Genomic DNA, 55,891 nt, shown 5'->3' on the forward strand with positions numbered 1-55,891 from the left:
CATCAGCAGCGCCATGACGCCACCGATGCAGAAGAACGCGAACGACGTGACCAGGTACATCGTGCCGATCGTCTTGTGGTCCGTGGTGGTCAGCCGGCGGACGGCGGCGAGGCCGGGACGGCGGCCCGGACGTGGGGGCGCGAGCGCCGGGATGACAGTGTTGCTCTCCATGCCCCGCCTGTGTCCGCCGGCCCTTCCGACGTCACACCCGGGCGGAGCGACAAGGATCACCGAAACAGGTGTGACGATCGAGGACCTGCCGGACACGTACGGAACATGAGCAACGACGAGATCTTCGCCGCTGCCTATCGCGAGCACTACTGGGCGGTCAGCCGCTATGTTGCGCGGCGACTGGACGGCCGGACGAGCGAAGTAGAGGAAGTGGTGGCGGAGGTCTTCACCGTCGCCTGGCGGCGCCGGTCCGACCTGCCCGCGTCCCCCCTTCCCTGGCTGTACGGCGTGGCACGCAACTGCCTGTCGAACGCGGTACGCGGCTACGGACGCCGACGGCGGCTGATGGACAGGCTCGGGAACGACGAGACCGCGCACGGCAGACAGATCGTGGACAGCCCGGACTCCGAGCGGCCCGCCGAGTGGGTGCACGACGCGCTGGCCCGCCTCTCCCCGGCCGACCAGGAGGTGCTGCGGCTCACCGCCTGGGAGGAACTGGGCGTCGACGAGATCGCCGTGGCCCTCGGCTGCGGCAGCCGAGCCGCGGCGATGCGGCTGCACCGGGCCCGCCGCCGCCTCAGAACGGAGATCGCCCGCATGCGCATCGTGGTGACCCCGAGCGCCGGGCCCGCCGACACCCACTCCGGCACCGACACTCCGAAGGAGCAGTTCCATGGCTGACGAACTCGAACTGCTGCGCCGCGCCAACCCCGTGCCCGGCGACGACCCCCGCTTCGGTGACGCCCCGCTGGGCCACGAGGCCGAGAACCGGCTCAAGCACCTCCTGACAGACGCAGGAGCAGGAGCAGGCGCAGGAGCAGAAACGGGCGTGAGTGGGGGCGACGAGCGCCGACCGGGACGGACCCGTACCCGCCTCGTCTGGGCGCTCGCAGCCACCGTGGTGGTCGCCGTGACCGCCACCGCTCTCCTCCTCGCGGGCCCGAGCACCACCCCGGCCGTCGCCGCGCCCCGCCCGCTGGTGGTCCGGGCCGACTCCACCCCCGTACCCCTCGACAGGCTTGTCGCGAGGGCGGAGCGGGCCGAGCGGGACGCGGCGGACGGTCCGGCCGGGCTGCGCAAGGGCACGCATGTGCAGTCGTGGAGCGTGGGCATGTCGGAGGACGAGCCGCCGATCACCCTGCCCGTGGAACGTGTCGTCCGCTGGAACGCCGACGACAGCCACACTGAGCTGGTCGTCGCAACCGACCCGCGCCACCCGGGCCGGCGGGTCCTCACCGACGCGGCCGACGGCCCGCGCCTCGTCGACGACGGGCACGTCATCAGCGAGCAGACCTTCCCGCCGAGCTGGAGCGACGCCCCGCCCCAGTCACCGCCCCCGCACGACACCACGCGGCTGCGCGCCTACCTGCGGGAGGCGCAGCACCTCGACACCCCGCCGACCACCGGCGAACTGCTGGACGCCACCGCGGTGCTGCTCGACACCTGGACCCTCGGCGCCCGCGAGAACGCCGCGCTCACACGGCTCCTCGCGGACGCGAAGGGGTTGAGGCCGGTCGGCCAGGTGACCGACCGCCTCGGCCGGCTCGGCCAGGCGTACGTGTACGACGGAGCCGGTTACCGCCGGATGCTGATCATGGACCCGGCCGACGGTGCCGTCCTGGGTCTGGAGGCGACCGCGGCCGTCGACGAGCCCGAGTACGGCGTGGAGGCGGGCGACGTCATGGACTACAGCGCGTGGATCCGCTGACGCCCGGCCCCCTGATGACCCGTCCCCTGATCAGGCGCCGGTCTGCCGGACGGCCGCCTCGACGGTCTGTGACAGCAGCGTGGCGATCGTCATCGGACCGACCCCACCGGGCACGGGAGTGATCAGCGAGGCCCGCTCCCGGGCGCTGTCGAAATCGACGTCGCCGACGTTACCGGCGTTGTAACCGGCGTCGACGACGACCGCGCCCGGCTTGATGTCCTCCCCGCGGACCAGCCTGGGGCGTCCCACCGCGGCCACCACGATGTCCGCCTCCCGCAGGACCGACGACAGGTCGTCGGCCGGGGTGCGCGAGTGGCAGTACGTCACCGTGGCGTCGCGGCCGAGCAGCAGCATGCCCACCGGCTTGCCGAGGATCGCGCTGCGGCCCACCACGACGGCCCGTCTGCCGGTCAGGCCGACGTCGTACGCGTCGAGGAGGCGCATGATCCCGCCCGGGGTGCAGGAGGAGAAGCCGGGCAGGCCGAAGCTCATCGCGGAGAAGGAGGCGAGGGTCACCCCGTCGACGTCCTTCTCCGGAGCGATCGCCTCGAAGGCCGCCCGCTCGTCGATGTGGTGCCCCATCGGGTGCTGGAGCAGGATGCCGTGCACGGTGGGGTCGGCGGACAGCTCGGTGAGCGTGCCGATCAGTTCGGCGGTCGTGGTCGCGGCGGGCAGGGACACGTGCCGCGAGGCGATCCCCGCCTTGCGGGAACGGTTCTGCTTCATGCGTACGTAGGTGACGGACGCCGGGTCCTCGCCCACCAGCACGGTGGCGAGACAGGGCGTCACCCCCGTGCGTGCGGTGAGGTCGGCCGCCTGTCGCGCCGTCTCCTCGACGATCCGCCGGGCGAGGGCGGTGCCGTCCATGAGTGTGGCCTGGGACATGTGCTGCTCCTGAGCGTCGTGGAAGATGCCCAGGCGCGCGGCTCGGACGATGTCGTCGGGCCGCTCCCCGGTGGTGGTCCACCTCAGCGCCAGTTACGGCCTGGGCATATTTTAAGCCCAGTCGTGAGCGCCTCAGTGGGCTCCGCCGAGGTGTCGGTTTTGTCCGCGGGCCGGTGCGGGCCGGTGGGGGCCGGCCACGCAGTCCCCGCGCCCCTCGAGGGCTCGGGCTTGGGCCGGGCTTCAGGGTTCGTTCGTCAGGAACGCCGTCGCCTGGGCCTCCACGCGTACGGCTCCGATCGCTCCCGCCCAGCGTGCGACCTCCGTGGCGAGCGCCGTGGCGGCCGGTTCGTCGCCCGTGTCGCGGGCCAGGACGGCCAGGAGCATCTGCTGGGAGAGGGTGCCGGGGACGTTCCCGGCGCGGGCGCCGAGAGCGGTCGCCCGGGTCCAGCGCTCCCGCGCCCGGTCGTGGTCGAGATTGTCGTGGTCGTGGTCCCCGAGATGGCGCAGCGCCTCACGGGCCAGCAGGTCGTCGGCCGACTCCCCGGCGTCCAGAGCGAGTTCGTAGTGCGCGGGCGCCTCGTCCCGCTCGGCGAACAGGTTGTCGACGATCAGCCCGAGATACATCCGCGCCCAGCCCCTGCGTACCTCGTCGGCCGCCCGAGCGCACAACTCTTCCGCGCGCCGACGCAGTTCCGCCAGCTCGGCGGGGTCCTTGCCCGCCGGACCGAACCGGAACGCACCGTCCCCGAGCAGCAGACGAAAATACGCGTGCCGCAGCCGTACGAAGTCCAGGTCCCAGCGCCCGACCGGTTCGGTGAGCTCGCCGATCGCCGTGTCCGCGGCGGCGATCCGGGCGTCCGCGGTGTCCGTACCGCCGAACCAGTCGCGCTCCAGGGCGATCTGCGCCCCGGCGAGTGCGAGAGCCGCCCGGTCGCGCGGCTCGGTGGTGACGGTGGCGTCGAGGAGGCATAACGCGCGCTGCCACCGTCCGGCCCGGGCCAGTTCACGCGCCGCGGCGGTGACCTCGTCCACCGGGAGGGCGGCGTGCGGCGTGCTCGTCTTTGTCATGGCGAGGAAGGTAGTAAGCAGAAAAACCATCCACAAGGAAACTATTGCGCGACTTCAGGACATCGGGCCACGGCAGCCTCGGACAGCCGCCTCGGACGGGGGCGGAAGGATCACCGACGTGCACGCGCCGCCCGCAGTGCCGACCGGAGGAGAGCGGCGGACACGCGTCGGCCCGCCCCGCGAGCGGGCCGGGGCCGCGCCGGCGGCCCCGGGCTCAGCCGCGCCGAGAAGGTCCAGGTCAGACGCGAGGTGATCCGGACCCTCGGCGTCATTCCTCGGCGTCCCAGGCCTGGAGAACGGTCTGGTCGACGATCTTGCCGTCGCGCAGCGACATCATCGAGTTGGCGAGCACCCTGACGCCGTCGGGGTACAGACAGGATTCCTGGAAGGCGACGTGATCCCCCTGGACCACGCACTGATCCAGCGTGTGCGTCATGTCGCGGCTGTAGACGTCGGCGAGCATCCCGCCGATCTGCTCACGGCCGCGCATGACCATCGGATGGCTCGGCTGGGTGTTGCGGTCGACGACGCGCAGTTCCGCGTCGTCCGCGTAGAGCGACAGCAGCGCCGTCGCGTCCTGGCCTTCGATGCCCCGGCGCAGTGCTTCGGTGTCGAAGCCGGGGCCTGCCGCGGTGTCCATGACGGACCTCCTTGTGGACCACTGGTGAAGGCCGCGGCCCGTGGTGCGGAGCGGGCCGCAGAAGGCCTCTCTTCCGAGACTCCTCCGGCACGGGAACCTCGGCAAGCGCAGCCGTGACGATGCGCCTGTCGGGTGAGGGGCCGGTCGGGGCCGTGTCCGCGGGCAGCTTGTCACCGTTGCTGAAAGCATGATCTCAACACGACGTATTGTCGCCGCCGTTGGCCTCGCCATCAGCGTCACGGGTCTCGCCGTACCGTCCGCGGGTGCCGCCACGGTCCCCGAGACGGGAAAGCTGGACCCCATCGCGGAGCTCGACCAGATCGCCGTGAGCGACCTCCCCGTCGAGCACAGGAACAAGATTCCGAAGATCTCCGAAGGCATCCAGGAGCTCAACCAGCTGAACGGCCTCTACCAGCTGGAGCAGCTGCACCAGGTGACCGACCTCGCCGCCCCCGTCACCGGACTGCTCCCCGCCGTCGAGTACTGAGTCGCCGAGTACTCAGTCGTCGAGTACCGAATCGTCCGGTTCCGGGCCGTCGGGTTCCGAGTCGTCCGGCACCCGGCCGGCGAGCGCCGGGCCGACCGCTCACCGTGTGCGTGGCAGAGAGGCCCGGTGACGATCCGGTGGTCATCGGCCCTGCCCGGATGCGCGCGCGGACGGTCCGGGCGAGGCTGAGGGCATGTCGGAACACCCCGCAGTACTCGTGCATCCGCCGCGCGGCGACGGCGGCCGGCGCGTGACGGTCCACGGCGAGCCGATCGGCACCGCCATGAACCTCCCGGACATCGTCGAGTTCCTGCGCCGCGCCGGGCTGGACTTCGACGAGAACGAGGTCGCCGTGTCACCGCTCATCGAGTGGCGTGGCGGCGGCTCCTCGTACTGGGGGCCGGAACCAGGACACTGACGCGAACACACGGGCCCCCTGCACGCCATCCGTGCGTGCAGGGGGCCCGTACTCATGTCAGCAGATGCTCTGCGTGCTGTTGACCAGCGTGTTGTTGCGGAATGTCGTGTTGGTGCCGCACGGACTCTCCCTGATCACGGAGTTCGTCACCGTCAGGTTCTGGACGGTGATGTCCGAGTTGTTGGGGAACTCCGTGCGCGCGGCCAGCCGGATCTCCCCGCCACCCGTGACGCTCCCGCTCTGCGCGGCGAGGTTCACGTTGTAGCAGTTCTCGATCAGGATCGCGTTGTTGCCGGTGTTCGAGAGCGTGACCCGGTCGATGGTCGCGCCACCGCTCTCCGAGACGCAGAAGACGCCCCGGCCGCCACCGCGCGCGACGACCTCGCCGACCCGGACGTTGGTCGCGTAGCTGCTGCCGATCCGGCCGTTGCGGTTGGCCATCCGGAAGGCCGCGTAACCGGTGCCGGTGCCCGCCCCGTCCGCGTCCACCTTCGTGACGGTGGCGTTGACCGTCTGGTTCAGGAGCAGGCCCGACTCGCCCACGTTGCGCGCGGTGACCGTGCCGATGGTGATGCCGTCGACCCCGTACGTCTCCACGGCGTGGCTGCTCGCCCCGGACACGTAGACGCTGTCGATACGGACGTTGCGGGTCCACTGGGTGGTGTCGCCGCGGTTGTCGATGCGGACGCCGAGACCGGCCGACAGGCGCATGTCGATCTGGCCGAGGACCACGTTGGTGACGTTGCGCATGAAGATGCCGTAGAGCGGGGCTCCGGTGACGTTGAGGTGCTGGACCTCGATGTCCTGTACGCCGCGTGCGTAGACCGGTGCCTGGTCGCCGGTGCCCGAACCGGTGACGTTGATGGTGCCGCACACGTCGAGCACGGTGTAGCTCGGCAGGGAGACCCTGGAGCCGGCGCTGATGCTGCCCGAGCCGCGTACGACGACCCGTTCCTTGGACGTCCGCCCCGCCGTGAGGCTGCTGACGGCCGCCTGCATCGCGGCCCGCATGTCGGTTCCGGTGTAGACGACGCCGGTCCCGCGCCGGGCGGTCCAGGTACTGCCGCTGAGCGTGGCCTCGGCCTGGTACGAGCCTTCGCCGCACGCTGCCGTCGGGGCGGCACTCGCGGGGGCCGCACTGGCCGGGGCGGTGAGCAGGGCCGCCGCCGTGACCAGGGTCGTCGCGCAGGCGGCGAGGACACCTGTGCTCCTGAGGCGGGGCCGTGGGGTTGAGCGAGTGAGGTGAGGTGCGGCTCTGCGTCCCATCTCGTCTTCTCCTGTGTGGGGGTGGATAGCAAGCGTTTTCTACGGTGAGGTGCGGTGAGTGTGGCAAGGGCTTTCTGAGGCGTCAAGGGGCTTGTGGGGGAGGGGAATCGGTCACATCTCGCGGCGTACGAGGAAGTCGAGCAGCGCTCGCAGGTCGTCGGTGCTGCGGGTGCTGCGGGTGCTGCGGGTGCTGCGGGTGTCGCGAGCGTCTCGGGTGCCGTGGGTGGTGCCGGTGCCGGTGCCGGTGCCGGTGGTCGAGGGGAGGCTGTCGAGGCAGGCGTCGACGACGGCGATGTGCCGGTGGGCCTCCGCCGTCGCGGCCGCGCGCCCGCCGGCGTCCTCGATCAGGGACGCGGCGCGCCGGGCGTCTGCCCCGTCCAGTGGGTCGGCGGAGTTCAGGAGGCGGGCGAGCGGCCGGGCGGCCGGTGTGCCGAGGGCGGCCAGGACCGGGAACGTCTTCTTGCCCCGGAGCAGGTCCGCGTGGACCGGTTTGCCCGTCACGGCGGGATCGCCCCAGATGCCCAGGAGATCGTCGACCACCTGGAAGGCGACGCCCAGATGACGGCCCGCGCGGTCGAGCGCGGCGACCGTCTCGCGAGGGGCGCCGGCGAGCACGGCGCCCAGAGCGGTCGCGCAGCCCAGCAGCGCGCCCGTCTTGTGTTCGGCCATCGCGCGGTACTCGTCCGGGCGCACCGCCTCCGGGCCCGTCCAGGGGCGGCTCTCGAAGAGCAGGTCGTCGGCCTGACCGCGTACGAGGTCGTTGAGCGCGGTGGACAGGTGGCGTACGGCCGAGGGGATGTCGGTGCCGGGTGCGGCGGCAAGGGTCTCCACGGCCAGGGCGAACAGCGCGTCGCCCGCGAGGACGGCCGGTCCCGTGCCGTACGCCTTCCAGACCGTGGGGCGCCCGCGCCGGGTCGGATCGCCGTCCATGATGTCGTCGTGGAGCAGCGAGAAGGTGTGCACCAGTTCCACGGCGACGGCCGCGGTCACTCCGGCGCTCTGCGGGGCGCCGGCGGCTTCCGCGCCCAGCACGGCGAGGGCTTGGCGCAGGCCTTTGCCGTGCGCCGGTGTGGAGACGGGCGCGCCACCCGGCTCGCACCAGCCGAGGGAGTAGGCGGCCATCTCGCCCACCCAGGGATGCAGCCGCGCGATCGCTTCGGCCAGCGCGGGGCGTACGAGGGTGCGGCTGCGTTCCAGCAGGTGCGAGGCGCGCTCACCTGCGCGTGCCTCTGCGGCGGGCCGGGGGCGCCGGGCGGGGGAGAGCGCGGAGGACATCGTGGTCATCGTCGGCTCCCCGCATCGGTCCGGCCGGGCGTGAGCGCGGCGGCGCGCGGGGCGTTGGCGGGAGGGGCGCTCGCGGCTGCCTTGGAGTCGGGCGTGACGGGTTGTTCGGGGTCAGGGGCCAGTCCCGGGTGCGGGCCGGCCGTGGCGCCGGTGGGGGCGGGGAGCTTCGCGGCTGCTTCCGTTCCGGGGGCGGCCTGGGCGGGTGCATGCGGGCTGGGCGGCCCGGTCGGGGTGGACGTGGCCACGCCAGGTTCGGTCCGGGTGTCGGGCGAGGTGTCGGATTGCCTCCGGGCGTCGGTCGTCATGCCGGGCTCGGCCTGCGTGTCCGGCGAGGTGTCGGGCTTGCCCCGGACGTGCGTCGTGGCGTCGGACCTGAGCGGGGCGTCTGGCGATGTGCCGGGTTCGGCCGTGGCGGCCGGTGAAGTGTCGGGCTTGTTCTGGACGTTCGTCGCGGTGCCGGGTTCCGTCCGGGTGTCCGTCGCAGTGGCGGGCTCGGCCGTGGCGGCTGGTGAAGTGGCCTGCCTGGTAAGGGTGGTTGTGGCAGTGCTGGGCGCGGTGTCGGAGTTGGTGCCCGGTCCCGGGGTGATGCCGAGTTCGGTCTGGGCGTGGGACACCATGCGGTGTGCGTGGCGCAGGCCGATCTGGTCCAACACCTGGGCCAGGTCCGCCAGTTCGGCGGCGGTCTCGTTCAGGTCGCGGCCCAGGCGGGCGAGGGACTTGGCCAGGCCGAGGCGGGAGAGCGCCTCCCCGCGCGGCTCGCTCATCGCCCGGAACTCCGAAAGCGCCAGTTCGTAGAGGTCCCGGGCCTCCGCGTAACGCCCGGCGCGGTACAGGACGTTGCCGCGCATCTTGTGGTTGTACGCCAGCGCGCTCGACAGGTTCATCTCGCGGCACGTCACCTCGGCCTCGGCGAGCAGGCCGAGCGCCCGGTCGGCGTCCCCGTCGCGCACGGACACGATGTCGGCGAGACCGCGCAGCGCCCACGCGTGACCGCGCCGGTCGTCCGCCCGCCCGGCGATCTCCGCCGCCTCCTCGAACATCGCGTACGCCGTGTCGTACGAACCGGTGTTGCGATGCATCTGCGCGATGCCTTCCAGCGCCCACACCGTGTGCCGCGCCTCGCCGCGTTTGCGCGCCTCCGTCAGCAGTTGCTCGTGCAGCGCGCCGACCGCCGCGTAGTCGCCCTGGATACGGCCGGTCTCCGCCATCCCGGCCAGCGAGTAGCCGCGTACGACGATGTCGCCGCCGCGTTCGCCGAGTTCGGCGGCGAGCCCCAGCAGGCGCCAGGCCAGTGGGAACGCGCCGCGCTGCCGGGCGAGCGTGCCGCCGCTCCACAGGGCCCACGCCATCGCGGCCGTGTCCTTCGCCTCGCGGGCCGCGCGGTAACTCGCCTTCCACGCCCGCTCGGCGTCGCCCACCTGCCCGAGCCGCCGGTGCGCCTCCGCGACCGCGAGACCCGAGCGGGCGGCGTCTCCCCGTGCCCCGGCACGCTCGGCCTCCCGCAACTGCTCGGTGCCCGCGGCCAGTACGTCGACCAGTGAGGAGTTCACGGACAGGGTGGTGAGCGCGCCTTGGTACTCGGGCGCGAATGCCTTGCCGTACATGGGTGCCTTTCGGTCCGCCGGGTGCGGTGGACGCGGCGGACCTGTCTATACACAGTATGTATACATGCTGTGTATAGTGCCCCGGTTCTCCGCCTCGGATCACTGTCCTGGGTTCGACGGGTCACCGGCGCCGCCGCGCCACCTCGTTGTGGATCAGGACGAGGATCGCGGCGGCGGGGTTGCCTCTGAGGCGCACATCACTGCGCCGGGAGGCCGGGCGGTCGGCCGGCGGGCGGCTCAGTCGGCGGTCGACCGCCCCCGGGCGTAGGCGGCCTGACCCACATGCTGCAGGTCGTCGGAGAGCACGCTGACCAGGCGGGCGCCCAGGGTGACGGCCGGGGTCCAGTTCTCGTCGACGATGCGGTCCAGGTCCTCGGCGCGCAGATCGCTCAGCGCCCGCAGGGTCTGCTCGTGCACGGCGTCGTAGTAACCGGTCAGGAGGTCGGCCGAGTCCACCCGGACCTCGGCGACCTGCCGCGCGTCATGGCCGTAACCCGTGTCGTCCTCGGAGAGCGGCAGCGCGAAGCGGGCAGCCCAACCGCCGGACAGCCAGACCTGCTTGAAGCCGAAGGCGTCGGAGACGTGGTCGTCCTGGACGCGGGTGAGGTGCCAGATCAGCCAGCTGATCGAGTTGGCCGTGCCGCCGGGCCGGGCGTTGAGCTCGTCGGGGGAGAGGCCGACGACGGCGGCGTGCACCTCGTCCTTGATGCGTCCGTAGGCTTCGACCAGAACGTCCTGGGCGTGCATGGGTTCCTCCGGGCTCTTCTTCCGTGGACATACGTCCCGCCCAGTGTCCCCCGTGGTGCTGCGGAGTGCGTCAGTGCCAGCCGGAGTAGGACCCGGCGTACGGCCCGGAGAAGGGCTCGTCGCAGAGCTTGAACACGGGCTCGCGGCGCACCGGATCCGACGACGTGGTGAGCTGGACGCGGTCGCCGGTGCGGATCGCGACGAGCGGCCCCGAGACCCGGCCCCTGACCGTGAATCCCTCCGCCATCTCGACGAGCGAGACATTGCGCGCGCCGGGAGTGTTGCGTTGCACGACGGTCGCGTGGCGGATGACACCGAGGCCCGCGCTGCGTTCCGTGAGCAGATCGCTGCCCGCGCAGACCGGGCAGAGCAGTCGGTGGAACGTGCTGGACCCGCACCAGCGGCAGCGTTGGTACAGAAGCCCCTCTTCGGCGGGTCCCGCGGCCGTCGTCGCCCCGGTCCCCGCAGCCGTCCCCGGGTCGAGTAGGCCCGTCGTGGTCCCGCTTCCTCGGTGGAACACGATGTCATCTCCCTGCGCCTGGCCGGAATCTGAAGGTGTGCGCAGTGCCGCGCACGGCCTCAGAATATGGCACGCAGTGCCACAGGTAAAGGAACTCAGTACCCTCAATCGTGAGGGAATCAGGCAGGATCGCGGCCGAGCGTGGTCTCGATCTCCTGGACGACCCGCCACAGCGGGGCGCCACGCCGGGAAACGACGACGACCACGTCGTCGTCCTTGCCGCCGCCCCAGGCCCCGTTCCCGCCCCCGTTCCCGTCCGCTCCGGGCCTGCGTGCCGTGCCGTCCGCCGTCTGCTCCGGCCCGAACACCCCCTGGACATGAGCGAGGGCGTGGTCCACCTCGGCACTCGCGTCGCCGCGGCCGTCCGAACGCAGCCAGGACCGCAGCCCGTTGTTGTGCGCGGCGACCACGGCCGCGGCGATGACGTCGGCCCGCAGGGTCCCGTCCGGCCGGCCCGCGAAACGTCCGCGCAGATACTCGGCCAGCGCCCGCTCGTACCGCCAGACCACGGAGAGTTCGTACGTCCGCAGCCCCGGCACCTTTCTGGTGAGGTGGTAGCGCTGTACGGAGAACGCCGGGTTCTCGGCGTACATGCGCAGCACCAGGCGTGCGGCGTCGCAGACGCGCTCCACGGGTTCGTGCGTGGGGCCGCTCTCGCCCAGGAAGGCGGTCATCCGGGCCAGGCAGCCCTCGTGGTCGGGGAAGACCACGTCCTCCTTGGAGGGGAAGTACCGGAAGAAGGAACGGCGTCCGACACCCGCGAGGGCCACGATGTCGTCGACGGTGGTCTGTTCGTACCCCCGCTCCACGAACAGATGGAACGCCGCCGCCACGAGGGACTCCCGCATCGGCGGCTTCGGGTTGCTCATGTCGGCCGCCCGGCCGGGACGGGGTGCCTCGCTCATGGTGGCGAACCTAGCACCGCACGAGATACTGATGGCACTCAGTGTGCTCCGCACGGGGAACTGAGTGCCATCGTGTTCCGGTGTGTACGCGGGGCCGCCGGTGACCGGTTCAGTGGCCCTGGCGGGCGCTGTGGCTCTCCACGAGCGCCTGGGTGATCACACGGACGCCCCGGGCGATGTGGTTCAACTGCGTCAGCTCGGCCGCGTACAGCTTGATCGTGTGCTCGATCACGGACTCCGGCATCCCCATGGCGGGCAGCTCGGTCCGTGCGCTCTGCAGCGCGGTGCGCACGACCCGGATCTCCTGCTGGAGCTGGATCTGCGCGTGGCGGGCGAGCAGGACGGGCTGACGGATCAGCAGCGGGTAGCTGGCGTAGCGGGTCGGTACCAGCTCGCGCAGCCATTTGGCCGCCGATCGTTCCCAGTCACGGTTGCCGGGCGTCTTGACCTGACAGGGCCAGTCCGTGCTGATGGGCGAGTACGTCAGGGACATGGGGATCGCTTCCGAGGTGGCCGGCGGGCGGTTCTGGTCGTTCTTGGCGGCCCCGGCCCAGGGGATTGACCGGGGCCGCCACGGGCGTGCGTGAGCGGTGCCCGTTCCTGCGCCCAGGGCGGTGCGAGGCGGGTGCGCCGCGATCCCGGGCGACCGGGACCCCACCGGATCCGCGATCAGCGAGAAGTATTCATATATACCGTCTGGTAAGCAAGGGTATGTAAAAATTCATGTGCCTGTGAGGCTGAATTTCGCCTTGCGGAATGCTGGAGTCATATGCCGCTGAAGGGGCGGCGAAGGCCGGAACGGATCAGTCCTGATCGAGGACTTCTCCAGGACTACTCAATAAGGACTGATCAAGGACCGATCAGTCCTTGAGGAAGAAGACGTGCTCGTCCGCGACCTGTTCGTAGTCCTCCAGACGGGCCTGCGTCCGCTCGGGATCGGCGTCGGTCATGGCCTGGAGCAGAGCCGCGGACAGCACGACGGGCGCGGCGTACGAGTCGAAGACGAGCCGTGCGCCGGTACCGGTCGCGAAGACGACGTCGGCCTCGTCGGCCAGCGGCCCCAGCCCCAGATCGGTGACCAGGGCGACGCGCAGACCGGCCCGCCGGGCGACCCGTATGGCCGTCAGCGTCTCGTGCGCGTGCCGGGGCATGGTGAAGGCCAGCACCCATGTGCCGCCCGCCTCGCGCGACTGCAGCAGGGCGTCGTAGGCGACACTGCCGCCCCGGGTCACCAGCCGGACGTCGGGGTGGATGCGCCGGGCGGCGTACGCGAAGTATTCGGCCAGCGAGCCGGAGATCCGCAGTCCGAGGACGGTGAGCGGAGTGGACTGCGACAGCGCGCGGCCGGTCTCGATGACCTGTTCCGGATCGGCGAAGTCGCGGCGCAGGTTCTCCAGGTTGTCGATCTCGGCGTCGACGGCGGCCTGCAGCTCGTTGGGCCGGGCCTCCTCGGCGGCGTCGGGCGAGCCGGCGAGCTTGCTGAGCGCGATCGACTGGAGGCGTTCCCGCAGGGCGGGGTAGCCGCTGAAGCCCACCGCCGTCGCGAAACGGGTCACCGAGGGCTGGCTCACGCCCACGCGCTCCGCGAGATCCGTGATCGACAGGAAGGCCGCGTCGGTGATGTGCTCGATCAGGTACTGGGCGATGCGCCGCTGCCCGGGGGAGAGGCGGGGGCCGTCGAACAGGTCCCGCAGCCGGGTCGTGGGAGCGGCCTCCGCCTCCGTGACCGGTTTCCCCGAACTGATCGCAGACGCCTGCGCGCGGGCCTGCTGCGGCGATGGCACCGGTGCGCCTCCTTCGTGTCCCACTCTGGTTCAACATAGCCCACACCCCGCGACGGAAGACCTGCCGCTTTCAGGGGCGCGGGCAACGGCGCAGTCTTGTGTCTTTCAGGGGCGCGGGGAACGGCGCGACAAGCCACGACGCACCCGCACATACGCACGCACCTCACCCAGTGCCCGACCCCGCCCCGCACCCCTGGCATGATCGTGCCCATGGCTGAACGCGTGATCGCCGCATGTGACGGGGCGTCGAAAGGAAACCCGGGCCCCGCAGGCTGGGCCTGGGTCGTGGGGGACGGTACGGGAACCCCCACGGAATGGGAGGCGGGCCCGCTCGGCACCGCGACCAACAACGTCGCCGAACTGACAGCACTGGAACGGCTGTTGACGGCCGTGGACCCGGGTGTGCCGCTGGAGATCCGGATGGACTCCCAGTACGCGATGAAGGCGGTCACCACCTGGCTCCCGGGCTGGAAACGCAAGGGCTGGAAGACGTCCGCGGGCAAGCCCGTGGCCAACCAGGAACTCGTCGTACGGATCGACGAGTTGCTCGACGGCCGCTCGGTGGAGTTCCGTTACGTGCCCGCGCACCAGGTCGACGGCGACCCCCTCAACGACTTCGCGGACCGGGCGGCGAGCCAGGCCGCCTTCGTCCAGAAGCCCGCGGGCAGCGAGCAGGGCTCTCCGGAGCCGCCGAAGTCCTCGGCGGCCAAGAAGGCGGCCCCGAAGACGGCCTCCGCGAAGAAGCGGACCACCACTTCCTCGTCGTCCGCCGCCTCCTCGGCGTCCTCCTCGCGCACGCTCAAGGCCAAGTTCCCCGGCCGGTGCCGCTGCGGCCGCTCCTACGCGGCGGGCGAGACCATCGCGAAGAGCCCCGACGGCTGGGGCCACCCGGAGTGCCGTACGGAGGCCCAGTAGCGCCCCCGGAACGCACCCTGACCCACCCCCGACCTGCCCGTTTCCGCCCCGGATGCGAAACCCGCCACCTGCGGTGACCCTTGATACGTAGGGGTGAACCGATCAGGAGGATGACTCATGTCCGTTATGGACAAGATCAAGGGCATGCTTAAGGGCCACCCGGAGCAGACGAGCAAGGGTATCGACAAGGCCGGTGACTACGTCGACGGCAAGACCGGGGGCAAGTACAGCGGTCAGGTCGACACCGCCCAGGACAGGCTCAAGGACCAGTTCGGTTCGGGCAAGGACGACAATCCGCCGCGGTCCTGACACCGCGGACCACACGAGTGCGTGAGTGCATGAGTGCTTGAGACGGGCCGGCCTCCTCGGAGGCCGGCCCGCTCTTTTCACAGTCTCTTTCCGCAGCCCTGCGAGGTTGCGCAGTCCTACGAGGTCAGCGGCCCCGGGTCTCCGAGGGGTGGCAGACGACCGTGGGCCCCGCCAGCATCCCGCCGGTGTAGAGGCTCTGGCCCCGCGGCATCCAGTACCCCAGCTTCGAGACGACGCTCGTGCAGGCGTTCGCGACCCTGGCGTGGACGACCACCGTGGAGGGCCGGCCCGGTTGGAGGTCGGTCAGGGCGCAGTCCAGCGCGTACATGCTGCGGGCCGTCGACGGATGGCGGCCGGTGAGCGGGTTGACGCAGCGGGCGTCGGACGTGGTCAGCTCCACGCCCGAGGCCTCCTCCCCGATGAGTCCGAAGCGGGCGCTCCCGTCCCCCTCGTCGCTGTCGCGCGCCACGGTGTACGTCAGCGTGGCCGACGAGTGCGGTCGCAGGGTGTGCCGGTCGACCTCGATGCGGTGCGTGGCCACGGGCTTCGGGTCGGTGAGGGTCAGCGTGGTGCGGACCGTCCCCCGCAGGTCCACGCCGGCGGGCGACGAGCGGACGTGCACCGTGCCGCTGACCTCGTACGTTCCCGGTCCCGGGGTCTCCCGGCCGCCGGGCAGCGGGCCCGTGGCGACGGTCCGGCCGTCCCGCCGCAGGGTCCAGGTCCCCGAGGTCAGACAGGCGTACCGGACGGCGGTGCCGGAGCGCCGGCAGGTGGCCGGGGCCGACAGTGACGTTCCCACGCCCCCGCCGCTCGCGCAGAGACTGACGGAGGCCCGCTGTCCGCCCGGCCCCTTCAGGGTGCCCGCGGGGGAGCAGACGGTCGCAGCCGACGCCGCGGGCGGCGGTTCCGGTGCCCGGTGCCGGGGCGCCGCCCCCGCCGGTGCTCCCAGCGCGGTCCAGCCCGTGACGGCCAGTACGGCCGCCGCGGTCAGCAACAGGGGTGTCCTGCGGAATGTGGGACGTACCGGCACGGGAACTTCCTCCTCGTCGGGGCGGCGAGCGGCCGGATGCCGGTCGCGTGCGTCGAGGAGAGGATGCGGAACGCCCGGGAGCCCGGACGGTTCCCACGCCGGGCGGTACGGGTCAGGGCCGGTACGCGTCGCCCGGATGGGCCAGGTCGTACGGGCGCGGGTACGCGGTGGGCCGGTAGGCGGTGTAACGGGCCGGGGTGGTCGGATCGGCCTGCGCTGCACGCGAGTTGAGAGCCGCCGCCCCCGTGTCGCCCCACCGGTCCGTGTCGACCCGGTGTTCCAGCGTGTCCAGCGCGGCGAGTTGTTCGGCGGGGCTGAAGGTGCAGTGGCCCGCGTTGTCGACGTACGTCTGGCGGAGCAGGTGCCGGGAGCCGCCCGCGGTGGCGGCCCGAAGATAGGCGCTCTCCGTCTGCACGGGGACGAGGGCGTCGCCGGTGGTGTGGAGGGTGAGCTGCGGCTTCGTCAGCCTGCCGGTGAAGGCGCTGGTCCGGCTCATCCAGTCGACCGCCGCCGTGTCGGCCTTGATGCGCGGCGTCTTGTTCAGCGTCCTGAGGTCGTCCGTGAGGGAGCGTCCCGCGGCCTTGTACAGCCCTTTGACCTCCTCGTACGCCGAGGACGCGCGCAGCAGTCCCCTGTAGTCGACCCCGGTGTTCCACGACGAGTTGCCGCCCGCCAGCGTCTCCGTGTCCTGCCGCCAGCTGAACGCCGCCGTCGCGAGGAGACCCCGGACGGCGGTGTACTGGTTGGCCTGCTGCGCGGTCCAGTCGGTGGGCGCCGGGCGGGGCTGCGAGGGGTCGTTCCAGCCGGGGATGTTGTGCAGGGCCGCCGCGAGGGCGATCCGGGCGCGGCCGACCGCGGAGTTCTGCGCCTCGGCGACGACCCCGCTCAACGCGCCGGCGGCGGCCGTGGCGGTCGCCTGGTCCGGGAAGTCGGCCAGCGGGATGGCGGCACCGGGTGCGAGGAGGGCCTTGAGGGCGAAGACCGGGTCGAGGGTGTTGTTCCAGTTGGCGACACCGCCGTGGACGAGGCCGCAGACGGACAGGGTGCCGTCGACGCGGTCCGCGTGGTGCTCGGCGATCCGTGTGGTGACGAATCCGCCGTAGGACTGGCCCCAGGCGAGGGTCCGCCGGGCCGCACCGAACCGTGCGGTGAAGGCGTCGAGCGTCGCCAGCTGGTCCGGCACCGCGTGCTCCACCGCCCACCCGGTGGTGGCGTACGACGAGCCGATGAGCGCGTACCCGTCCTTGAGGAGAAGGCCGCGGGTGGCGGCGTCGGTGACGTTCTGGGCCGGGTTCGGGGCGCCCCTGGGCCGGAAACCGTGACTGAACAGGAGCACGGTGCCGTTCCAGCCGGCGGGGACGTCCATGACGTACGTCGCGCCGGAGGACAGGGTGCCTTCCACGTGCACGTCTTCCGCGCGTACGTCCTCGGCGGTGACGGATCGGGCCGGGGCGGCGGTCGCCAGTAACAGGACGGCGACCGGGAGGAGGAGACGGCGCTTCATGCGGGGATCCCTTCCGGGGCGGGGGAGGGGGCAGGGACTGGGTGGCCCCAGTGAAGTTAGGCATGCACCCGTCGACCGTCAACAATCTGCGCAACATCCATGCGTGCCGTGTCGTGCCCTGCCTGCGCCGTGCCGTGCATCGCCGCGCATGGCCCGGCCCTGTTCACGGTTCGGCGCCCACCCCCGTGCCATGGGGGCGGGCGCCTGACGGTCGTGCTCGGGAAATGATCGGCAACCGGTGATCAGGTGCCAGCGATCAGGTACCGGTGGGACAGGTGTTCCGGTACTCGCTGATCTGGGTGTTCGTCGCGGGCGCCGGGCACAGGAACTTGTCGTAGCGCACGTCCTCGTCGACGAACCGCTTCAGCCAGGCGATGCTGTACTTCGCTATCGTCACGTTGGAGGAGAGTGCCACGTTGTGGTCGGCTCCCCGGAGTTCCAGATAGGCCTTCTCCGGCGCGGCGGTGAGGCTGTCGTAGAACACCTCGGCGTGCGAGCCGGGCGAGGCGATGGCGTCGTTCTCGGCGCCGATGATCATCGTGGGTACCCGGTCGGTCTGCCAGGTCTTGTCGTTGTTCCAGGGCATCAGCGGCACGGCCGCCTTCAGCGAGGGCCGCGACTCGGACGCCTTGAGCGAGCCCCCGCCGCCCATCGAATGACCCATCACCGCAAGGCGGTTGGGGTCGATACGCGTCCGTACGGAACTCGACTGGACGAGATGGTCGAGTGCGTTGAGCATCTGGGTGGCGCGGTCGTCGGGCTGGTCGAAACCGGAGTTGGTCTCCAGCGTCAGGACGACGAAACCCTGGGACGCGAGGCGCGGGCCGTACCAGCTGATCAGCGCCTCCGGCGTCAGGAACCCGGGGCTGACGACGACGGCCCCGAAGGTGCCCTGACTCGTGTCGGTGGGGTAGTAGGCGGTGCCCTGCTTGAAGGTCGGCCCGTCCACCGTGGTCTGCGCGGTCGCGAAGGGGCCGCGCTCGGCGGTGATGGACTGTTCGGTGGGGTCCGGGCCCCGTTGGTAGTCCCCGGGTCCGGCCTGAGCCTCCTGGGGAAGGACGCTCACGCTCACCGCCAGGGCGGCGGCGACGGACAGGAGGCCGAAGCGTTTCGCGGTGCGGGTGCTCACATGTCTCATGCGGGCAGAGCATGGTGACGACACGTCAGTGCCGCTCCTGGTTCAACTGCTGAATTCCGTACGGAAGTTTGTCAGGGCAGCACGGAACGGCGTACGGACCTGGTGCGCAGCGCGAGCTGCGCGTCGAACCGGAACGCCGGGTCGGCCAGCTTCTCGCCGTACAGGGAGGCGAGTTGGCGCAGCCGGTTGCGGGCCGTCTGCGGATGGATGCCCAGCGTGGCGGCCACCTCCGGAGCCGTGCGACCGCCAGAGGCGAGCAGCGCTTCGAGCGTGTCCGTGAGCCGCTCCGCCTTGCCCGGCGGCAGGGCACGCAGGGGATCGAGCACCTGGTCGCAGAGCAGGGCCCCGATCGGCGCACCGTGCAGGAGGTGCAGTTCCGCGAGATGCTCCTCGGCCCGGGGCCGCCCCAGGCGCCGGCCCAGCCGGGCGCAGTGCAGTGACACCCAGGCCTCGTCCAGGACGACACTCGGGCCCACCGCCGCGTGCGATGCCTCGAGCGGGCTCAGCAGACCGTCGTGGGGTACCACGAGATGCAGTTCGCCGCCCCGGCTCACGCGCAGCACCTCCTCGTCGACCCTGCTCACGTCGGCGGAGGAGGGCAGGACCGCGCAGCGGACGCGCTCCGGCAGTGGCCAGGCGGCCCGGCGGGCGAGGTCGGGCAGGGGTTCCGCGAGCGGATCGCGGTGGCGTGCCAGCAGCCGAGCCGCCAGGAGTCGGCGGGCCCGCAGTACCTCGTCGGCCGCGCCGGCCCGTGCCTCCTCGAAGCCCGTCACCGACTCCTCGGCCAGCGCGTGGATATGGGTGAGGACGGCCTCGCTCAGCGGGACGGCCAGCTCGCCGGAGAAGGCGGCCTGCCGTGCCACGTCCACATAGCGGCGGCAGGCGACCCGGGCGCCGATGCGGAAGGCGGCCTGGAGCCCGTCCGTGCCCCGCCCGTTCAGATACTCCAGTCTGCCCAGCCGCCTGAAACGCGGCACATAGTGCTGCTGCGGCCCGTCCGGCTCCTCGACCAGCTCGGTGAACTGGGTGGCCGCCAGTCGCACGGCCTCGGCGAGGTCCTGTGCGACGGCGGAGCCGATGGGCTGCCGGTAGCCGCGTACCTCTCTGCGGATGGCCTGGACCATCTCCGTGGTCAGCTCCGGAAGCCGCGCCCTCAGCAGCGGGGCGAGCCCCGGAGGCAGCTCACGCCAAGGACGCCTGGGTAACAGCGATTCGACACCTGACACGTCCAACTCCCTTGAAGACCAAGGGCCAGGGGTGGCCCCGCAAGGGGCGCGGGGAACTGCGCGCCCAGCCCCCACCGACCCGCGGAGAACAACCGAGCCCCCAGCGGAGCGTGTAGCACCGGACGGTGGGTCGCCGTGGTCCGGAGTGTAAGGCGCATGACACTTTCGCGACCGGTTCCCGCACGGAATCTGGCGTACCTCACACCGGCACCGCAGTCTTGCCCAGCCCCACGGGAACCCACGGGAGGTGCCATGACCCCCACGCACGCACGTGCCTTGGGCCCACAGGACACCGCACCGCTTCCGCGCGAGACGCGCCGGATGCTGCTGCGGGACATTCCTGCCGCGATCGACGAGATGGAGGAGGCGGTACGCACCGGTCTGCCGCACTACACGCACGCCGTCGAGGGCACGCACGGCTACTCGGTGCGCCACATCATCGACCGCACGGTCAGCTGCTTCGTCTCGATCCACGACGCCACCCGGGCGGGGCAGGCCGCCACGGCCGAGGTCATCGCCCTGTACGAACGCATCGGCGCCCGGCACGGCCTCCTCGGCTGCCCGCTCGACGTGCTGCGCGACGCCCTCGACCTGGCGGGGCGGGTGGCGTGCCGACGGCTCATCGAGGACGCGTACCGGCTGCACTGGCCGGCGCCCCTGCTGGCCACGCTCACCGAGGACACCTTCACTCTCATCGGGACGGCCATCGCGGCCGCCTCGCGCGGCTACGCCGAGGAGTGCCACCGCGCCCCGCTCGACGTGCAGCGGGACCGGCTGCGGGACGCCCTGGTCGCCGACCCCGACGAGCGGACCCGGCCGCTCGCCGAACTCGCGGCGGCGGCCGGCTGGCGGCTGCCCGGCACGCTCGCCGTCCTCGCCCTGCCGCCGGGCGACCATCCGCAGACCCGGGTGCTACCGCCGGAGGTGCTCGCCGACCGCAGCCCCGCCGCGCCCTATCTGGTCCTGCCCGACCCCCGTACACCCGGGCCGCGTTGGCTGCCGAGGACCATCGGGGCCGTCCTCGGGCCCGCCGTGTCTCCCGGCCGGGGCGCGGTGTCGCTGCGCTGGGCGCGGCGCGGTCTGGAACTGATCGAGCGGGGCCTGCTGCCCGCCGCCGCCCCGCTGCGCTGCGTCGACCACCTGGCCGCATTGACGGCGTTCAGGTCGGGCGACCTCCTGGAGGCAGCGGCGGCGGATCTCCTCGGGCCGCTCCTCGAACTGGCGCCCCGGCGCAGGGAACCGCTCCTGGAGACCCTGCTGGTGTATCTGCGCTGCGGTGACAACGCCGTGCTCACCGCGGACCGTCTCCACGTGCACGAGCAGACGGTCCGCTACCGCCTCCGCCAGATCGCCCAGCTCACCGACGGGACCTGCCCGGACCCCGAACGCCACCTGGAGACCATGCTCGTCCTGACCTGGCTGCTCTCGCCGGCAGCCGCCTAGGACCTGTCCGGTCGATCACCCCGCGTCTTCGCCGTGATCGACCGGACAGGTCCTAGACGCCCGGGTGCCGACGGCATCCGGGTTCCGGCGCGGCGCCGGGCTCCGTACTCCGGCGGGGAGCCCGGATGCCGTCGGTCAAGCGGTCAAGCCGGTCAGGCCGCGTCGATGCCGTTGGTGCAGGCGGCTCCCGGCTCGGGGGTCTGCGGGCCCTGCACATACTTCGTGAGGAACTGCTGGACCCGCGGGTCGGACGCCTTCTCGACGGTCAGCTGCTTGCCCCAGGCGGACAGCATGAGGGCCCCGGCCTGGTCCTCGACCGGACTCATCAGCGTGTAGGGCGTCTTGGCGACCTTGTCGGCGAGCGTCTTCACATCGGCGTCCGCCGCCTTGTCGTTGTACGTGATCCAGACCGCGCCGTGCTCCAGCGAGTGCACCGCGTTCTCGTTCGGTATCGCCTTCGTGTAGACCGAGCCGTCACACGTCATCCACGCCTGGTTGTGGTCGCCGCCGACCGGCGGATTCATCGGGTACGACACGGGCTTCGAGACATGGTTCTGGGTCAGCTTCTTCGCGTTCCAGGACTTCTCGCCCTCGACCGGCTTCTTCGCCGCGGCCTGCTGCTGCTCGTCCTTGTCGTTGGCCCGGTCGACGTAGTACGCGCCGAATCCGACGAGCCCGACGACGATGGCCGTGCTGATCGAGATGGTCAGGACGCGGTTCCGGCGCTCACGGGCCTTCTCGGCACGGCGCATCTCCTCGATACGCGCCTTGCGGGCCGTGGCGGCCGACTTCTTGCTGGTTCTGCTCATGGGAATGCGTTCCTTGTCCCCGCCGCGCCGGATCGACCGGGCGGGCGGCGATGGGTGAGGGGTCGGACGGACGTCGTCGTACGGACGCCGGTCTAGATCCGCTGCACCTGCAGGACATGGAGGTCGGGGGCGCCGCGCGCGGGCGGCAGCACGGGCACGCGCTCCGCCGTGGCCGCGGGTGTCACGACGGGCATCCGGGGCGCCACCGCGGGCTGTGGGTGGGCGCCCACCGGCAGCACGGCGCGTGCCTCGTGCGTGGGCAGCCCGCAGCACTGGTCGTGCTGGGCGGGGGAGGCCAGCCGTTCGTGCGGGACGGAGACGGTGACCACCGGCGCCGCGACCGGAGCGGTCCGGGCGTGCGCCGGTACGTATCCGAGGCAGGCCACCAGTACCGCGAGCAGCATGCCGAGCAGGACGGCCAGGGCAGGGCACAGCGCCGCGTCGCGGGTGACGCGGCGCGCTCGCGGTGGCGTCCGGCTGCTCATCCCCGTGATGGTATGCGCTGCCTGTGACAGCGCTCCCGGTACCCCGCACAAAGACGAACCGCCCTCCCCCGCCGGTGAGTAGACACTGTCTACGTGACGCTGGTAGACAGTGTCTATGAGTGAACGAGAAGCGGAAGCGGGCCAGGGAGAACCGGGCCGGGGAGAACCGGGGCTGCGGGCCCGGCTGGTGGCCGTCGGCGTGGAACTGGTGACCCAGGAGGGCGCACAGGCCCTGTCCCTGCGGGAGATCGCCCGCCGGGCCGGTGTCTCGCACGGCGCGCCCCGCCGCTACTTCCCGACGCACCTGGAACTGCTGTCCGCGATCGCGCGAGAAGGCTTCGCCGAGCTGGGGGCCGAGGTGGCCGAGGAGTTGCGCGGCGGTGAGAAGACACCGCGGGCCCAACTCGTCGCGCTGGCACGGATCTACGTCGACTACGCGCTCTCCCACCGCGGCATGTACGAGCTGATGTTCCGCCACGACCTGCTGGAGAGCAACCGCCTGGGCCTGCGCGAGACCAGCCTGCCGCTCTTCCAGACCATGGTGGACCTGGTGGGCCGGGCCCGCCCCGACGTACGGGCCCCGGAGGTCGCGGGCGCGCTCTGGGCCAACCTGCACGGCGTCGCGCAACTGTGGGGCTGGGGCAGTCTCCGGCTCGCGACGGGGGTGGACGGTGTCGAACCCTTCGTACGGGCCGCTCTGGACGCCCACCTCGGGCCGGAGCGGTGAACGCGGCGCTCCGGCAACGCCTCACGCTCGTCGCCGGTGTCACGGGAGCCGCGGTCGTGGCCCTCGACGGAACCGTGACCACCGTCGCGCAGCCCACCCTGCGCCACGACCTCGACGCCTCGTTCGTGCAGGTCCAGTGGATCAGCACCGGCTATCTCATCGCGGTCGCCTGTCTGCTGGTCTTCGCCGGCCGGCTCGGCGACCGCCACGGGCACCGACGGGTCTTCGCCCTCGGCGTGTTCGGCTTCGCCCTGGCCTCGGCGGCCATCGGTCTGGCACCCGGCATCGGCTGGGTCATCGCCCTGCGCGTCGTCCAGGGGGTCTTCGGGGCGCTGCTGCAACCGGCCACCCTGGGCATGCTCCGTGCCGCCTATCCGCCCGACCGGCTCGGCATGCCCGTCGCCCTGCGCACGAGCGCGATCGGCGCGGCCGCCGCGCTCGGACCTCTCGTCGGCGGCGCGCTGATCTCCCACTCCGGCTGGCGGTGGGTCTTCTTCCTGAGCGTGATACCCGCGGTGGCGGCGGGCGCGCTCGCCCTCGCGGTGCGCGTACCGGCGCCCACCTCGGACGTACGCCTGGACCTGCCCGGCGCGGGCCTCCTGGCGGTGACGCTGATCTGTCTGGTCCACACCCTGGTCGGCCTGCCGGGCTCCGGCGGGACCGCCGCCACCGTTCTCGGCGTCCTCTGCACGGCGGTCGCCTGCGCCGCCTTCGTCCGCCATGAACGCCGTACTGCCGGACCGCTGATCCCGCCCGAGGTATTCCGCTCGACGACGGTCACCTCGGCGCTCGGGGCGCTGGTGGCCGTGTCGGCGGCGATGTTCGGCACGCTGTTCCTCGGCACCTACTACCTCCAGGACGTGCGGGGCCTGGACCCTCTTGAGAGCAGTCTGCACGCGCTGCCGCTCGCCCTCATGATGGTCGCCGGGGCACCCCTGTCCACGGTCCTGTTCCGCCGCTTCGGCCCGCGCCGAACCGTCATGACGGGTGCGGCACTTGTCGCCCTCGCCACCCTGCTGATGTCCCGCCTCGACCGGACGTCGGGCTCCGTGGCGATCGGCTGCTGCTTCCTGCTCCTCGGGGCCGGTTTCGTGGCCGTGATGGTCACCGCCACCGCGGTCCTCGTACGCGCGGCGTCCGTGGCGGTCGCGGGGGTGTCGGGCGGGCTCCAGCAGACCGCGATGAACATCGGGCCGATGCTCGGGGTGGCCCTGGCCACGGTGTTCCGACCGGCCGACGTCTCGACGACCGGCGCGGCCCTGCTCGTCCTCGCTGCCGTCGCGGCGCTCGGCGCACTGTCGGCCACCGGACTGCCCACCACATCGGACGACGGAAAGCCGGCGGTCAAGGTCTGACCTGGATCGGGATACGGGTCTGACCTGGATCGGGGCCCGACCCGGATCAGCGCCTGACCCGGATCAGCGCCTGACCTGGATGAGGGCATGCGTTCCGCTCGTACGCCAGGACTCCGCGCCCGCGTCCAGTTCCGCCAGGGTGGCGGGAGTCAGCCCGGTCATGACGTCGCACTTGAGTGTCCGCAGGGCCGCCACCGGGCCCGGGAAGTACGCGGTGACCCCGGCGAACGGCGTGGTGGCCGGCCAGTGCCGATCGCCCACCAGGCGGCGGTAGTTGAGGTCGCCCTTCATGACGGTGAGCGTGGCGGACGCGAAGTCCTCCCGGAGGTCGGCGGGCATCCGGTCGTAGGGGTGCGGCGCGCAGAAGAAGGGGTGGCTGCGCAGGATCAGCCGCCCGTCGCCGACGGCGTCCCGCAGCCGTCCGCCAACCTCTGCGGCGCGACCGGACGCCCCGGTCAGCCGGTCGAGACAGGCGAGCGTGTCGGGGGTGGTGGCGTCGGAGACGTAGTACGGGTACGGCTTGAGGTGCAGGACGACGGAGGCGGCCCGGCCGGTGGCCAGCAGGTGGTCGGCGAGGACGAGGTCGGGGAGCAGTTCGGGGCCGGCGTTGTCGGCGACGAGACAGACCTTGCCGGGACCGCCGGGCCCACCTGTCTCTCCGCGGCCACCCGGCTCTCCGGCCGCGAGGGCGTCCCACAGCGCGTCCGAGTCGTCGACGACGAGTCCCTGGACCCGGTCGCCCAACCCGGCCTCACCCGCCGACAGTTGGAAGCCGAGGTCGGCCCGGTTGCCCCAGAGGGAGGAGAGCAGGAGGGTACGGTCCCGCTCGTCCGGGGGCAGTTCGGCGAGGCGGTCGAGCGCGGAGAGTTCGTCGTCGACCTTGGAGCCCGCGAGTTCGGCGTTCTTGAAGGGGGCGAAGGGGTCGATGCCCAGCCAGGGTCCCGGGGTGAAGTGCCGCAGGGCGGCCAGGAGTTTGCGGTAGAAGAAGCTCTCCGCCCAGAGGAACGGCACGTCCGCCCAGCGTTGCCCGTAGTACGGCTCGTCCCGCCAGTGGCCGGCGCCCGGCTCGTCGTCGTCCAACCGCTCGATGGACCCCTTGGTGATCTCGTCGAGGAGGGCGTCCAGTGCGCGCTGCTGCTCGGGTGGGTACGGGGTGGTCCGCCGGACGCGCTCGATGAGGGCCGGGTGCCGCTCGTCCAGCACACTGCGGGCGAAGGAGCCCGGGGTGCCGGTGACCACGGGGGCAGGGGCGGAGGGGGCGGCTTCGGCGTCGGCGGGGGCTCGGCCGGTGTCCTGACTGGGGTGCGTCATGGCCCCAGTAAACCGTCCGTGCCTGCCGCCCGCGGCCCACCGGGCAGGTGCCAGCCCGCGGCCCGCCGGGCAGGTGTCAGCCCCAGCTCTGCGAGTACTGGTTGCGGTAGCGCTTGCGGCCCCGCTCCGAACGGATCCGCAGGGCCACCAGCGCCAGCAGACTCCCCGCGATGACGAACAGCCCCGGGCCGAGGTTCCGGTACTCCCCGAGCCGCTCCAGTGCCGAGGAGGCGTTGTCGGTCTGCCCCTGGGGAACCGTGTCCGCCGGTCCCATGGCCCCGGGCAGGGCCGCGCCGGGAGCGGTCGAGGCGGTGCCGGGCGGTACCGCCGCGCCCGCGTCGTTGCCCGTGCCGCCGTCGGCGCCGGCCGAGGACGGCGCCCGACCGGCCGCCGCGGGATCGATCGTCAGCTTCACACCGAGCGAGGTCAGCGCCTTGGTCACCGGCTGGAAGAACGTCGTACCGCCGGCCTGGCAGTCCCCGCTGCCGCCCGAGGTGACACCCATGGCCAGTCCGTCGGCGAACATGGGGCCGCCGCTGTCGCCCGGTTCGGCGCACACCGTGGTCTCGATGAGCCCGGTGACCGTGCCCTGCGGGTAGTTCACCGTCGCGTTCAGGCCGGTCACCTGGCCGGACTGGAGCCCCGTGGTGCTGCCGCTGCGGAAGACCTTCTGGCCGACGGCCGGATCGGCCGCTCCGATGATCCGTACGCCCTGGCCGTTGCCGACCGTCACGACGTCGGCGCCGCTGAGGGCCGTGCCGGAGTTGTACTGCACGAGCGAGAAGTCACCGCCGGGGAACGAGCCGGAGACGGTGGAGCCGACCGGCTTGGCCCCCTGCTGGTCGGAGAACCACGCGGTCCCCACGGGCCCGCAGTGGCCGGCCGTGAGGATGAAGTTGTTCTGGCCGTTGGTCACGTTGAAGCCCGCCGAACAGCGTCCCGAGCCCGCGAAGAGCGCGTCGGCGCCGTTCAGCCGCGGGGTGAACGTGCCCTCGGTCCGCTCCATGCGCACGGAGGCGCCGATGCCCTCGGCGACCGCGGTCAGCCGGGCCCACGCGGCCTTGGAGACGGTGGTGTCGGCGCGGACCACCACCTGATTGGTCGCGTAGTCCATCGCCCAGGAGGTGCCGGCCACCTTGGGTGCGTCCTTCAGCGCCTCGGTGGCGGACTTCAGGTCCCGCATGGTGTAGCGGACGACCTTGGCCACGGCGCCGCCCTCGCGCACCTCGGCCGCGGCCTTCTCGTCGGTCACCGCGACGACCGGGCGCCCTTTGGCGTCGATCCAGCTGCCCGCCGTACGCGAGGTGCCCAGTTCGGAGACCAGTTCCTGTCCCGTGCGGGCGGCCCGGGTCTCTGCGTTGGGAGCCTTCGTGCCGTCCGACGAGGTCTCGCTCGCCATGGCCTGCGTGACCATCAGCCCTCCGCAGGCCAGCCCGCCGATGGCGGCGAACCGTGCGATTCGCTGAACATTACGTCGTGCATGCCTCATTCACGGCTCCCGTGCGACTGTCCTGACACAGCGTCACTTCTGTTGCGGGCGAACCCGCGAGGTGAACGCCCTCACTTCAGTACGTGCCGCCGCGCGGTCCGGTTCACCGACCCGCCCGGCCGTTCGGAGACGGCGTGAACCCGCCGGTCGTCAGGACCGGGCCGCGCGACACGTTTTGCCGGAACGGCAAGGTCCCTCGCCGCTCGGCGGAGGCACCCGCATGATCGGCAGCAGAGCGCTGAGCGGTTCGGCAGCTCGGCGGTCGGGACAGTCGAAGCCAGGAGGACGTATGTCGCAGGAAGCCAGCCCGTTCACCCCGGCGGGCGCCACGCATCGGACGGTGGACGTCCCCGGTGGCCGGATCCACCTCGTCGAGCAGGGCACCGGCCCGCTGGTCCTGCTGATCCACGGCTTCCCCGAGCTGTGGCACTCGTGGCGCCACCAGCTCCCCGCGCTCGCCGCGGCGGGCTACCGGGCGGTCGCCATCGACGTACGCGGCTACGGGCGTTCCTCGGCGCCCGACGACGTGGAGGCGTACCGGATCGGGGCCCATGTCGAGGACAACGTGGCGGTCGTCCGCGCGCTCGGCGAGGAGACCGCGGTGATCGTCGGCCACGACTGGGGCTCGACCATCGCCGCCGACTCCGCCCTGCTCAGGCCCGACGTCTTCACCGCCGTCGGCCTGCTCGGGGTGCCGTACGCGCCCCGGGGCGGGCTGCGGCCGACCGACGCCTTCGCCATGATCGGCGGGGACGAGGAGTTCTACGTCAGCCACTTCCAGGAGCCGGGCCGCGCGGAGGCGGAGATCGAGCCGAACGTACGGGGATGGCTCGCCGGCTTCTACGCGACGCTGGCCGGCGACACGATGCCCGCGTCGGGAGAGGGCACGGGATCGGGCGCGGTGTTCTTCGTCCCGAAGGGCGGCAGGCTCTCGGACCGGTTCGTGAAGGACCGCCCGTCCTGGCTCACGGACGAGGAACTCGACTACTGCGCGGCCGAGTTCGAGCGGACCGGCCTCACGGGAGCACTGAACCGCTACCGCAACATGGACCGCGACTGGGAGGATCTCGCCGACTTCGACGGCGCCCCCCTCACCCAGCCGTCGCTCTTCGTCGCGGGTGAACTCGACGCGTCCATCGCCTGGTTGGCCGACGCGATCAAGGCGTTCCCCGGCACGCTCCCCGGCCTGGTCTCCTCGCACCTCGTCGAGGGGGCCGGCCACTGGGTGCAGCAGGAGCGCCCGGACGAGGTCAACCGCCTCCTGACCGACTGGCTGAGGTCCCTCAGCGGCCCGACGCCACCAGCCCCGACTCGTACGCGATGATCACGAGCCGGACCCGGTCCCGGGCGTCCAGCTTGGTGAGCAGCCGGGACACATAGGTCTTGGCGGTGGCGACGCTGATGGAGAGCCGCTCGGCGATCTCGGTGTTCGACAGCCCGCCGCCGACGAGCGCGAGGACCTCGCGCTCCCGGCCGGTGATGCGGCCGACCGTGCGTGCGGAGGGGGCCGCGTTCCGAGGCGGGGACACCGGGCGGTCGGCGAAGTCCCTGATCAGACGGCGGGTGACACTCGGTGCGAGCAGTCCGTCCCCGGTGGCGACGACCCGGATCGCGTCGAGGATGTCCTCCAGCGCCATGTCCTTGACGAGGAAACCGGCCGCGCCCGCCCTGAGCGCCCCGTGGAGGCAGTCGTCGTCATCGAAGGTGGTGAGGACGATGACATGGGTGACGTGGGTGTCCTGGGCGCCGCTGGAGCCGCGCGTGATCAGCCGGGTGGCCTCGATGCCGTCCATGCCGGGCATCCGGATGTCCATCACCACGACGTCCGGGCGCTCCTTCTCGGCGAGCGCCACCGCCTCGGCGCCGGTTCCGGCCTCCCCGACGACCTCCAGACCGGACTCGTCGGCGATCACCATGCGCAGTGCGGTACGGATGAGGGGCTGGTCGTCGGCGAGTACGACGCGGACGGTCACCGCGCACCAGCCGGTACGGGCAGCGGGGGACGGGGCGTGGCGGGCATGCGCCGATCGTAGCCACCCGGTCCCGGCGGGGCATCCGACCGTGGGCGTACATCCCCGGCCGACACCGGCCCGCCCGATTGTCGGCGCGGGCCGGATGCCCGACCACCGTGCCACCGGCCACCGTTGGGCACATGATCGAAGTCAACGAACTGACGAAGCGGTACGGCGGCACCACCGCCGTCGACGGTCTGAGTTTCACCGTGCGGCCCGGACACGTCACCGGGTTCCTCGGCCCGAACGGCGCCGGCAAGAGCACCACGCTGCGGATCGTCCTCGGCCTGAACGACCCCACCGGCGGCTCCGTCACCGTCGACGGCCGCCGCTTCCGGGACCGGCCGCGCGGACTGCGTCACGTCGGCGCGCTGCTCGACGCCCACGACGTGCACGGCGGACGCACCGCGCGAACGCACCTGTACGCACTGGCCCGGTCCAACCGCATTCCGCGCCGCAGGGCGGACGAGGTGCTGGCGGAGGTCGGCCTCGCGGGCGCGTCCCGACGCCGGATCAGCGGATTCTCCCTCGGGATGAAACAGCGGCTCGGCATCGCGGCGGCGCTGCTCGGCGACCCGCCGGTGCTGCTCTTCGACGAACCCCTCAACGGGCTCGACCCGGAGGGTGTGAAGTGGTTGCGGGGACTGTTCCGCCGGCTGGCCGGCGAGGGCCGCACCGTGCTCGTCTCCAGCCATCTCATGTCGGAGATGGAGAACACCGCCGACCAACTGGTCGTCATCGGCCGCGGCTCGCTGATCGCCGCCGAGAGTCTGGCCGCGTTCGCGGCCCGCGGCACCCGCCCGAGCGTGACGGTACGGACCCCCGACCTCACGGCACTCGCGGACCTGCTGACGGGAGAGGGGGCGGAGGTGCTTCAGCAGGAAGCGGACACGCTGACGGTGACAGGCTTGAGCGCCGAACGGATCGGTGAACTCGCCCTGCGTCATGGGGTGTTGCTGCACGAGCTGGCCACCCGGTCCGCGTCCCTGGAGGAGGCCTTCATGGAACTCACCGCGGACAGCGTCGACCATGTCGCGGGAGCGGGCCGATGACCGACACGGCCGCGGTCGACAGCACGGCCGCGGGCACGGCCGTACGGGGTCAAGTCGCCGACCCCCGCGCCCGGTTCCGTGATCTCGTCGCCGCCGAGTGGACCAAGTGGTGGTCGCTGCGTTCCAGCGGCTGGGCGCTGGTGGCCACCGCGCTGACCGTCGTCGGCTTCAACGTGGGCATGGCCTATGACACGTACCGCTACTGGTCGGAGCGGGACACGGCGTCACGGGCCGACTTCGTCCGGGACGGGATTCCGCTGTCGATCGCGTTCTCCACGGACGCCGCCATGCTGCTCATGCTGGCCCTCAGCGCCATCGGCGCAACGGTCGTCGTGGGCGAGTACCGGACCGGACTGATCCGCACGACGTTCGCCGCCGTACCGGCCCGCCGTTCGGTGATGGCGGCGAAGGTGTGCGTGGTCGCGCCCGTCACGACGGTGTTCGGGGCGGTCGTCTCCGTGGCCTCGTTCGGCCTGACCCAGGCCGTCCTGTCCGGCCGGGACGCCGGTGTGGCGATCGGCCACCCCGGTGCCCTGCGCCTCGTCGTGGCGTCCGCGCTCCTCGCGCCGGTGTCCGCGCTGGTCGGCCTGGCACTCGGCGCCGTCCTTCGGCACAGCGCGGCCACGATGACGGCCAACGTGGTGGTCCTCCTGCTGCTGCCCCTGATCTTCAGTGCCGACCGCCACTGGGCGGCCGTCGTCGACCACGCTCTGCCGGCGGGCGCGTGGAACCGGTTGACGGCCGTCGCCCACCAGCCGGTCGCGCACCCGTGGACGGCCGGCGGGGCGTGGACCGTCTACGCGGTCTGGGCCGTGGCCGCGGCGGTCGTCGCGGTGGCCTCCGTGCAGCGCCGCGATCAGTGACAGGGCCGGCCCGCCGCTTCGGCCCACTGTTGGAGCTCGTCGGCGCCCGTTGCCGTCTGTTGGCGGAAGTCGCTAGGCGCGGGTCCCGTGCAAGGCGGTGCGGGCGACGCCGACGAAGTCCACGACCGCCTCCCAGAACGGGGGGTAACAGTCCTTGAACCGCCGGCCCGCGTCCTCCTCACCGGCGATCATCGCGTCGAGCGCCCGGTAGTTGGCGCTGGTGGAGCGGCGCAGCCGGTCCGCGGCCGAGGCGACCTCCGGCGGGCCCTCCAGGTCCGCCACCCAGACCCGCTGGCGCAGCACCGCGTACTCGCCGCGCAGGCGGATCCGCAACTCCCGCAGGGCGGCCAGCCGTTCGTCGGGGTCACCGATCTCGTGGGCGTCGGTCACCGTCCAGTACAGGTCGCCCATGCGCTGGGCCTGTTCGATGAGGTCGACGTACGCCGCGCGGCGGGCGGCCCTGAGGCCGTCCGCCTGTACGGTCGCGGCGGCCGCGTCCGCCTGTATGCGGGCCGCGCGTGCGGTGCCGCGGCTGGTCACCCAGCTCGCGAGCACCGCGGTCGCGGCCGTCAGCGCGGCCACCCACAGCGTGCTGTCGCCCATACCGGAACAGTCCCCGTCCCTCGCCTTGGCCAGATGCTCCGCAGGAGTGTGGCACGGGGACAAGTCACGGGGTGCAAGCCACGGGTACAAGTCCTAGGCGTGGCGGGAGGGTTCGAGGATTTTCGTCAGATGGGCGAAGACGACGACATTGCTCTTGTAGCCGGAGTGCCGGTCGTACACGCCTCCGCAGGTGATCAGTCGCAGCTCCGGACGCTTTCGTGCGCCGTAGACCTCCCGACTGGGGAAGCGCGCCTTCTCGTACATCCGGACGGCGTCCACCGTGAAGACGGCGGTACGTCCGTCGGCACGCACGGCCTCGACAAGTCGGCCGGGTTTCAGCGTGCTCAGGCCGGCGAAGACGGCGGGTCCGGTACGGGTGTCCAGATGGCCGACCACCACGGCGGTGCCCGTTTCTCCCGGTGACGGCCCGCCCTCGTACCAGCCGGCCAGTCTGGGCTTGTCGACCGGCGGGGTGGTGAGCTGCTGACGCCGGTCCAGGCCGAGCCCGACGAGCGGGGCCTCCAGGCGGAGATCCGGGATGCGCAGGCTGGTGGGCTTGGAACGGGAGAGGGGCTGCGGCTGCCGCGGCTGCTGCTGCGATTGCTGTGGGTTCCGCTGCCGCTGAGGCGGCTTGGGAGGTTGGGGCGGCCGGGATGCCCGGGGTGGCTGGGACGACCGGGGCGGTGGAGGTGGGGGCGACGAGGGTCGCGAGGGACGAGGGGGTGGCGGACTGGGACGGCTGACGGGGGGTTGTGCGGGAGCGGGGGTGCGCCGGGGCTCCGGTGCCGCGGCGGCGGGCGGACCCGGGGACGCCTTCGCGTCCCCGGGTTCCACCGCCGGGGCGGCGACCGGCCCAGCGGGCCGGCCGTCGTCCTCGGACCACCAGATGCCGCCCATCACCAGCGAGAACGCCAGAACCGCGGTTCTCGCCAGGCGGTAGGCACGCGTGCGGTACCAGGGCCTGGGCGCGCGCCTACGCGGCACCGTCGGACCGGCGACGCAGCTGCCGGAGGTAGACGAAGCCGGACACGCCGACCAGGCCCACCGCTCCGGCGGCGGCGACCGCCGACACGGTCGGCGTCTCGGCGAGACCGCCGCCGCCCGCGGGCACGGCGCCGTTGGGGGTCCGCGGCTTGGCGTCCGGCTTGGCCGCCGCGTCCGGCTTGCAGTCGACCTTGAACACCTTCGTCTTGCCCGCGCCCGACCCGCCCAGGATCTTCCAGGTGAGCTTGTACTGGCCGTCCGGCAGCGCCAGCGTGTCCGTGTAGCCGGTGCCGATCGGAAGGGTCAGGGTGCCGTTGAGCGTGGCGCTGGCCGAGGCGGCCGGCTGTGGCTCGATCGTCCACGTGATCCCTTGCACGCCGTCGAAGTTGAAGGCTGCCAGATAGAACTTGCAGACCTTCGGTTCCGTGCGCTGATCGGTGGGGGACGTCGTCTCCGCGTGGATCTTGACGTCGCCGTTGTCGCCGGGGGCGGCGTGGGCGGCCGGTGCCCCGAGGAGGGCGGCGCCCGCGAGGGCGACCGTGCTGAGGGCTGCGGCGCCGGTGTGGACGCAGGCGGAGCGGGTGAGCGGTGAGGCGGGCATACGAAGTCCTCCGAGCGGAATGATTGTCGTACAAATCGGTTGTGCACCCGACTCCCTTTCACATCCGCCGACGCGAAACGCGCCGCACCGCTGATACGACGTCAGGAATCCCCCGTCCGGACCAACATTTCGACGCGGCACACCACCAGGAACGGGCCCGCGGCCACACGCTTCGAGCCCTGCGCCGCGCCGCGTGCGGGATTCGTGCCGGGCCCTGGGCCGCGCCTCGTGCCGGGCTTGGTGCTCGCCCCGCGCCAGGCTCCGCGCCGCGCCTCGCGCTCGGCCGCCGTGTCGGGTCGCGTCAGGCCGACTCAGCCGAGTCGGGTCTGTGCGTCGGGCGCCCGACAGGCCTCGGCGTCGGCCCCCGCGCCACCTCTGCCTGCGGCCGCGACACCGGTTCATGCGCTGGGCCGTGGCGCTGGGCTTTCGCGTAGTCCGCGTGGCGCTTCCGGCGACGGTTCCCGGCGTCGGCTGTTCCGTCGGGCCGCGGTTGGACTGCCGGGGCGACCGTCGGTGAGACCCGCGCGTCGGACGTGGCGGACCGGTCGGCCGGTACGAGCCCACGGTCATGCCCATGGTCATACCCAGGCCCGCGCCCGCGCCCGCCGCTCAGGCGTGCCCGTACCGCAACCAGGTGTACTCGACCGGCTGGCCCGTGTTCCAGGACGCGGCCGACTCCGCGTCGACCGGGTCGAAGCCCGCTCCGCGGTAGCAGCGCAGGGCGGGGGTGTTCTGCGGTGGACCCGCATGCAGATCTCCGAGAGTCCGGTCAGCCGTGCCTCCGCGAGCAGCCCACGGACCAGTCGACGGCCCAGGCCCCGCCCACGCACCCCGGGTGCCACGATGATCCGGGCCAGTTCGACCTCGTCCTCCTCGGTGTCGGGCCACAACTCCCCGTATGCGAGCGGGCGTTCGTCCTCCATGAGGGCGTAAGCCGTCACGTCGGGATCCCGCTGCCATGCCGAGACCGTCTGCCCTCGCACCGGGAACTCGCGCAGTCCGCACCACATCAGCGCCTCCGTCGGCGTGGTCGGCCAACTCGCCACCAGAGATGCGTGGTTGATGGTGAAGGGGCTGATACGCATCGGGGAACTCCGTCCTCGTGAGGAGAGCCGCGGTCAGTGCCAGGGCCCGCCGTCGTCGACCAGTACCGCCGCCCCGTCGAAGCGGCCCGCCTTGAGGTCCTTCAGCGCCTCCGGGGCCTGCGACATCGGATACGGATGCGTCGTGGCACGTACCCCATGGCGCTCCGCGAGGGCCAGGAAGTCGCGGGCGTCCGCACGGGTGTTGGACGTGACGCTGCGGATCTCCTTCTCGTAGAACAGCTCACGTTCGTAGTCGAGCGACGGCACATCACTGAGGTGGATGCCCGCGATCGAGAGGATGCCGCCCCGGTCCAGGGCGCGTAGCGCCACGGGCACCAGATCGCCGACCGGAGCGAAGAGGATCGCGCTGTCCAGCGGCTCCGGAGGCGCCTCGTACGCCCCCGCCGCCGACGCGGCACCCAGGTCGAGGGCCAGCCGCCGGGCAACCGGATCCCGCGTCAGCACATGCACGGTCGCACCCTGCGCGAGCGCCACCTGTGCGCAGAGGTGGGCGCTGCCCCCGAACCCGTACAGGCCCAGGCGCCCGCCGGGCGGCAGGGCGGCGCGGAGCAGTGCGCGGTGTCCGATGATGCCCGCGCACAGCAGCGGGGCCAGTGCGATGTCGTCGAGGTCGCCGGGCAGCGGGTGGGCGAAGGCGGCCGGCACGGTCGTGTACTGGGCGTAGCCGCCGTCGGTGTCCCAGGTGTAGCGGGAGTCCGGGCACAGGTTCTCCGCCCCGCGCAGGCAGTACGCGCAGGTGCCGTCGGTACGGCGCAGCCAGGCCACCCCGACCCGGTCGCCGACGCTGTGCCCGGTGACCTCCGCCCCCGTCCCCGCCACCCGCCCGACGACCTCGTGACCCGGCGTCACCCGCGCCCGGCGCACCGGCAGATCGCCCTCGGTGACGTGCAGATCCGTGCGGCACACACCGCAGGCGCCGACGCGGACGAGGAGTTCGTCGGGCCCCGGCACGGGGACCGGTTTCTCGACGAGCCGCAGCGGCCCGCTCTCCACCGGGCCGGGCTCGGCCACCTCCCAGGCGTACATCGTCCCCATGTCCGCGGTCCCGTCCCCAGTCATGTCCCCATTCTGCGAGCAGAGTCCGCGGGACGCCCCGGGCGTGACGTGAGTGTGGGCGCAGGCACCTCCTGACGAACCGCTTTCACCTGCAGAACCAGCCGTCGGACGGCCACGTCGTATTTCTGCGGGACAACGGAAAGGATCGTTGACGCGGCGGAAGCGCGGTGCCAACGTGCTCGCACCAGTCCTTCCGGCCGGTCGGGACCAGGGGTGGCGTCGCGCGGACGCCACCCGTTGCACGGCGCGTCGAGCGAACGGAGGGCTTGTCGCCATGTCAACAGCCAGTGGAGACCCGACAACGGGGACGGCCGACTTCTCGGCGACGCCCCTGGCCGACACCTCCTTCCCCGAGGAGTGGGAGAGCGGTCAGGAGAGCGTCCGGGGTGAGTACGCCACCGACGCGAGCACGACGGAACGCACCACGGCGGAAGGCACGGAACGCGGCACACAACGTGGGACGGAACGCGCGACGGAGCAGCGCCGGCCCGTCGGCGGCCCGGCCGCGCGCGCCGAGTCCGGCGCCGACCTCCCGGCCCAGCGCCCCACCCGTGGCCGCTACCGCGGCATCAGCGGCGGCTACGAACTGACCCTGCGCGTCGACGTCGACAGCGTCCCCGGCGGCCCGAAGGTCCTGCGGAAGGTCAGCGGCGACTTCTCCAGCACGGGCGGCGGTACGCAGGCGTACTTCGGCTCGTTCCTCGTGGACGCGCCCACCGTCTCCTGGACCCCGACGCAGGTCGTCATCAGGGGGATCGCCACCTACACCTGGCAGACCGCGTACACGCTCGTGCGGGTCACCGTCCCGCGCAGCAGGACGAACCAGCGGCCCGGCGCCGCGACCGTCGAATTCCTGCGCCCGCCCGACCAGTTGGGCGCCACCTACGTCTGCCCGTACATCTCGCCGCACTTCCGTACCGTCGAGTGGGAGCAGGACTCCGTCACCGGGGCCGTGCCCTTCCTCTCGTACGACACCGGATCGCTGCCGCAGCCCGCCAACAGCCCCGCCCGGATCCTCACCGTGCCGCGGGCCTACGCCGAGGCCGGTATCGAACTGCTGGTCTCCGGCACCGCGAACGTCATCGCGAACAGCCAGAACGGCTGGACCAACACCGAACTCCACGCCGCCATGGAGACCAACTTCAGTCTCTGGCGCAACGCCCCGCAATGGAAACTGTGGCTGCTGGTCGCCAGCAGCTACGAAGGCATGACCGGCGTGCGCGGCATCATGTTCGACGCCGCCGACTCCTTCCAGCGGCAGGGCTGCGCGGTCTTCTACGACCTGATCAAGGGCGCGGGCCCCGAAGAGCAACGCGCCATGCTGCGCACGTACGTCCATGAGATCGGCCACGCCTTCAACCTGCTGCACTCCTGGCAGAAGAACCTGGCCACGCCTCCGGCCCCGCTGGGCGGCAACAACGGCTTCGCGGACCTGTCGTGGATGAACTACCCGCAGAACTACCAGCCGTTGAACGGGAACGGCGGAGCGGCCGCCTACTGGGGCTCCTTCCCGTTCCAGTTCACCGACAACGAGCAGATGCATCTGCGGCACGGCTTCTACCGGGACGTCGTCATGGGGGCCAACGCGTTCGCCACCGGCGCCGCCGACATCGAACCGGCACTCTTCGACGAGCCCCTCACCGACGAGTCCGGCCTCCGCCTCGGCCTGCGCGCCGACAAGAGCGCGCTCTCGTTCGGTGAACCGGTCGTCGTGGAGCTGAAGTTGGAGACGACCGACCTGCGCGGCCGTGCCACGCACAACCACCTCCACCCCGACGACGAACTCGTCAGCATCGCCATCCGGCAGCCCTCAGGGCGTAGTGTGCTCTATCGGCCGCTGCTGCGCCGCTGCGTCGACCAGGACCAGACCGTGCGCCTGGACGCCGGTCGGCCCGCGATCTACAGCAGCGCCTACATCGGCTACGGCCGCGACGGGCACTACTTCCAGCAGCCGGGCACCTACCAGCTGCGGGCCGCCTACCTGGCCTCCGACGGGTCCCGGATCGTCTCGCCGGTGCTGCGGCTCGACGTACGGCACCCGGTCAGTCAGGCCGACCTCCGGCTCGCCGAGCTGATGATGGGTGAGGACCAGGGCAAGATCCTCGTCCTGCGCGGCTCCGACTCGCCGTCACTGCAGTCCGGCAACGACGCGCTCCAGGAGGTCATCGAGCGGCACGGTACCCATCCCTTCGCCGTGTATGCGCGCCTCGCCAAGGGCCTCAACTTCGAGCACGAGTTCAAGAGCCTGAGCCCGGACAAGACCGAGCTGACCGTACGGCCCCCGGATCCCAAGTCCGGGATCGAACAGCTCGCCCAGGTCGTGAAGGTCTCCCAGCAGGGCAAGGGCGTCGACAACCTGACACTCAACCTGGCCTCACGGCGCCTCGCCCGCGCCTACGCCCGCCAGGGCGACCTCGAAGAGGCCAACACCACGCTCGACCGGCTGGTCCGGCACTTCGACACACCCGCGTTCAAGCCGTACGTCAAGGACGCCGTACGCGACCAGGTCGACTCCACGAAGGCGCGGCTCACCGAGGAGTTCGGCGGCTGACCCAGGCCGCCCCGCGCCCGGAAGGGCGCTCACGGGACACCCCTCTGCCCGTGAGCGCCCTTTCCGCTCCCCGGAGCGGTACAACTACTGCACGAACGGGTTCACACACGGGCACGGGAAGGAGGTCGTCGCGTGATCGACCTCGTCCTGTACGGGCCGGGCGGCCCCCAGCCCCTCGGCCGCCCGGCCACCGTGCGGGTGGAGCTCCGCAACACCGGCGACCACGACCTGTGGATCGCGGGCGTGCTCGACGGCTCCGAGAACGGCCTGCGCTTCCCGCACTACCGGCCGACCGTCACGCGAGCCGGTGAAGGCGAAGGAGAAGGTGTCGGTGAGGGCGACGGCGGGGGCGCAGGTGCCGCCGAGTACGGCACCGTCGTGGCGTCCCCCGCACCGGCCGAGGACCCCCTCGTCGGCCCGCTGCGCCCGGCGGACCTGCGCAGACTGGCGCCGGGCGAGTCGTGGGACCCGACCTCGGGTCCCGGCTGCCTGCCCCTCATGGCCTTCGCGCACTTCATCCCCCGGCACCCCGGCCGCTACCGCTACACCCTCACACTCGACACCGACGCCGCCCGGCCGGAGGACTGGCTGGGCGGCTTCGGCGTGCCCGTCGGCACCGCGCGCAAGGACCTTCTGGCCCTCGTCGCACGCGTGCCCCGTATGAGGGTGGTGGCAGCCCCGGTGGAGGTGGACTTCCGCTGAGTGAGCGCCACCGCCAGGAGCATCGGCCGGCGGCGCTCGAAGAGCTCGACGGGTCGCCACCACGTCGATGCCTTGCCGGCTGCCGTGTCGCGACGGGCCCTGACGACACTCCGCCTGACGGCCCGGCGTCGGCGACAATGGCCGGATGCGGGACGGGGAGAACGCTCACGGTACGGGGCTGACCGGGCTCCGGCGTCATACGTGGGGGACCGTGCCGGGCATGGCCGTCGGCGTTCAGCTGCTCTTCGTGGGGGAGTGGGTCCTCGACGAGGACGTCTCCCGCTGGGCCCGGGGCCCGGCCGCCGTCGCGCTGGCGGTCGAGGTCGTGGCGAGCGCGGTGCTCCTCACCCGGCGGCTGGCCCTCCTGCCCAGGGCGGGTGCGAGCCCCGCGGCGCGACCGCCCGTGGGCTGGCTGATCACCGCGTGCGCCGCCGGGACCGTACTGGCCGTGTGCGCGCTCGCCGTGCGCAACTACGGGCTGTGGGCGGTGGCGCCCGCCACGGTGGTGGCGATCGTCGCGACCTACCTCGCACCGGGGGCCAGACGGCCGCTGATCATCGCTTCCGTGCTCTTCGCGCTTTTGCCCGGCGGTGTCGTCAGTCTGGCCACCGGCGACGGCGATCCGGCGCACGCCGCGCTCTTCCCGGCCGGGCTGGTCGCGTTCACCGTCTGGGTCGTGCTCGGTCCCCTGTGGGCCTGGGACACCGCACGGCGGCTCGACGAGGCGCGTCGGCTGGAGGCGGAACTGGCGGTGAAGGACGAGCGGCTCAGGTTCGCCGCCGACCTGCACGACATCCAGGGGCATCACCTCCAAGTCATCGCTCTCAAGAGCGAGTTGGCGGCCCGGCTCGTGGCCGCCGACCCGGAGCGCGCCGCCGCCGAGATGCGTGAGGTGCGGCAGCTGGCCGCCGACGCGCTGAGCGACACGCGGGCCGTCGTGCAGGGCTACCGGCGGACGACCCTGGACGACGAGATCACCAACGCGACCCGGGTGCTGGCCGCCGCGGGCATCGACGCGCGCACGAGCCTCGAACCCGCGACGGCCGCCGACGGACTCCCCGAGACGGCCCGCCACCTGCTCGGCCTGGTCATGCGGGAGGCCACCACCAACGTGCTCCGCCACAGCCGGGCCCGGCACGCGGAGGTCGACTACCGGGTCACCGGCGGCCTCGCCCGTCTGCGGGTGAGCAACGACGGCGCCGACGAACCCCTGGACACCGCCCGGCACACGGGCCAGGGCACCGGACTGCACTCGCTCGGCGAGCGACTGCGGGTGGCCGAAGGCAAGTTGACCTGGCAGCGCGACGGCGAACACTTCGCGGTCACCGCCCTGCTGCCGACGGGTCCGGCCACGGAGGCCGGCCCGGCCGGTCCCGGAACCACCGCGACCACCGCGGCCGACCCGGTCAATCCCGGGAAGGGAGCGGCGCGTTGATCCGCCTGCTGATCGCCGACGACGAGGACCTCCTCAGAAGCGCCCTGGTGGCCCTGCTCGGACTGGAACACGACCTCACCGTGGTCGCCGAGGCCGCCACCACCACCGACGCGGTGCGGCTGGCCCGGGAGCACCGCCCCGACATCGCCGTCCTCGACCTGGAGATGCCGCCCACCGACGGACTGCGGGCCGCCGAGGAGATCAGGGCCGCACTGCCCACCCAGATCGTCCTGGTCACCCGGCACGCCCGCCCCGCCGTACTGCGCCGCGCCCTGACCGCAGGGGTCCGCGGATTCGTCCCCAAGACCACCTCGGCGGCCGTCCTCGCCGGGATCATCCGCGACATCGCGGCGGGCCGCCGATACGTCGATCCGGACATCGCCGCCTCCGCGCTGACCGAGGACGACTGCCCCCTCACCGACCGCGAACTGGAGGTCCTGCGCGCCGCCCGCACCGGCGCCTCGGTCGTCGAGATCGCCGCCGCGGTCCATCTGGCCCCCGGCACGGTCCGCAACTACCTCTCCGCCGCCATGTCCAAGCTGGGCACACCGACCCGGCACGCCGCCGCCCACCACGCCTGGCAGCAGGGCTGGATCTGAACGAGGCCGGTCGCCCGGCCCGGCACCACGCTCAGACCTGCCCCGCCGACCGCACCGACGACTTCACCGCCGGCTCCGCCGACGACTCGACCAGCGACACGGTGAACGGATGCGCGGGCGCCGTGAGGACGTCCCGCGCCGGTCCCTGCTCGACCACGTCTCCGCCGTCCAGCACCGCGATCCTCGTGGCGAGCCGGGCCGTGTCGAGGTCATGGGTGATGAGGACGAGGGAGAGGTCGTCGCGGTCGCGGAGCAGCCCGGCGAGCAGGTCGAGGAGGCCCCGGCGGGTGACCGTGTCGAGCCCGGAGGTGATCTCGTCGCACACCAGGACCCGGGGCCGTGCGAGCAGCGCCCTGGCGAGCGCGGCCCGCTGAAGCTCGCCCCCGGACAGCCGGGCGGGCAGGCGGGCCGCCAACTCATCGCTCAGACCGAGGCTGTCGAGAGTCGCCGACGCTTCGGTCCGCGCCTCCGCGGCAGCCACACCCCGCAGTCTCACCGCTGTCCGGGCCACCTGGTCCAGGACCGGCCGGTGTTCGTCGAAGGAGGCGCGCGCGTCCTGGAAGACGTACTGCACCGCCGCCAGCCGGTCCCGCCCCCGGTCCCGCAGACTGCGCGGGAGCGCGACCCCGTCGAGCAGCACCTCTCCCTCGTACGTGCGATGGAGTCCGGCAAGACAGCGGGCGAGGGTCGTCTTGCCGCTGCCCGAACGGCCGAGCACGGCGAGGCATTCGCCGGGGTGCACGGCGAGTTCCGGGACGCGCAGGACCTCGACTCCGGGCCGGTGGCGGGCCCGGAGGCCCTGGACCCGCAGGACGGCCTCCGGGCGTGGGCCATGCCGGGTGGCCTCTGTCAACGGCTCTCGGACGGACAGGAGTTGTCGTGTCCAGGGATGGGTGGGAGTCAGCCACACCTGTTCCGTCGGGCCCGACTCCACGACCCTGCCGTCCCGCATCACCAGCACCTCGTCGGCGAGCGCGCGTACCGTCTCCAGGTCGTGGCTGAGCAGGACCACCCCGATCCCGCGCGCGGCGACCGCCGCCAGTTCGTCCACGACCCGGCGTCTGGTGAGCGTGTCCTGGCCGGTGGTGGGCTCGTCCGCCACGACGACCCGGGCGCCGAGCAGCAACGCCTGGGCGAGTACGAGCCGCTGCTGCTGACCGCCCGAGAGCTGATGCGGGAAGCGCCGCAACAAGGCTTCACCGTCGGCCAGTTGGGCCGATTTCAGGGCATCGAGGACTCGTTTCCGTGCCGCCGCGCGCCGCTCACGACGAGGCAACTCGCGCACCTGAGCCCGCGCGATGTCGTGCAGCAGCGCCCCCACCCGCCGCGCGGGATTGAGCACCGTCGCCGGATGCTGCGGGACGTGACCGACCAACGCCTCCGCCACCCGTACGGAACCCTCGACGCGCGCTCCCTGCGGGAACTCGCCCAGCAGCGCCCGACCCGTGGTCGTCTTCCCGCTGCCGGAGGCCCCGACCAGCGCGATCACCTTCCCCGGCAGCACCCGCAGGCTCACACCGTCGACGATGCGCCTGCCACCGACCTGCACGGTCAGCCCCTCGATCTCGGCCACCACCAAGGGCTCGCTCGGCCCTCCCGAACCGCTCGGCCCGTTCATGAACGCGGCCCCTTCCTGAGTGCCGAGTCCCGGGGCGCCGCGCCCCTGAGTGCCGCGTCGCAGAGCAGATTGCAGCCCATGGTCAGGGCCACGATCAGCAGTGCCGGGACGACCACGGCCCAGGGCTGCACGAACAGCCCCGTACGGTTGCGGTCCACCATCACCGCCCAGTCGGCCGCGTCCGGTGCCACCCCGATGCCCAGGAACGCGGCCGTGGCCACCAGATACAGGACACCCGTCAGCCGTACCCCCGCGTCGGCGGCGAGCGGGCGCAGGATCGACCGGCCGACATGACCCACGGCGATACGCCACCACGACTCGCCCTGCATCCGCAGCGCCTCCACCGCCGGCCGTGAGGCCACGTCGGCCGCGGCGGTCCGGACGATACGCGCGGCGTCCGGGATGTTCACGAGCGCCACCAGCAGCGCGAGCCCGGTGGCCCCGGGCGAGAACACGGACGCCACCAGCAGGATCATCAGCAGGGACGGTACGGCGAGCAGCACGTCCAACGGCCGCATCAGTGTCTCCTCCAGCCAGGTTCGGTGGGTCAGCGCGCTGATCAGCCCGAGCGGCAGCGCCACCAGATACGCCAGCGCCGTCGCCGTGAGCGCGACGACCACCACGGGCCGGCCGCCGAGCAGCACCTGCCGCCACACGTCACGCCCCACGAAGTCGGTGCCCAGCCAGTGCCCGTCGCCGAGCGTGAACGAGGCGGCCCGTGGCCCGGGACCGCCCACGGTCAGCGGCCCGAGCAGAGCGAGCGCGAGCGGCACACCCACCAGGACGGCCCCGAGCACGAAGCGCCCGAACGGCAGCTTGCTCCTGAGTACTTGCACGCGGCCAAGTGTTCTCACGCGGCCACCTCCGCCCTCGGCGCGAACCGGTGGGCGGCCAGATCGGCCCCCAGGTTCAGCACCACCGTGATCACCCCGAAGACCACCGCGAGCCCCTGCACCACGGGCACATCCCGCTCGGCCACGGCGTTCATCAGCACGGTTCCCAGGCCGGGGATCACGAACAGGGCCTCCACGACGATCACCCCGCACAGCAACCAGTCGACGGTGCGGGCGAGTTGCTGAGCGGCCGGTGCGACCGCGTTCGGCAGGGCGTGCGCGTACCGGACCCGGGCGCCCGGAATCCCGTACCGCCGGGCATGCGCGACGTACGGCGAGGCGAGCGCGTCGATCATTCCGGCGCGTACCAGCCGGGACAATGAGCACACCGGACGGGAGAGGAGGACGAGCACCGGCAGGACCAGGGCGGCCGGATGCGCGAGCAGGTCCGTGCCGTAGCCGACCGCCGTCGGCGGCAGCCAGTCGAGCCGCAGCGCGAACACCGTCACGAGCAGCACCCCGAACGCGAACTCCGGCACCGCGTACACCCCCAGCGTCACCGCACTGACCAGCCGGTCCACGAACCGACCCTCGAACCGTGCGGCCAGCACCCCGAGCCCCACCCCGACCGGCACCAGCAGCACCACGGTCAGCGCGGCGAGCAGCAGCGTCGGCCCGAAGGCACCGGAGAGGTACGAGGTGACGGGCCGCCCGGAGGCCAGGGAGGTGCCGAAGTCGGCGTGCAGGAGCCCGGCCGCCCAGTCGGCGAGCCGTTCGTACGCGGGCCGGTCCAGGTCCATCGCCTCGCGGATGGCGGTGATCCGCGCCGGGTCGGGCTGGTCCCCGGCGAGGGCCACCGCCGCGTCGCCCGGCAGCGCCTCGGTGAGCGCGAAGACCAGCAGCACCACGGCGACGGTCTGCACGCCGCCGAGCAGCAGCCGCCGGGCGGCCCAGGAACCGAGTCCGCTCACGCCAGCCAGACCTTGTCGAACCGCGCCCAGTCGAGCGTGTTGGCGGGCGCCTTGCGGTCAACTCCCTTGACCGTGCGCGCTGTTCCGATGATCCAGTCGGCGAACCCCCACACCAGGAAGCCGCCCTCGGCGTACAGCCTGCGCTGCATCCGGCCGAACACGGCGGCGCGCTCCTTGGCGTCCTTCGTGGCCTGCGCCTGCTGGTAGAGCGCGTCGAAGTCCTTGTGGTGCCACTTGGTGGCGTTGGTGGTGGAGTCGGTGAGGAGCCGCTGCGAGATGTGCGCCTCGATGGGCATGGCTCCGGAGCGGTAGCAGCACAGGGTGCCGGAGTCGAGGATGTCGGCCCAGTACGAGTCCTTGCTGCCCATCTTGACCTCGACGGTGACGCCGGCCTTCGCGGCCTGGTCGCGGAAGATGCTGGCCGCCTCGGTGAACCCGGCCGCGACCGCCGACGTGTCCAGGGTGACCTTCAGTTTCTCGGCGCCCGCCTGCTTCAGGAGGGAGCGGGCCCGGTCGAGGTCCTGCTCGCGCTGGGGCAGTCCGTCGGCGTAGTACTCGTACCCCTTGCCGAAGAGGTCGTTGCCGACCACGCCCGCCCCGGACAGTGCCCCGTCGATGAGTTCCTGGCGGTCGGCGATGAGGAAGAACGCCTCGCGGACCCGTCTGTCGTCGAAGGGTGCCCGGTCGGTCTTCATGGCGAAGGCCTGCATGGCGCTGTTCCGCAGCCGCACGATCTCGATCCGGCCCTTGCCCTCGTGGGCGCGGGCGGTCGTCGGGTTCAACTCATGGGCGTACTCGACCTGCCCGCCGAGCAGGGCGTTGACCCGCGCGGACTCCTCGTTGGCGACGACGAACTCCACCTCGTCGAGGTGCGGGGCGCCGTCCCAGTGGTCGTCGTTGCGCCGGAAGACCGCCGAGCGGCCGGGCGCGAACGACACGAAGCGGAACGGTCCCGAGCCGACCGGCTTCTTGTCGAAGTCGGCCGCCGAGGACCCGTCGGGCACGATGTACGCGCCGAACGCGGCCAGCACATTGGGGAATTCGGCGGTCGGCCGCTTGAGTACGAACTCCACGGTCCGTTCGTCGACGGCCCGGCTCGCTTTGAGATCGATGGGTTCGAGGGACGCCTTGGCGCGGAACGCCTTCTCGGGGTCGGCGATCCGGCGGTAGCTGAACAGGACGTCCTCGGCGGTGAGGGGCTTCCCGTCGTGGAAGTCGGCCTTGCGCAGAGTGACCTTCCAGCGGTCGAGCCCCGCGTTCGGCTCCCAGCCGGACGCCAGGCGCGGCTGGGCGGAGAGGTCGTCGCCGTAGTCGGCCAGCTTGTCGAAGAGTGCCTTGGCGCGGGCCACGTCGGCGAAGAGGTTGGCCAGATGCGGATCGAGCGTCTCGCTCGCACCGCCGCCCGCGAAGGCGGCCCGCAGCCGTCCGCCGTGCCGGGGCTTCCCGTCGCCTGCACCGCCTCCGCCGCTCTGGTCGCCGGAGTCGTCCGAGCCGCCACAGCCGACGAGCGCGAGGGCGCCGAGACCGGAGGCCGCCGTGAGAAAGCCTCTGCGACGGAGGCCGGGGTAGTCCTGCATGGGGAAGTCCTTGCTGTATGAGGTACGTGAAGTGCGTGAGGTGCGTGAGGTGTGTGCGGCGCGGTCAGCCGGCCAGGCGTGCCACCACATGCAGCCGGTCGGCGTCGGCCGCCGAGCCGGGCAAGTCGCCCTGCTGCCAGAGCGGTTCGGTACGGGGCCCCGGGCCGTCGTGCAGCTCCAGCACGGTGAAGCCGTGCGCGGTCAGGAAGTGGCGCAGTTCCTGCGGGAGGAGCAGCCGCCAGGCCGAGCGCTGTTCGACGGGGGCCGAGCCGTCGCCGGTGGTCCAGACGCGGGTACGGCGCAGGAGTTGCGCGGTGCGGTCGATGCGCAGGGTGGTCGTCGAGCGGTAGGAAACGCCCTGCCAGGTCAGGGAGTTGACTCTGGGCGTGTCCAGCAGGTCGTTGCGGCCGAGGAAGTACGCGCCGTTGCGCATCTCCGCGACGAGGAGCCCGCCGGGGGCCAGACTCCGGCGGCAGGAGGCGAGGAAGCCGTCGAGGTCGTCGTTGGTGTGGCAGTACAGCAGCGCGCTGTCCAGGCACACCGCCGCGTCGAACACCTCGGGCCCGAGGGAGAAGTCCCGTAGATCGGCGTGTACGTACCGCGGGCCGGGGTGCCGGTCGCGGGCGTACGCCAGCATCGCCTCGGAGAGATCGGCACCGACAACAGACCTTCCCACGCTGTGCAGTTGGGCCGCGTCCCGTCCGGTGCCGCATCCCAGGTCCAGGACTCTCGGCCCGGCCTCGTACCGGCGCAGACAGTCCTCCGCCCATCGCCCGGCCAGCCGTTCGGGATCGGGGAACCTGGCCTCGTACAGCTCCGGGTTGTCGGTCAGCAGGTTGCCGCTCGTCATACCGTCGCCTCCACGGCAGAGGCGGGACGCACGGGCAGGGCCCCGAGGCGGCGCAGCCAGGTGAATCCGGCCGCCGACGCCAGCCCGAACACCAGACAGCAGGCCCACGGCAGCCAGGCCGCGTCCTGCCGGTCACCGGCGTCCATGGCCCAGCCCACGGCCGTGTTGCCGACGGCCGCGGCGATCCCCGACACCATGTAGAAGATGCCGAAGTACGTGCCGGTCAGCTCCGGCCGCCCGAAACCGGGGATCAGCTCCATCACGAAGGGCTGCGCGACCATGACACCCACATAGAGAAGCAGGACGCCCACGAGCACGGGAACGGCGTGCCACAGCTCGGGGGAGCCGGCTCCCGACACCAGCATCGGCGGCAGGAAGGCCAGTCCCATCAGGGCGAGTCCGGCGCCGATCGCCCGTCTGCCGTACGGCTTCAGCGCCCGGGTGAGCCGCAGTTGCAGGGTGAGATTGGCGAGCGTGCCCACGAGGAAGACCAGTCCGGCCGCGCCGTCCCAGCCCGTGGCCCGGCGGGCCCCGTCGGGCAGCAGCAGATACAGCTGGTTCTCCAGGGTGAACATGCCGACCATGGCCAGCGAGAAGGCGAGGAAGGCGCGGTTGCCGACCACCTCGCGCCAGTCCTCGAGCACACCGACGGCACTGGGCGGCACCGGCCGCGCGGGCAGCACCAGTGCCTGCGCCACCGTGAGTACCGCGAAGATCCCGGCGGCGGTGAGCGCGGACGCCCGGAAGTCGACCAGCAGCAGCACACTGCCGAGCAGCGGTCCGACGAGCGCCCCGGTGGTCGCGAACACGTTGAACAGCGCGAATGCCTCGGCCTTGCGCTCGCCCGCCTCCTGCGCGAGATAGGTCCGCACGGCCGGGTTGAACAGCGCCCCGGCGAGCCCGCTCAGCACGGACGCGGCCAGCAGCACCGCGAGCCCGTCGCCGAGCGCGAACAGCGCGAAGCCCGCGGTACGCACCCCGCAGCCGGCGATGATCACCCCGCGTGCCCCGAGCCGGTCCGCGGCCGAACCACCGATCAGGAACAGCCCCTGCTGGCTGAGGTTGCGCACTCCGAGCACGATCCCGACGACGGCCGCCGACATGCCCAGGTCCTCGCCCAGATGCGTGGCCAGATAGGGGATGAGCAGGTAGAAGCCGGTGTTGACACCGAACTGGTTGACGAGGAGGAGCCGGATGGCGGGCGAGAAGCCGCGTATCTCGTACAGCGTCTTCACGGCCGACCGCCTGTCCCACGCGCCTCGTCCGCCGCCCGCTCCCGCACGCCTGCCGCGGCCACGCCTCTTCCGTCCGCGTCCCTCTCGTCCAGGTCTCTGTGGGGAGCGTTCCTCTCCCGTACGCCGAGTCCGGGCAGCTCGCTGGCCCGTACGACGCCGTCGGCGCCGCCGATCCCGGTCCACGGGTCGTCGGCGAGCAGCAGATGCCCGTCGAGGTCGGCCCAGCGGGCACGGTCTGCGAGGTGCACGGCGGGTGCCAGGCCGAGCGTGCTGGCGGTGAGACAGCCGAGCATCAGCTCGGTGCCGCTCCCGGCGATCAGCTCGGCCATGCGCAGCGCGGCCCGGGGGCCACCGCATTTGGCGAGCTTGACGTTCACCCCGTGCACCCGGCCCGCCAGACGGCGTACGTCTTCGAGTCCGACGGCGTCCTCGTCGGCGATCAGGGGCAGCGGTGAACGCTCGGCGAGCCGCGCCAGCGCTTCGGGATCACCGGGAGCGATGGGTTGCTCGACGGCCTCGACGCCCAACTCGGCGTACCGGGGCAGGAGATGGCGGGACTGCTCGGCGGTCCAGGCCCCGTTGGGGTCGAGCAGGAGCCGGGCGCCGGGCGCGGCGGACCGTACGGCGCGTACGCGGTCGAGGTCGTCCTCGGGGTCCGGGGCGCCGGCCTTCACCTTGAGGAGGGCGAATCCGGCGGCGGCGAGCGTGCGCGCCTGCGCGGCGGCGTGCGCGGGCGGGACGATGCCGATGGTGCGGGCGGTGGGCGCGGTGGGGGCGCTCGGAGTGTTCCGAGCGCTTTCGGCTCCGAGCAGCCGGAACACGGGGGTGCCCGACCGCTTGCCGCACAGGTCGAGAAGCGCGGCCTCCACGGCGGCGGTGACCGCGGGCGGCCGGTCGTCCGGCTGCCCACCGTGTTCCGAACGCGCCGACCACGCGCGCAACGCACTCTCCGGGTCGGGGAAGCGGCCCAGGTCGCGGCCGGACACGTACAAGCGCTGTTGCAGTGTGTCGGTGTCGAGGCCGTAGTAGACGCTGGTGACGGCCTCGCCGTGGCCGTGCAGGCCGTCGTGCTCGATGGTGAGCCAGACGGCGTCGCGGGCGGTCGTCACGGAACGGGATATGCGCAGCGGCTCGGCGAGCGTGAGCCGTACGGTGCGCAGGGTGGCCTTCACGGGCTCCCTTCCAGGGTGGTGAGCAGCGGGTCGGTCACCGTGGTGCAGCGGACCCAGCCGGTGGCCTCGACGGCGCGTGCGTGCGGGATCTCGACGGGGCGGGTGGCCGCGGCAGCGGGGTCGAGGCCGTGGGCCGCCGCGAAGTCGTCGTCGTAGACCGAACCGAGATAGCGGTGCGGGCCGTCGGGGAAGACGGTGGCGACCACGGCGCCGGGATGGACCCGGGCCGCCCACGCGGAGACCAGTGCGACCGCTCCGGTGCTCCAGCCGCCGCTGACGAAACTGCCGCGGGCGAGCCGTCGGCAGGCGTCCGCGGCCTCGGCCGGGCCCACCCAGTGCACCTCGTCGAAGGCCTCGTAGGCCACGTTGCGCGGATGGATGCTGCTGCCCAGGCCGCGCATCAGCCGCGGTCTGGCGGGCTGGCCGAAGATGGTGGAGCCGGTGGCGTCCACGCCGATCAGCCGCAGCCCAGGCCAGTGCCTGCGCAGCGGCCCCGCGATCCCGGCACTGTGACCGCCCGTGCCGACACTGCACACCAGGACATCCACATGGTCGAGCTGGGAGGCGAGTTCGGCGGCGAGCGAGGCGTAGCCGGCGATGTTGTCGGGGTTGTTGTACTGATCGGGCCAGTACGCGTCCGGCAGCGTCCCGAGCAGCTCGCGCAGCCGTGCCAGCCGGGCCGCCTGCCAGCCGCCCACCCCGGCGGGGCGGTCGACGAGTTCGAGACGGGCGCCGTACGCGCGCAGCAACTGCCGCATGGACGGTTCGAGTTCGGTGTCGCCGACGAGCACGATGGGGTGCCCCAGGGCCTGCCCGGCGAAGGCGAGCCCGATGCCGAGCGTCCCGGAGGTGGACTCCACCACCGGCGCGCCGGGGCGCAGTTCACCCCGCTCACGTGCCCCGAGCAGCATGGACACCGCCGCACGGGCCTTCATGCCACCTGCGGCGAGACCCTCCAGCTTGGCCCAGAACCCGGGCTGCGGACAGGGCAGATCGGTGGTCACCCTGGCCAGCGGTGTGCGGCCGAGCAGGGCGAGCAGATCGGGGTTGGCGGCGAGGGGACGCAGCGCGGCCGTGGTCACAGCGCGCCCTCCGCACTGCGGTAGCGGTGGATGACACCGGGACCGCCGTCCAGCCAGAAGAAGGGGTACGGCTCCGCGCACACCGCGCTCACCCCGGCACCGAGGAACCACGGCAGTACGGCACTGCCGGTCTGCGCGAACATCACCAACTGCTGGCCGCTGCCCAGGACATGGGTTCGCAGCGGCTCGAAGGACCCGTTGCCGAGGGTCATGCCGGAGGCCAGCACCGCGTCACAGCTGCCGAGTTCGGCGTGCAGGTCGGTGGCGGCCGGCTCGCCCCACTCCGTCGTACCGCCCTTGAGGTCACACGGTATGTACGAGACGCCGCGCGAACGAAGCGCCTCCAACAGAGAGTTGACGACGCCGACGACGAGCACGGTCTGTCTGGGCCCGACGTCCAGCAGTTCGACGACGGCCCGTGCCCGCGCCCGGGACTTCTCCAGGGAACTCCCGGCGGGCAGGGGACAGGGGAGTGCCCCGTACTCCGGGGCGTGGGGGCGCACATGCATCAGATAGGCGTCCATCGCCGCCACGCGGACCGACGGGAGCGGATGCTCCAGCAGCCGTGCGATGTCGGCTCCGGCGCAGTCCTCCACCGCGCCGTGCGGCAGTGCTCCGGGCTCGACCGCGCAGGAGCCGACCGCCCGGCCGAGACGCAGACTGAGCACCTCGTTGCGATAGCCGCCGCGGCGCCCGTTGTGCCGTACGGCCTGGCTGGTGGTGAACGCCACGGCGACACGCAGGTCTTGGGGGTCCGGACCCAGCTCACCGGCGAGAACCCGCCGCACGAGATCGTCGTACGAGACGGGTGCGGGTGTGGATGTGGGTGTTGATGCAGGTGTTGATGCAGGTGTCCTCATCGGGTGGCCACCCGCGGTCGCAGCTCGGACAGCAGTGACTCGACCCGGGCCCGCGCTCCGAGCCCTTCGGCGTCGCCCGCCATCACATGGCCGAGGTATTCGTTGTTGCTGCCCGCGGTCCTCACCGTCCGCCCCGGCTCGGCGAGCTGAACCTCCAACACGCCCTCTGCCGAACGCACTTGCTCGGCCCCGGCGATCGCCTCCAGCGTCCCCTCGGTGTCCGGTACGAGGAAGCCCACGGCCGCGCTGCGCAGCCCGGTGGCACGGGGCCGCAGGTCGGGGGTGCGGTCGAGAGCCACGTCGACGCAGGCGGCGGCCAGATCGAGGCCGGTGACATGACGGATCAGTTCGGTGATGCGGTTGCCGGCCGGGCGCGGGTTGACCTCGACGACGCGGGGCCCGGCAGCGGTCAGCCTGATCTCGGTGTGGGCCACGACGGAGTCCAGCCCGAGCGCCTTGATCGCCTGGACGGCGGTGTCCTGAGCGGCTTCGGCATCGGCCGGGGCGAGGGCGGCGGGGAACATGTGCCCGGTCTCGATGAAGGCGGGCGCCCCGCCCAGGCTCTTGTCGGTCACCCCCACCACATGGGTCGAACCGGCGAACGACACGGTCTCCACGCTGACTTCGGGCCCGTCGAGGAGTTCTTCGAGGAGCAGGACGGGTGCTCGCAGCTGACCGCGGGCGTTCAACGGGAAGTCCGCGATCGCCCGGCAGGCCTCGGTCAGCTCGCGCTCGTCGTCCACGCGCCGTACGAACATGCCCGCGCAGAGGTCGACGGGCTTGACCACCAGCGGAAAGCCCAGCTCCCGGGCGGCCTGCTCGGCGGCGGCCCGGTCGGCACAGACGGCGAACCGGGGCCCGGGGACACCTGCCTCGGCGAGGAAGCGACGGGTGGTGTCCTTGCGGCACGCGTTCTCCACGGCTTCGGGCGTCGGCCCGGGAAGTCCCAGCCGTGCGGCGATCCGCGCCACGGTGGGCAGGTAGTAGTCGCAGGAGGTGACCACTCCGTCGAAGCCGAGGGCCTCGTGCAGCCGCTCCACGTGCGGGAGCAGGGTGTCGATGTCGTTCGTCTCGGCGGTCGTGACGTTGCGGGCCGCGAGCAGGGGATGGGCCGTGCCCTCCGGGGCGGAGCGCAGATAGTGGTGCAGGTCCCGGGTGAGGAAGGTGAACTCGTGCCCACCCTCCCGGATCGCCCGTGGCAGCAGTCTGCTCATCGACCCGACCCAGCTTTCGACCACCAACAGATGAGCCACAACTCCCCTTTCGCGCACTCCGGTTGAGCTTCAGGGCACGCCGAGGGCGCCCCATGTCGGGGTGCGGACGACGTGACCGACGCACACGCTATCGACAATCATTTTCATTGTCATCCAGTGGGCCGGACTTTGTTGCCGCCCCGGCAAAAACCACTTGGCCGCGCGAGGTCCGCCGATCTAGCCTCGGCCGGTCCGAGCGAGTGACGGTTCCTGGCGAGTGAGGTGCTGGAGATGACGGTGCGGAAGAACGCGGCAGCGTACGGCGGGCTGGGAACTCCAGCCCCCGTGACCTTCCCGACCCCCTCGACCCCCTCTGCCCCGTCGACTTTCTCGACCTCCTCGGACCGAAGGAATCCCAGAAGTGGATCTCCCACGTAGCTTCACCGTCCGCGAGAGCGGACACCGCATTCACAACCCGTTGACCAGCGAGAAGCTGGCCGTCCTAGGGCGGGCCCTCGACCCGGCGCCGGGCACCACCGTGCTGGACCTCGCCTGCGGCAGCGGCGAGATGCTGTGCACCTGGGCGCGCGACCACCGGGTGACCGGCACCGGCGTGGACATCAGCACGGTGTTCCTGGCGAAGGCGCGCGACCGCGCCGGGGAACTGGGTGTCACCGACCGCGTCGGCTTCCTGCACGGAGACGCGGCGGGCCATGTCGCCGACGAGCCCGTCGGCATCGCCGCGTGCGTCGGTGCGACCTGGATCGGCGACGGGGTGGCGGGCACCGTCGACCTGCTGCGCAGGAGCCTCGTCCCCGGCGGGATCATGCTCATCGGCGAGCCGTACTGGCGCCGGGAGCCCCGGGACCGGGCGACCGTCGAGGGCTGCCACGCCGGAAGCAGGGACGACTACCGTTCGCTCCCGGAACTGGTCGAGGAGTTCGGCGCCCTCGGCTGCGACCTCGTAGAGATGGTCCTCGCCGACCAGGACAGCTGGGACAGGTACGTGGCTGCACAGTGGCTCAGCACCCGCCGCTGGCTGGACGCCAACCCGGACGACGAACTGGCCGACGAGATGCGCGAGGACCTGGCGACCGGGCCCCTGCGCCATGTCCGGTACCAGCGCGAGTATCTGGGCTGGGGCGTGTTCGCGCTGATGAACCGCTGACGGATGCCGGGTGCGGACCGGCTGGGGCGCACCCGCGCAGCGGCGGTCCGACGGTCCCACCCGGCTCGGCGGCGTGCGCCGGTGTGCTGGGGCGCGCGCCCGTTCGGTATCGCGCTCCGGCCCGGCGCCCAGACGTTGAACCGCCGGGCGGAGTGACCCGTATCCCTTCTCAGTAACGCCCGGAGGGAGAGCAGGTTGTCGACACCGTTCGACCCCGAAGAGTCACCGCGTCGCTCGCCGCTGGAGCCGACCAGTGTGCTGCGCCGCCGACAGCCAGGTTCCCTGGCGGATCTGCTGCGGCAGGTGCAGGAGAAGGAGCGCGAACCGGACGAGGGCTACGAGGTCGTCGCCGTCGCCGTACCGGCGCCGGAGGCTGCCCCCCTGCCCTGGGTCGCGGAGGACGACACGCAGGAACTGCCGCCCGTGGTCGAGGGCGACAGCAGACCGGCGCCGCGCGAGCGCCCGGCCGGAAAGGGGCCGGCCCACGGCCGCAGCACCTTCCTCCGCAGCACGGTGCTCGGTGTCGCCGCGACGGTCGCCGCGCTGGGCGGATTCAGCGCCGCCCTCCTGCTCACCTGGGACAAGGACGACGACCCCGCGCAGGCACGGCCCCCCGTCGCGTCGTCCGCGCCACCCGCCTCGGCCCCCGCACAGGAAGGCGGCGCCCCGGCGGGCATCGACCCCGACGGCCCCGGCACCCTGCGCGAGGGCGACCGGGGCCCCGAGGTCAGCGACTTGCAGGAACGGCTGCTGCGCATCCCCGACGTCTACAAGGAGGGCACGCCCAGCGGCATCTACGACGCCACGCTGACGGCGGCGGTGGCCCGCTTCCAGCTCTGGTACGGCATCAGAGGAGACGAAACAGGCGTGTACGGCAACGACACCCGCACAGACCTCGAAGCCCGCACCGCCTCCTGAGACACCGCCCCACTCACCCCGCAACCCGCCCCACGAACTCCCACCCCCCGTGCGCCACTTCGTACACCACGAAGCCGGGCTCCAGCCGTACGTACGTGGCCGCGGCCGGAGCACGTACCGCCGACCGTGTCGTCGCCGGTACGTGGACCTCGGCCGTGGATCCCACCGGGACACGCACCGCGAGCCGTATCGCGTCGTCCACGATCGACCAGGACGCCGAGGCCTCTCCTCGGACGGTGCGGATCGAGGTGCGGGCCCAGTCGACTCCCGTACGGCCGTCGGGGCGCACGGTGAAGGTGCGGTACCCGGCGTCGCCGGGGCGGAGTCCGGCCACGTTCTCGTACAGCCATTGCACGACCGTGCCCTGGAAGTAGTGGTCGCGGGAGCGTGAGTCGACCGGCCACATCTCCCACATGGTGTCGGCGCCGTTCTCGAACCAGTAGCCCCAACTCGGGTACGTGCGCTGCGTGGCGATCGCGTGGGCCACCTCGGGATGCCCCTGCGCGGACAGCTGGCGCAGCAGGACACTCGTGCCGAGCGCGCCGGTGTTCAGGTGGTTGCCGCGCTCCTTGATGTCGGCGAGCAGCGAGTCGACGACGGAGGCCCGCGCGCCCGGCGGGACCAGCCCGAAGGCGAGCGGTATGCAGTTGTTCGTCTGCCGGTATCCGGGGTCCTTCGCCGTGCGGTAGTGGCCGTCCGGGCCCAGGAAGGCCGCGTTGAAGGCCTCCTTGAGTCCGGCCGCGGCCCCGCGATAGCGAGCGGCGACCGCCGACTCGTGGAGCAGGTCAGCGAGTTCGGCCGTGTCGGTGAGTGCCCGGTGCAGATACGCCGTCGCGGTGAGCCGGGTGTCCTCGGGCGGGTTGCCGCCGTAGCCCGGGGGCAGATAGTCGCCGAGCGCGGTCACGGCCAGCCCCTCCCTCAGCCGGGAGATCTCCCAGTCCAGATAGCGCGTGAGCGGCGCCCAGTGGTCGCGGGCCAGCCGCTCGTCCCCGTACACGCGGTACATCTCCCGCAGCAGGAACGGGTACACCGTAGTCCACTCCGGGGACGGACCGAGGTCGCCGTAGCCCCAGCCGCCGCTCGGCACGATCACCGGGATCTGTCCGTCGGAGTTCTGACTGTCCTTCAGGTCACCGAGCCACTTGGACAGGAAGCGGTGCACGCCGAGCGCGTACGCCATGACGGGCGCGCCCAGCTGCGCGTCCCCGGTCCAGCCGTTCTTCTCGTACATCGGGGTGTCCGTCGGGATGCCGTGCAGGTTGTTGAGGAGCGTGCGCCGCATCGCGCGCTCCAACTGCTGGTAGAACGGCACGGAACACGCGAAGGAACCCGTCGCCTCCACCGGTGTGTGCACGACACGGCCCAGCACCTGCGACGGCTCGGGCTTCGCGGGCAGCCCGCTGACCTGCACGTACCGGAATCCCTTGTACGAGAACCGGGGCTCCCACACCTCGTCGGCGCCGCCGCCCGCGCACACGTATTCGTCGGTCTGGAACCGGCCGGGGACGTGCCCGGTCTCGGCGTGCACGCTGCCGTCGGACTTCAGCTTCTCGCCGTGGACCAGGCGTACGGTCGTCCCGGCGGGCGCGCGCACGGTCAGCCGCGTCCAGCCGGCCATCGTG

The 55,891-nt window shown here is 72.1% G+C and carries 53 protein-coding genes, 2 pseudogenes and 1 riboswitch (1 of these 56 cut by a window edge); of the genes and pseudogenes, 18 read left to right on the plus strand and 37 right to left on the minus strand.

All coding sequences use genetic code 11. From position 1 onward, the window contains the following. Positions 1-171 (minus strand): annotated as a pseudogene (locus ACZ60E_RS00005) (aa3-type cytochrome oxidase subunit I); the annotation flags it as partial. A gap of 105 nt (positions 172-276) precedes the next feature. Here ACZ60E_RS00005 and ACZ60E_RS00010 point away from each other — a divergent pair. Together ACZ60E_RS00010 and ACZ60E_RS00015 are read left to right on the plus strand one after the other, a co-directional pair. Then, positions 277-852, plus strand: a complete 576-nt coding sequence (locus ACZ60E_RS00010) for an RNA polymerase sigma factor (RefSeq protein WP_469436338.1) — start codon at positions 277-279, stop codon at positions 850-852. Then, positions 845-1,879 carry a CU044_5270 family protein gene (locus ACZ60E_RS00015; protein WP_469436340.1) on the plus strand — a complete coding sequence of 345 codons (1,035 nt, stop codon included), beginning with the start codon at positions 845-847 and terminating at the stop codon, positions 1,877-1,879. The genes ACZ60E_RS00010 and ACZ60E_RS00015 overlap by 8 nt, the downstream gene beginning before the upstream one ends. Positions 1,880-1,909: 30 nt before the next feature. Here the strand turns inward: ACZ60E_RS00015 and ACZ60E_RS00020 are convergent, their stop codons facing one another. From ACZ60E_RS00020 to ACZ60E_RS00030, 3 genes are all read right to left on the minus strand, one after another. Next, the gene (locus ACZ60E_RS00020) at positions 1,910-2,764 is read right to left on the minus strand and encodes a bifunctional 5,10-methylenetetrahydrofolate dehydrogenase/5,10-methenyltetrahydrofolate cyclohydrolase (RefSeq protein ID WP_384809813.1); all 855 of its coding nucleotides are present in this window, start codon (positions 2,762-2,764) and stop codon (positions 1,910-1,912) included. Between the two features lie 20 nt (positions 2,765-2,784). After that, positions 2,785-2,871, minus strand: a riboswitch (ZMP/ZTP riboswitch). Between the two features lie 133 nt (positions 2,872-3,004). After that, a complete protein-coding gene (locus tag ACZ60E_RS00025; RefSeq protein WP_453794258.1) occupies positions 3,005-3,832 on the minus strand; it encodes a hypothetical protein in 828 nt (275 codons plus the stop codon). A gap of 268 nt (positions 3,833-4,100) precedes the next feature. After that, positions 4,101-4,472, minus strand: coding sequence for a nuclear transport factor 2 family protein (locus tag ACZ60E_RS00030; RefSeq protein WP_384809816.1), 372 nt, complete (start codon positions 4,470-4,472; stop codon positions 4,101-4,103). 187 nt (positions 4,473-4,659) lie between these two features. Here ACZ60E_RS00030 and ACZ60E_RS00035 point away from each other — a divergent pair, with 187 nt between their 5' ends. Next, on the plus strand, positions 4,660-4,959 hold the full coding sequence (locus ACZ60E_RS00035) for a hypothetical protein (RefSeq protein WP_384809818.1): 300 nt from the start codon (positions 4,660-4,662) through the stop codon (positions 4,957-4,959). 193 nt (positions 4,960-5,152) lie between these two features. After that, positions 5,153-5,377: a hypothetical protein gene (locus ACZ60E_RS00040; RefSeq protein ID WP_384809820.1), complete on the plus strand. Its 225-nt coding sequence runs from the start codon at positions 5,153-5,155 to the stop codon at positions 5,375-5,377. A 57-nt stretch (positions 5,378-5,434) separates the two neighbouring features. Here the strand turns inward: ACZ60E_RS00040 and ACZ60E_RS00045 are convergent, their stop codons facing one another. From ACZ60E_RS00045 to ACZ60E_RS00080, 8 genes and pseudogenes are all read right to left on the minus strand, one after another. Beyond that, positions 5,435-6,643 carry a hypothetical protein gene (locus ACZ60E_RS00045; RefSeq protein WP_469436344.1) on the minus strand — a complete coding sequence of 403 codons (1,209 nt, stop codon included), beginning with the start codon at positions 6,641-6,643 and terminating at the stop codon, positions 5,435-5,437. A 111-nt stretch (positions 6,644-6,754) separates the two neighbouring features. Continuing rightward, entirely contained in the window at positions 6,755-7,927 is a 1,173-nt protein-coding gene (locus ACZ60E_RS00050) for a polyprenyl synthetase family protein (RefSeq protein WP_469436346.1), read from the minus strand. Positions 7,928-8,511: 584 nt separating this feature from the next. Continuing rightward, positions 8,512-9,531 (minus strand): annotated as a pseudogene (locus ACZ60E_RS00055) (tetratricopeptide repeat protein); the annotation flags it as partial. A gap of 237 nt (positions 9,532-9,768) precedes the next feature. Beyond that, complete coding sequence (locus tag ACZ60E_RS00060) at positions 9,769-10,278, minus strand: mycothiol transferase (RefSeq protein WP_469436348.1); 510 nt, start codon at positions 10,276-10,278, stop codon at positions 9,769-9,771. 70 nt (positions 10,279-10,348) lie between these two features. Continuing rightward, on the minus strand, positions 10,349-10,798 hold the full coding sequence (locus ACZ60E_RS00065) for a Zn-ribbon domain-containing OB-fold protein (RefSeq protein ID WP_469436350.1): 450 nt from the start codon (positions 10,796-10,798) through the stop codon (positions 10,349-10,351). 119 nt (positions 10,799-10,917) lie between these two features. After that, a complete protein-coding gene (locus ACZ60E_RS00070) occupies positions 10,918-11,646 on the minus strand; it encodes a TetR family transcriptional regulator (protein WP_469438269.1) in 729 nt (242 codons plus the stop codon). A gap of 166 nt (positions 11,647-11,812) precedes the next feature. Next, the gene (locus ACZ60E_RS00075) at positions 11,813-12,196 is read right to left on the minus strand and encodes a hypothetical protein (RefSeq protein ID WP_384809830.1); all 384 of its coding nucleotides are present in this window, start codon (positions 12,194-12,196) and stop codon (positions 11,813-11,815) included. A gap of 367 nt (positions 12,197-12,563) precedes the next feature. Next, positions 12,564-13,487 carry a MurR/RpiR family transcriptional regulator gene (locus ACZ60E_RS00080; protein ID WP_469436354.1) on the minus strand — a complete coding sequence of 308 codons (924 nt, stop codon included), beginning with the start codon at positions 13,485-13,487 and terminating at the stop codon, positions 12,564-12,566. Between the two features lie 198 nt (positions 13,488-13,685). Here ACZ60E_RS00080 and ACZ60E_RS00085 point away from each other — a divergent pair, with 198 nt between their 5' ends. Both ACZ60E_RS00085 and ACZ60E_RS00090 read left to right on the plus strand, forming a co-directional pair. Next, the gene (locus ACZ60E_RS00085) at positions 13,686-14,402 is read left to right on the plus strand and encodes a ribonuclease H family protein (RefSeq protein WP_469436357.1); all 717 of its coding nucleotides are present in this window, start codon (positions 13,686-13,688) and stop codon (positions 14,400-14,402) included. Positions 14,403-14,519: 117 nt separating this feature from the next. Continuing rightward, positions 14,520-14,711: an antitoxin gene (locus tag ACZ60E_RS00090; protein WP_384809835.1), complete on the plus strand. Its 192-nt coding sequence runs from the start codon at positions 14,520-14,522 to the stop codon at positions 14,709-14,711. Between the two features lie 124 nt (positions 14,712-14,835). Here the strand turns inward: ACZ60E_RS00090 and ACZ60E_RS00095 are convergent, their stop codons facing one another. From ACZ60E_RS00095 to ACZ60E_RS00110, 4 genes are all read right to left on the minus strand, one after another. Beyond that, positions 14,836-15,741: a hypothetical protein gene (locus ACZ60E_RS00095; protein WP_469436361.1), complete on the minus strand. Its 906-nt coding sequence runs from the start codon at positions 15,739-15,741 to the stop codon at positions 14,836-14,838. A gap of 112 nt (positions 15,742-15,853) precedes the next feature. Beyond that, a complete protein-coding gene (locus tag ACZ60E_RS00100) occupies positions 15,854-17,245 on the minus strand; it encodes an alpha/beta hydrolase family protein (RefSeq protein WP_469436363.1) in 1,392 nt (463 codons plus the stop codon). Positions 17,246-17,501: 256 nt separating this feature from the next. Next, positions 17,502-18,383 carry a poly(ethylene terephthalate) hydrolase family protein gene (locus tag ACZ60E_RS00105; protein ID WP_384809841.1) on the minus strand — a complete coding sequence of 294 codons (882 nt, stop codon included), beginning with the start codon at positions 18,381-18,383 and terminating at the stop codon, positions 17,502-17,504. A 71-nt stretch (positions 18,384-18,454) separates the two neighbouring features. Beyond that, a complete protein-coding gene (locus tag ACZ60E_RS00110; protein ID WP_469436367.1) occupies positions 18,455-19,609 on the minus strand; it encodes a PucR-like N-terminal domain-containing protein in 1,155 nt (384 codons plus the stop codon). A gap of 252 nt (positions 19,610-19,861) precedes the next feature. On the opposite strand from ACZ60E_RS00110, the gene ACZ60E_RS00115 reads away from it, so the two are divergent. Continuing rightward, entirely contained in the window at positions 19,862-21,052 is a 1,191-nt protein-coding gene (locus tag ACZ60E_RS00115) for a PucR-like N-terminal domain-containing protein (RefSeq protein WP_453794246.1), read from the plus strand. Positions 21,053-21,204: 152 nt separating this feature from the next. Here ACZ60E_RS00115 and ACZ60E_RS00120 read toward each other — a convergent pair whose 3' ends face one another. Then, the gene (locus ACZ60E_RS00120) at positions 21,205-21,861 is read right to left on the minus strand and encodes a DUF3105 domain-containing protein (protein WP_384809846.1); all 657 of its coding nucleotides are present in this window, start codon (positions 21,859-21,861) and stop codon (positions 21,205-21,207) included. Positions 21,862-21,953: 92 nt separating this feature from the next. Continuing rightward, complete coding sequence (locus tag ACZ60E_RS00125) at positions 21,954-22,346, minus strand: hypothetical protein (protein WP_469436370.1); 393 nt, start codon at positions 22,344-22,346, stop codon at positions 21,954-21,956. Positions 22,347-22,461: 115 nt separating this feature from the next. Here ACZ60E_RS00125 and ACZ60E_RS00130 point away from each other — a divergent pair, with 115 nt between their 5' ends. Both ACZ60E_RS00130 and ACZ60E_RS00135 read left to right on the plus strand, forming a co-directional pair. Beyond that, positions 22,462-23,073, plus strand: a complete 612-nt coding sequence (locus tag ACZ60E_RS00130) for a TetR/AcrR family transcriptional regulator (RefSeq protein ID WP_469436373.1) — start codon at positions 22,462-22,464, stop codon at positions 23,071-23,073. Beyond that, positions 23,070-24,428 carry an MFS transporter gene (locus ACZ60E_RS00135; protein WP_469436374.1) on the plus strand — a complete coding sequence of 453 codons (1,359 nt, stop codon included), beginning with the start codon at positions 23,070-23,072 and terminating at the stop codon, positions 24,426-24,428. Before ACZ60E_RS00130 ends, ACZ60E_RS00135 begins: the two co-directional genes overlap by 4 nt. A gap of 63 nt (positions 24,429-24,491) precedes the next feature. Here the strand turns inward: ACZ60E_RS00135 and ACZ60E_RS00140 are convergent, their stop codons facing one another. Beyond that, the gene (locus tag ACZ60E_RS00140; RefSeq protein WP_469436376.1) at positions 24,492-25,739 is read right to left on the minus strand and encodes a damage-control phosphatase ARMT1 family protein; all 1,248 of its coding nucleotides are present in this window, start codon (positions 25,737-25,739) and stop codon (positions 24,492-24,494) included. A gap of 76 nt (positions 25,740-25,815) precedes the next feature. Beyond that, positions 25,816-27,228: a S1 family peptidase gene (locus tag ACZ60E_RS00145; RefSeq protein WP_469436378.1), complete on the minus strand. Its 1,413-nt coding sequence runs from the start codon at positions 27,226-27,228 to the stop codon at positions 25,816-25,818. Between the two features lie 289 nt (positions 27,229-27,517). On the opposite strand from ACZ60E_RS00145, the gene ACZ60E_RS00150 reads away from it, so the two are divergent. Continuing rightward, positions 27,518-28,552: an alpha/beta fold hydrolase gene (locus ACZ60E_RS00150; protein ID WP_469436380.1), complete on the plus strand. Its 1,035-nt coding sequence runs from the start codon at positions 27,518-27,520 to the stop codon at positions 28,550-28,552. Here ACZ60E_RS00150 and ACZ60E_RS00155 read toward each other — a convergent pair. Then, positions 28,512-29,201: a response regulator gene (locus tag ACZ60E_RS00155; protein ID WP_469436384.1), complete on the minus strand. Its 690-nt coding sequence runs from the start codon at positions 29,199-29,201 to the stop codon at positions 28,512-28,514. The two genes, ACZ60E_RS00150 and ACZ60E_RS00155, sit on opposite strands and share 41 nt — an antisense overlap. 179 nt (positions 29,202-29,380) lie before the next feature. Between ACZ60E_RS00155 and ACZ60E_RS00160 the strand changes: the two genes are divergently transcribed. Beyond that, a complete protein-coding gene (locus ACZ60E_RS00160) occupies positions 29,381-30,292 on the plus strand; it encodes an ATP-binding cassette domain-containing protein (RefSeq protein ID WP_469436387.1) in 912 nt (303 codons plus the stop codon). Continuing rightward, a complete protein-coding gene (locus ACZ60E_RS00165; RefSeq protein WP_469436391.1) occupies positions 30,289-31,155 on the plus strand; it encodes an ABC transporter permease in 867 nt (288 codons plus the stop codon). Before ACZ60E_RS00160 ends, ACZ60E_RS00165 begins: the two co-directional genes overlap by 4 nt. Positions 31,156-31,227: 72 nt before the next feature. Here ACZ60E_RS00165 and ACZ60E_RS00170 read toward each other — a convergent pair whose 3' ends face one another. From ACZ60E_RS00170 to ACZ60E_RS00190, 5 genes are all read right to left on the minus strand, one after another. After that, positions 31,228-31,758: a hypothetical protein gene (locus ACZ60E_RS00170; RefSeq protein ID WP_384809864.1), complete on the minus strand. Its 531-nt coding sequence runs from the start codon at positions 31,756-31,758 to the stop codon at positions 31,228-31,230. Positions 31,759-31,851: 93 nt separating this feature from the next. Further along, on the minus strand, positions 31,852-32,742 hold the full coding sequence (locus tag ACZ60E_RS00175; RefSeq protein ID WP_469436395.1) for a class F sortase: 891 nt from the start codon (positions 32,740-32,742) through the stop codon (positions 31,852-31,854). Continuing rightward, positions 32,732-33,343, minus strand: coding sequence for a hypothetical protein (locus ACZ60E_RS00180; protein WP_469436397.1), 612 nt, complete (start codon positions 33,341-33,343; stop codon positions 32,732-32,734). The genes ACZ60E_RS00175 and ACZ60E_RS00180 overlap by 11 nt, the downstream gene beginning before the upstream one ends. 578 nt (positions 33,344-33,921) lie before the next feature. Then, complete coding sequence (locus ACZ60E_RS00185) at positions 33,922-34,428, minus strand: GNAT family N-acetyltransferase (protein WP_469436400.1); 507 nt, start codon at positions 34,426-34,428, stop codon at positions 33,922-33,924. A gap of 33 nt (positions 34,429-34,461) precedes the next feature. Then, positions 34,462-35,475 (minus strand): zinc-binding alcohol dehydrogenase family protein, encoded by a 1,014-nt coding sequence (locus ACZ60E_RS00190; protein ID WP_469438271.1) that lies wholly within the window; start codon positions 35,473-35,475, stop codon positions 34,462-34,464. A 304-nt stretch (positions 35,476-35,779) separates the two neighbouring features. Here ACZ60E_RS00190 and ACZ60E_RS00195 point away from each other — a divergent pair, with 304 nt between their 5' ends. From ACZ60E_RS00195 to ACZ60E_RS00210, 4 genes are all read left to right on the plus strand, one after another. Continuing rightward, positions 35,780-38,056, plus strand: a complete 2,277-nt coding sequence (locus ACZ60E_RS00195; RefSeq protein WP_469436402.1) for a tetratricopeptide repeat protein — start codon at positions 35,780-35,782, stop codon at positions 38,054-38,056. A 132-nt stretch (positions 38,057-38,188) separates the two neighbouring features. Further along, complete coding sequence (locus tag ACZ60E_RS00200; RefSeq protein ID WP_469436404.1) at positions 38,189-38,758, plus strand: hypothetical protein; 570 nt, start codon at positions 38,189-38,191, stop codon at positions 38,756-38,758. Between the two features lie 220 nt (positions 38,759-38,978). Then, on the plus strand, positions 38,979-40,193 hold the full coding sequence (locus ACZ60E_RS00205; protein WP_469436406.1) for a sensor histidine kinase: 1,215 nt from the start codon (positions 38,979-38,981) through the stop codon (positions 40,191-40,193). Continuing rightward, entirely contained in the window at positions 40,190-40,792 is a 603-nt protein-coding gene (locus ACZ60E_RS00210) for a response regulator transcription factor (protein WP_384809874.1), read from the plus strand. Before ACZ60E_RS00205 ends, ACZ60E_RS00210 begins: the two co-directional genes overlap by 4 nt. A gap of 31 nt (positions 40,793-40,823) precedes the next feature. On the opposite strand, the gene ACZ60E_RS00215 is transcribed toward ACZ60E_RS00210, so the two are convergent. The 10 genes from ACZ60E_RS00215 to ACZ60E_RS00260 form a co-directional block, all read right to left on the minus strand. Then, on the minus strand, positions 40,824-42,410 hold the full coding sequence (locus tag ACZ60E_RS00215) for an ABC transporter ATP-binding protein (protein ID WP_469436409.1): 1,587 nt from the start codon (positions 42,408-42,410) through the stop codon (positions 40,824-40,826). Further along, positions 42,407-43,246: an ABC transporter permease gene (locus tag ACZ60E_RS00220; protein WP_469436410.1), complete on the minus strand. Its 840-nt coding sequence runs from the start codon at positions 43,244-43,246 to the stop codon at positions 42,407-42,409. The genes ACZ60E_RS00215 and ACZ60E_RS00220 overlap by 4 nt, the downstream gene beginning before the upstream one ends. Before the next feature lie 14 nt (positions 43,247-43,260). Beyond that, on the minus strand, positions 43,261-44,214 hold the full coding sequence (locus tag ACZ60E_RS00225) for an ABC transporter permease (protein WP_469436413.1): 954 nt from the start codon (positions 44,212-44,214) through the stop codon (positions 43,261-43,263). Beyond that, positions 44,211-45,791: an ABC transporter substrate-binding protein gene (locus ACZ60E_RS00230; protein ID WP_469436416.1), complete on the minus strand. Its 1,581-nt coding sequence runs from the start codon at positions 45,789-45,791 to the stop codon at positions 44,211-44,213. The genes ACZ60E_RS00225 and ACZ60E_RS00230 overlap by 4 nt, the downstream gene beginning before the upstream one ends. A 64-nt stretch (positions 45,792-45,855) precedes the next feature. Further along, positions 45,856-46,641, minus strand: coding sequence for a class I SAM-dependent DNA methyltransferase (locus tag ACZ60E_RS00235; protein ID WP_469436420.1), 786 nt, complete (start codon positions 46,639-46,641; stop codon positions 45,856-45,858). Next, positions 46,638-47,876: an MFS transporter gene (locus ACZ60E_RS00240; RefSeq protein WP_469436423.1), complete on the minus strand. Its 1,239-nt coding sequence runs from the start codon at positions 47,874-47,876 to the stop codon at positions 46,638-46,640. Before ACZ60E_RS00240 ends, ACZ60E_RS00235 begins: the two co-directional genes overlap by 4 nt. Continuing rightward, positions 47,873-49,048, minus strand: a complete 1,176-nt coding sequence (locus tag ACZ60E_RS00245) for a dipeptide epimerase (protein ID WP_469436426.1) — start codon at positions 49,046-49,048, stop codon at positions 47,873-47,875. The genes ACZ60E_RS00240 and ACZ60E_RS00245 overlap by 4 nt, the downstream gene beginning before the upstream one ends. Then, positions 49,045-50,130, minus strand: coding sequence for a PLP-dependent cysteine synthase family protein (locus tag ACZ60E_RS00250; RefSeq protein ID WP_469436429.1), 1,086 nt, complete (start codon positions 50,128-50,130; stop codon positions 49,045-49,047). The genes ACZ60E_RS00245 and ACZ60E_RS00250 overlap by 4 nt, the downstream gene beginning before the upstream one ends. Then, positions 50,127-50,990 carry a Rossmann-like domain-containing protein gene (locus tag ACZ60E_RS00255; RefSeq protein WP_469436431.1) on the minus strand — a complete coding sequence of 288 codons (864 nt, stop codon included), beginning with the start codon at positions 50,988-50,990 and terminating at the stop codon, positions 50,127-50,129. Before ACZ60E_RS00255 ends, ACZ60E_RS00250 begins: the two co-directional genes overlap by 4 nt. Further along, complete coding sequence (locus tag ACZ60E_RS00260; protein ID WP_469436433.1) at positions 50,987-52,243, minus strand: ATP-grasp domain-containing protein; 1,257 nt, start codon at positions 52,241-52,243, stop codon at positions 50,987-50,989. The genes ACZ60E_RS00255 and ACZ60E_RS00260 overlap by 4 nt, the downstream gene beginning before the upstream one ends. A gap of 361 nt (positions 52,244-52,604) precedes the next feature. Between ACZ60E_RS00260 and ACZ60E_RS00265 the strand changes: the two genes are divergently transcribed. Next, entirely contained in the window at positions 52,605-53,351 is a 747-nt protein-coding gene (locus ACZ60E_RS00265) for an SAM-dependent methyltransferase (protein WP_469436437.1), read from the plus strand. A gap of 195 nt (positions 53,352-53,546) precedes the next feature. Next, positions 53,547-54,269, plus strand: coding sequence for a peptidoglycan-binding domain-containing protein (locus ACZ60E_RS00270; protein ID WP_384809895.1), 723 nt, complete (start codon positions 53,547-53,549; stop codon positions 54,267-54,269). Positions 54,270-54,282: 13 nt separating this feature from the next. On the opposite strand, the gene ACZ60E_RS00275 is transcribed toward ACZ60E_RS00270, so the two are convergent. Further along, positions 54,283-55,891: the final stretch of a family 78 glycoside hydrolase catalytic domain gene (locus tag ACZ60E_RS00275; RefSeq protein WP_469436439.1), read on the minus strand. It continues 1,679 nt past the right edge of the window; the window shows 1,609 of its 3,288 coding nt (coding positions 1,680-3,288); its start codon lies beyond the right edge, outside the window; it ends in the stop codon at positions 54,283-54,285.

It is taken from the genome of Streptomyces sp. NPDC102514 (assembly GCF_055584525.1).

Coding starts and splice junctions, on each gene's coding strand:
- ACZ60E_RS00010 (WP_469436338.1), top strand. CDS start 277: ATGAGCAACGACGAGATCTTCGCCGCTGCCTATCGCGAGCACTACTGG.
- ACZ60E_RS00015 (WP_469436340.1), top strand. CDS start 845: ATGGCTGACGAACTCGAACTGCTGCGCCGCGCCAACCCCGTGCCCGGC.
- ACZ60E_RS00020 (WP_384809813.1), bottom strand. CDS start 2,764: ATGTCCCAGGCCACACTCATGGACGGCACCGCCCTCGCCCGGCGGATC.
- ACZ60E_RS00025 (WP_453794258.1), bottom strand. CDS start 3,832: ATGACAAAGACGAGCACGCCGCACGCCGCCCTCCCGGTGGACGAGGTC.
- ACZ60E_RS00030 (WP_384809816.1), bottom strand. CDS start 4,472: ATGGACACCGCGGCAGGCCCCGGCTTCGACACCGAAGCACTGCGCCGG.
- ACZ60E_RS00035 (WP_384809818.1), top strand. CDS start 4,660: ATGATCTCAACACGACGTATTGTCGCCGCCGTTGGCCTCGCCATCAGC.
- ACZ60E_RS00040 (WP_384809820.1), top strand. CDS start 5,153: ATGTCGGAACACCCCGCAGTACTCGTGCATCCGCCGCGCGGCGACGGC.
- ACZ60E_RS00045 (WP_469436344.1), bottom strand. CDS start 6,643: ATGGGACGCAGAGCCGCACCTCACCTCACTCGCTCAACCCCACGGCCC.
- ACZ60E_RS00050 (WP_469436346.1), bottom strand. CDS start 7,927: ATGACCACGATGTCCTCCGCGCTCTCCCCCGCCCGGCGCCCCCGGCCC.
- ACZ60E_RS00060 (WP_469436348.1), bottom strand. CDS start 10,278: ATGCACGCCCAGGACGTTCTGGTCGAAGCCTACGGACGCATCAAGGAC.
- ACZ60E_RS00070 (WP_469438269.1), bottom strand. CDS start 11,646: ATGCGGGAGTCCCTCGTGGCGGCGGCGTTCCATCTGTTCGTGGAGCGG.
- ACZ60E_RS00075 (WP_384809830.1), bottom strand. CDS start 12,196: ATGTCCCTGACGTACTCGCCCATCAGCACGGACTGGCCCTGTCAGGTC.
- ACZ60E_RS00085 (WP_469436357.1), top strand. CDS start 13,686: ATGATCGTGCCCATGGCTGAACGCGTGATCGCCGCATGTGACGGGGCG.
- ACZ60E_RS00090 (WP_384809835.1), top strand. CDS start 14,520: ATGTCCGTTATGGACAAGATCAAGGGCATGCTTAAGGGCCACCCGGAG.
- ACZ60E_RS00100 (WP_469436363.1), bottom strand. CDS start 17,245: ATGAAGCGCCGTCTCCTCCTCCCGGTCGCCGTCCTGTTACTGGCGACC.
- ACZ60E_RS00105 (WP_384809841.1), bottom strand. CDS start 18,383: ATGAGACATGTGAGCACCCGCACCGCGAAACGCTTCGGCCTCCTGTCC.
- ACZ60E_RS00115 (WP_453794246.1), top strand. CDS start 19,862: ATGACCCCCACGCACGCACGTGCCTTGGGCCCACAGGACACCGCACCG.
- ACZ60E_RS00120 (WP_384809846.1), bottom strand. CDS start 21,861: ATGAGCAGAACCAGCAAGAAGTCGGCCGCCACGGCCCGCAAGGCGCGT.
- ACZ60E_RS00125 (WP_469436370.1), bottom strand. CDS start 22,346: ATGAGCAGCCGGACGCCACCGCGAGCGCGCCGCGTCACCCGCGACGCG.
- ACZ60E_RS00130 (WP_469436373.1), top strand. CDS start 22,462: ATGAGTGAACGAGAAGCGGAAGCGGGCCAGGGAGAACCGGGCCGGGGA.
- ACZ60E_RS00140 (WP_469436376.1), bottom strand. CDS start 25,739: ATGACGCACCCCAGTCAGGACACCGGCCGAGCCCCCGCCGACGCCGAA.
- ACZ60E_RS00145 (WP_469436378.1), bottom strand. CDS start 27,228: ATGAGGCATGCACGACGTAATGTTCAGCGAATCGCACGGTTCGCCGCC.
- ACZ60E_RS00150 (WP_469436380.1), top strand. CDS start 27,518: ATGTCGCAGGAAGCCAGCCCGTTCACCCCGGCGGGCGCCACGCATCGG.
- ACZ60E_RS00160 (WP_469436387.1), top strand. CDS start 29,381: ATGATCGAAGTCAACGAACTGACGAAGCGGTACGGCGGCACCACCGCC.
- ACZ60E_RS00165 (WP_469436391.1), top strand. CDS start 30,289: ATGACCGACACGGCCGCGGTCGACAGCACGGCCGCGGGCACGGCCGTA.
- ACZ60E_RS00170 (WP_384809864.1), bottom strand. CDS start 31,758: ATGGGCGACAGCACGCTGTGGGTGGCCGCGCTGACGGCCGCGACCGCG.
- ACZ60E_RS00180 (WP_469436397.1), bottom strand. CDS start 33,343: ATGCCCGCCTCACCGCTCACCCGCTCCGCCTGCGTCCACACCGGCGCC.
- ACZ60E_RS00185 (WP_469436400.1), bottom strand. CDS start 34,428: ATGCGTATCAGCCCCTTCACCATCAACCACGCATCTCTGGTGGCGAGT.
- ACZ60E_RS00190 (WP_469438271.1), bottom strand. CDS start 35,475: ATGTACGCCTGGGAGGTGGCCGAGCCCGGCCCGGTGGAGAGCGGGCCG.
- ACZ60E_RS00195 (WP_469436402.1), top strand. CDS start 35,780: ATGTCAACAGCCAGTGGAGACCCGACAACGGGGACGGCCGACTTCTCG.
- ACZ60E_RS00205 (WP_469436406.1), top strand. CDS start 38,979: ATGGCCGTCGGCGTTCAGCTGCTCTTCGTGGGGGAGTGGGTCCTCGAC.
- ACZ60E_RS00215 (WP_469436409.1), bottom strand. CDS start 42,410: ATGAACGGGCCGAGCGGTTCGGGAGGGCCGAGCGAGCCCTTGGTGGTG.
- ACZ60E_RS00230 (WP_469436416.1), bottom strand. CDS start 45,791: ATGCAGGACTACCCCGGCCTCCGTCGCAGAGGCTTTCTCACGGCGGCC.
- ACZ60E_RS00235 (WP_469436420.1), bottom strand. CDS start 46,641: ATGACGAGCGGCAACCTGCTGACCGACAACCCGGAGCTGTACGAGGCC.
- ACZ60E_RS00255 (WP_469436431.1), bottom strand. CDS start 50,990: ATGAGGACACCTGCATCAACACCTGCATCAACACCCACATCCACACCC.